At 71.6% G+C, this 57,671-nt stretch carries 48 protein-coding genes and 2 tRNA genes (2 of these 50 cut by a window edge); 13 read left to right on the top strand and 37 right to left on the bottom strand.

What is annotated here, in order from left to right; genetic code table 11:
• The 5 genes from obgE to QJS33_RS04275 form a co-directional block, all read right to left on the bottom strand.
• On the bottom strand, nucleotides 1-98 hold the beginning of the coding sequence (gene obgE, locus QJS33_RS04295; RefSeq protein ID WP_306366523.1) for a GTPase ObgE. 1,267 nt of this gene lie to the left of the window's left edge; only the first 98 of its 1,365 coding nucleotides appear in the window; the start codon lies at nucleotides 96-98; its stop codon lies beyond the left edge, outside the window.
• Nucleotides 99-230: 132 nt separating this feature from the next.
• Entirely contained in the window at nucleotides 231-491 is a 261-nt protein-coding gene (gene rpmA, locus QJS33_RS04290) for a 50S ribosomal protein L27 (protein WP_073380480.1), read from the bottom strand.
• Nucleotides 492-504: 13 nt separating this feature from the next.
• The gene (gene rplU, locus QJS33_RS04285; protein ID WP_220565608.1) at nucleotides 505-816 is read right to left on the bottom strand and encodes a 50S ribosomal protein L21; all 312 of its coding nucleotides are present in this window, start codon (nucleotides 814-816) and stop codon (nucleotides 505-507) included.
• Nucleotides 817-1,171: 355 nt separating this feature from the next.
• Entirely contained in the window at nucleotides 1,172-4,183 is a 3,012-nt protein-coding gene (locus QJS33_RS04280; RefSeq protein WP_306366522.1) for a ribonuclease E/G, read from the bottom strand.
• Between the two features lie 161 nt (nucleotides 4,184-4,344).
• A complete protein-coding gene (locus QJS33_RS04275) occupies nucleotides 4,345-5,100 on the bottom strand; it encodes a TIGR03936 family radical SAM-associated protein (RefSeq protein WP_306366537.1) in 756 nt (251 codons plus the stop codon).
• Between the two features lie 599 nt (nucleotides 5,101-5,699).
• Here QJS33_RS04275 and QJS33_RS04270 point away from each other — a divergent pair.
• The 3 genes from QJS33_RS04270 to QJS33_RS04260 all read left to right on the top strand — a co-directional run bounded on the left by QJS33_RS04270 (nucleotide 5,700) and on the right by QJS33_RS04260 (nucleotide 8,552).
• Entirely contained in the window at nucleotides 5,700-7,004 is a 1,305-nt protein-coding gene (locus QJS33_RS04270) for a sensor histidine kinase (protein WP_306366521.1), read from the top strand.
• On the top strand, nucleotides 7,001-7,666 hold the full coding sequence (locus QJS33_RS04265) for a response regulator transcription factor (protein ID WP_306366520.1): 666 nt from the start codon (nucleotides 7,001-7,003) through the stop codon (nucleotides 7,664-7,666). Before QJS33_RS04270 ends, QJS33_RS04265 begins: the two co-directional genes overlap by 4 nt.
• A gap of 115 nt (nucleotides 7,667-7,781) precedes the next feature.
• The gene (locus QJS33_RS04260; protein ID WP_306366519.1) at nucleotides 7,782-8,552 is read left to right on the top strand and encodes an FkbM family methyltransferase; all 771 of its coding nucleotides are present in this window, start codon (nucleotides 7,782-7,784) and stop codon (nucleotides 8,550-8,552) included.
• 455 nt (nucleotides 8,553-9,007) lie between these two features.
• Here the strand turns inward: QJS33_RS04260 and QJS33_RS04255 are convergent, their stop codons facing one another.
• The 9 genes from QJS33_RS04255 to QJS33_RS04215 form a co-directional block, all read right to left on the bottom strand.
• Nucleotides 9,008-10,945 carry a TIGR03960 family B12-binding radical SAM protein gene (locus QJS33_RS04255; protein ID WP_306366518.1) on the bottom strand — a complete coding sequence of 646 codons (1,938 nt, stop codon included), beginning with the start codon at nucleotides 10,943-10,945 and terminating at the stop codon, nucleotides 9,008-9,010.
• Between the two features lie 328 nt (nucleotides 10,946-11,273).
• On the bottom strand, nucleotides 11,274-12,443 hold the full coding sequence (gene rodA / locus QJS33_RS04250; RefSeq protein ID WP_306366517.1) for a rod shape-determining protein RodA: 1,170 nt from the start codon (nucleotides 12,441-12,443) through the stop codon (nucleotides 11,274-11,276).
• Between the two features lie 3 nt (nucleotides 12,444-12,446).
• Nucleotides 12,447-14,555: a penicillin-binding protein 2 gene (mrdA, locus tag QJS33_RS04245; protein WP_306366516.1), complete on the bottom strand. Its 2,109-nt coding sequence runs from the start codon at nucleotides 14,553-14,555 to the stop codon at nucleotides 12,447-12,449.
• 2 nt (nucleotides 14,556-14,557) lie between these two features.
• Nucleotides 14,558-15,130 carry a rod shape-determining protein MreD gene (mreD, locus tag QJS33_RS04240; protein WP_306366515.1) on the bottom strand — a complete coding sequence of 191 codons (573 nt, stop codon included), beginning with the start codon at nucleotides 15,128-15,130 and terminating at the stop codon, nucleotides 14,558-14,560.
• 2 nt (nucleotides 15,131-15,132) lie between these two features.
• Nucleotides 15,133-16,035: a rod shape-determining protein MreC gene (gene mreC / locus QJS33_RS04235; protein ID WP_306366514.1), complete on the bottom strand. Its 903-nt coding sequence runs from the start codon at nucleotides 16,033-16,035 to the stop codon at nucleotides 15,133-15,135.
• The gene (locus tag QJS33_RS04230) at nucleotides 16,035-17,069 is read right to left on the bottom strand and encodes a rod shape-determining protein (RefSeq protein WP_306366513.1); all 1,035 of its coding nucleotides are present in this window, start codon (nucleotides 17,067-17,069) and stop codon (nucleotides 16,035-16,037) included. The genes mreC and QJS33_RS04230 overlap by 1 nt, the downstream gene beginning before the upstream one ends.
• A gap of 458 nt (nucleotides 17,070-17,527) precedes the next feature.
• Nucleotides 17,528-17,935 carry a nucleoside-diphosphate kinase gene (gene ndk / locus QJS33_RS04225; protein ID WP_306366512.1) on the bottom strand — a complete coding sequence of 136 codons (408 nt, stop codon included), beginning with the start codon at nucleotides 17,933-17,935 and terminating at the stop codon, nucleotides 17,528-17,530.
• Nucleotides 17,936-18,028: 93 nt separating this feature from the next.
• Nucleotides 18,029-18,415 carry a DUF4233 domain-containing protein gene (locus QJS33_RS04220; RefSeq protein ID WP_306366511.1) on the bottom strand — a complete coding sequence of 129 codons (387 nt, stop codon included), beginning with the start codon at nucleotides 18,413-18,415 and terminating at the stop codon, nucleotides 18,029-18,031.
• Between the two features lie 36 nt (nucleotides 18,416-18,451).
• Nucleotides 18,452-19,804 (bottom strand): folylpolyglutamate synthase/dihydrofolate synthase family protein, encoded by a 1,353-nt coding sequence (locus QJS33_RS04215; protein ID WP_306366510.1) that lies wholly within the window; start codon nucleotides 19,802-19,804, stop codon nucleotides 18,452-18,454.
• Nucleotides 19,805-19,922: 118 nt separating this feature from the next.
• Between QJS33_RS04215 and QJS33_RS04210 the strand changes: the two genes are divergently transcribed.
• A complete protein-coding gene (locus QJS33_RS04210; RefSeq protein WP_306366509.1) occupies nucleotides 19,923-21,170 on the top strand; it encodes a hypothetical protein in 1,248 nt (415 codons plus the stop codon).
• A gap of 392 nt (nucleotides 21,171-21,562) precedes the next feature.
• On the opposite strand, the gene QJS33_RS04205 is transcribed toward QJS33_RS04210, so the two are convergent.
• The 4 genes from QJS33_RS04205 to QJS33_RS04190 all read right to left on the bottom strand — a co-directional run bounded on the left by QJS33_RS04205 (nucleotide 21,563) and on the right by QJS33_RS04190 (nucleotide 26,261).
• Nucleotides 21,563-22,567, bottom strand: coding sequence for a sodium:calcium antiporter (locus QJS33_RS04205; protein WP_306366508.1), 1,005 nt, complete (start codon nucleotides 22,565-22,567; stop codon nucleotides 21,563-21,565).
• A 235-nt stretch (nucleotides 22,568-22,802) separates the two neighbouring features.
• Nucleotides 22,803-24,206, bottom strand: coding sequence for an LVIVD repeat-containing protein (locus QJS33_RS04200; protein WP_306366507.1), 1,404 nt, complete (start codon nucleotides 24,204-24,206; stop codon nucleotides 22,803-22,805).
• Nucleotides 24,207-24,328: 122 nt separating this feature from the next.
• Nucleotides 24,329-25,738: an LVIVD repeat-containing protein gene (locus QJS33_RS04195; protein WP_372339583.1), complete on the bottom strand. Its 1,410-nt coding sequence runs from the start codon at nucleotides 25,736-25,738 to the stop codon at nucleotides 24,329-24,331.
• Nucleotides 25,739-25,970: 232 nt separating this feature from the next.
• The gene (locus QJS33_RS04190) at nucleotides 25,971-26,261 is read right to left on the bottom strand and encodes a hypothetical protein (protein WP_306366538.1); all 291 of its coding nucleotides are present in this window, start codon (nucleotides 26,259-26,261) and stop codon (nucleotides 25,971-25,973) included.
• A gap of 674 nt (nucleotides 26,262-26,935) precedes the next feature.
• On the opposite strand from QJS33_RS04190, the gene QJS33_RS04180 reads away from it, so the two are divergent.
• Nucleotides 26,936-27,646 (top strand): DUF305 domain-containing protein, encoded by a 711-nt coding sequence (locus QJS33_RS04180; protein ID WP_306366505.1) that lies wholly within the window; start codon nucleotides 26,936-26,938, stop codon nucleotides 27,644-27,646.
• 66 nt (nucleotides 27,647-27,712) lie between these two features.
• Here QJS33_RS04180 and clpX read toward each other — a convergent pair whose 3' ends face one another.
• The 5 genes from clpX to QJS33_RS04155 form a co-directional block, all read right to left on the bottom strand.
• Nucleotides 27,713-28,984 carry an ATP-dependent Clp protease ATP-binding subunit ClpX gene (gene clpX / locus QJS33_RS04175; protein WP_306366504.1) on the bottom strand — a complete coding sequence of 424 codons (1,272 nt, stop codon included), beginning with the start codon at nucleotides 28,982-28,984 and terminating at the stop codon, nucleotides 27,713-27,715.
• A 213-nt stretch (nucleotides 28,985-29,197) separates the two neighbouring features.
• A complete protein-coding gene (locus QJS33_RS04170) occupies nucleotides 29,198-29,854 on the bottom strand; it encodes an ATP-dependent Clp protease proteolytic subunit (protein WP_306366503.1) in 657 nt (218 codons plus the stop codon).
• A 117-nt stretch (nucleotides 29,855-29,971) separates the two neighbouring features.
• Complete coding sequence (locus QJS33_RS04165; RefSeq protein WP_306366502.1) at nucleotides 29,972-30,598, bottom strand: ClpP family protease; 627 nt, start codon at nucleotides 30,596-30,598, stop codon at nucleotides 29,972-29,974.
• 309 nt (nucleotides 30,599-30,907) lie between these two features.
• Nucleotides 30,908-32,371 carry a trigger factor gene (tig, locus tag QJS33_RS04160; protein ID WP_306366501.1) on the bottom strand — a complete coding sequence of 488 codons (1,464 nt, stop codon included), beginning with the start codon at nucleotides 32,369-32,371 and terminating at the stop codon, nucleotides 30,908-30,910.
• A 224-nt stretch (nucleotides 32,372-32,595) separates the two neighbouring features.
• A tRNA-Pro gene (locus QJS33_RS04155) sits at nucleotides 32,596-32,670 on the bottom strand.
• Between the two features lie 166 nt (nucleotides 32,671-32,836).
• Here QJS33_RS04155 and QJS33_RS04150 point away from each other — a divergent pair.
• The 3 genes from QJS33_RS04150 (at nucleotide 32,837) to QJS33_RS04140 (ending at nucleotide 35,551) form a co-directional block, all read left to right on the top strand.
• Nucleotides 32,837-32,907: transfer RNA gene (locus QJS33_RS04150), tRNA-Gly, on the top strand.
• 210 nt (nucleotides 32,908-33,117) lie between these two features.
• Nucleotides 33,118-33,609, top strand: a complete 492-nt coding sequence (locus QJS33_RS04145; RefSeq protein ID WP_306366500.1) for an adenylyltransferase/cytidyltransferase family protein — start codon at nucleotides 33,118-33,120, stop codon at nucleotides 33,607-33,609.
• A 79-nt stretch (nucleotides 33,610-33,688) separates the two neighbouring features.
• Nucleotides 33,689-35,551, top strand: a complete 1,863-nt coding sequence (locus QJS33_RS04140; protein ID WP_306366536.1) for an ABC transporter ATP-binding protein — start codon at nucleotides 33,689-33,691, stop codon at nucleotides 35,549-35,551.
• A 24-nt stretch (nucleotides 35,552-35,575) separates the two neighbouring features.
• Here QJS33_RS04140 and QJS33_RS04135 read toward each other — a convergent pair whose 3' ends face one another.
• From QJS33_RS04135 to QJS33_RS04090, 10 genes are all read right to left on the bottom strand, one after another.
• The gene (locus QJS33_RS04135; protein ID WP_306366499.1) at nucleotides 35,576-36,097 is read right to left on the bottom strand and encodes a (2Fe-2S) ferredoxin domain-containing protein; all 522 of its coding nucleotides are present in this window, start codon (nucleotides 36,095-36,097) and stop codon (nucleotides 35,576-35,578) included.
• A 21-nt stretch (nucleotides 36,098-36,118) separates the two neighbouring features.
• Nucleotides 36,119-36,979 (bottom strand): M23 family metallopeptidase, encoded by an 861-nt coding sequence (locus QJS33_RS04130; protein ID WP_306366498.1) that lies wholly within the window; start codon nucleotides 36,977-36,979, stop codon nucleotides 36,119-36,121.
• 41 nt (nucleotides 36,980-37,020) lie between these two features.
• Nucleotides 37,021-37,221 carry an Rv0909 family putative TA system antitoxin gene (locus QJS33_RS04125; RefSeq protein ID WP_306366497.1) on the bottom strand — a complete coding sequence of 67 codons (201 nt, stop codon included), beginning with the start codon at nucleotides 37,219-37,221 and terminating at the stop codon, nucleotides 37,021-37,023.
• 68 nt (nucleotides 37,222-37,289) lie between these two features.
• The gene (mgtE, locus tag QJS33_RS04120) at nucleotides 37,290-38,633 is read right to left on the bottom strand and encodes a magnesium transporter (RefSeq protein ID WP_306366496.1); all 1,344 of its coding nucleotides are present in this window, start codon (nucleotides 38,631-38,633) and stop codon (nucleotides 37,290-37,292) included.
• 261 nt (nucleotides 38,634-38,894) lie between these two features.
• Nucleotides 38,895-39,998 carry a PP2C family protein-serine/threonine phosphatase gene (locus QJS33_RS04115; protein WP_306366495.1) on the bottom strand — a complete coding sequence of 368 codons (1,104 nt, stop codon included), beginning with the start codon at nucleotides 39,996-39,998 and terminating at the stop codon, nucleotides 38,895-38,897.
• A 385-nt stretch (nucleotides 39,999-40,383) separates the two neighbouring features.
• Entirely contained in the window at nucleotides 40,384-40,851 is a 468-nt protein-coding gene (locus QJS33_RS04110; RefSeq protein ID WP_306366494.1) for a ribose-5-phosphate isomerase, read from the bottom strand.
• 93 nt (nucleotides 40,852-40,944) lie between these two features.
• Nucleotides 40,945-41,091: a hypothetical protein gene (locus QJS33_RS04105; RefSeq protein ID WP_220559607.1), complete on the bottom strand. Its 147-nt coding sequence runs from the start codon at nucleotides 41,089-41,091 to the stop codon at nucleotides 40,945-40,947.
• A gap of 129 nt (nucleotides 41,092-41,220) precedes the next feature.
• Nucleotides 41,221-42,636, bottom strand: coding sequence for an aldehyde dehydrogenase family protein (locus QJS33_RS04100; protein ID WP_306366493.1), 1,416 nt, complete (start codon nucleotides 42,634-42,636; stop codon nucleotides 41,221-41,223).
• A gap of 101 nt (nucleotides 42,637-42,737) precedes the next feature.
• The gene (locus tag QJS33_RS04095; protein ID WP_306366492.1) at nucleotides 42,738-42,896 is read right to left on the bottom strand and encodes a hypothetical protein; all 159 of its coding nucleotides are present in this window, start codon (nucleotides 42,894-42,896) and stop codon (nucleotides 42,738-42,740) included.
• A gap of 270 nt (nucleotides 42,897-43,166) precedes the next feature.
• Complete coding sequence (locus QJS33_RS04090) at nucleotides 43,167-43,802, bottom strand: DsbA family protein (RefSeq protein ID WP_306366491.1); 636 nt, start codon at nucleotides 43,800-43,802, stop codon at nucleotides 43,167-43,169.
• Nucleotides 43,803-44,036: 234 nt separating this feature from the next.
• Between QJS33_RS04090 and pepN the strand changes: the two genes are divergently transcribed.
• On the top strand, nucleotides 44,037-46,580 hold the full coding sequence (pepN, locus tag QJS33_RS04085; RefSeq protein ID WP_306366490.1) for an aminopeptidase N: 2,544 nt from the start codon (nucleotides 44,037-44,039) through the stop codon (nucleotides 46,578-46,580).
• Nucleotides 46,581-46,654: 74 nt separating this feature from the next.
• On the opposite strand, the gene malQ is transcribed toward pepN, so the two are convergent.
• Nucleotides 46,655-48,691 carry a 4-alpha-glucanotransferase gene (malQ, locus tag QJS33_RS04080; protein WP_306366489.1) on the bottom strand — a complete coding sequence of 679 codons (2,037 nt, stop codon included), beginning with the start codon at nucleotides 48,689-48,691 and terminating at the stop codon, nucleotides 46,655-46,657.
• Nucleotides 48,692-48,953: 262 nt separating this feature from the next.
• Between malQ and QJS33_RS04075 the strand changes: the two genes are divergently transcribed.
• Nucleotides 48,954-50,312, top strand: a complete 1,359-nt coding sequence (locus tag QJS33_RS04075) for an MFS transporter (RefSeq protein ID WP_306366488.1) — start codon at nucleotides 48,954-48,956, stop codon at nucleotides 50,310-50,312.
• 26 nt (nucleotides 50,313-50,338) lie between these two features.
• Here the strand turns inward: QJS33_RS04075 and QJS33_RS04070 are convergent, their stop codons facing one another.
• Nucleotides 50,339-51,778, bottom strand: a complete 1,440-nt coding sequence (locus QJS33_RS04070) for an amidase (protein WP_306366487.1) — start codon at nucleotides 51,776-51,778, stop codon at nucleotides 50,339-50,341.
• 170 nt (nucleotides 51,779-51,948) lie between these two features.
• Here QJS33_RS04070 and QJS33_RS04065 point away from each other — a divergent pair, with 170 nt between their 5' ends.
• Together QJS33_RS04065 and ilvD are read left to right on the top strand one after the other, a co-directional pair.
• Complete coding sequence (locus tag QJS33_RS04065) at nucleotides 51,949-52,767, top strand: nuclease-related domain-containing protein (protein ID WP_372339581.1); 819 nt, start codon at nucleotides 51,949-51,951, stop codon at nucleotides 52,765-52,767.
• Between the two features lie 210 nt (nucleotides 52,768-52,977).
• The gene (gene ilvD / locus QJS33_RS04060; protein ID WP_306366485.1) at nucleotides 52,978-54,840 is read left to right on the top strand and encodes a dihydroxy-acid dehydratase; all 1,863 of its coding nucleotides are present in this window, start codon (nucleotides 52,978-52,980) and stop codon (nucleotides 54,838-54,840) included.
• A gap of 61 nt (nucleotides 54,841-54,901) precedes the next feature.
• Here ilvD and QJS33_RS04055 read toward each other — a convergent pair whose 3' ends face one another.
• Both QJS33_RS04055 and QJS33_RS04050 read right to left on the bottom strand, forming a co-directional pair.
• Complete coding sequence (locus tag QJS33_RS04055; RefSeq protein ID WP_306366484.1) at nucleotides 54,902-55,105, bottom strand: zinc ribbon domain-containing protein; 204 nt, start codon at nucleotides 55,103-55,105, stop codon at nucleotides 54,902-54,904.
• A gap of 378 nt (nucleotides 55,106-55,483) precedes the next feature.
• Complete coding sequence (locus tag QJS33_RS04050) at nucleotides 55,484-55,984, bottom strand: HNH endonuclease (RefSeq protein ID WP_306366535.1); 501 nt, start codon at nucleotides 55,982-55,984, stop codon at nucleotides 55,484-55,486.
• Between the two features lie 374 nt (nucleotides 55,985-56,358).
• Here QJS33_RS04050 and QJS33_RS04045 point away from each other — a divergent pair, with 374 nt between their 5' ends.
• Nucleotides 56,359-57,671, top strand: the 5' portion of a protein-coding gene (locus tag QJS33_RS04045) for a prolyl oligopeptidase family protein (RefSeq protein WP_306366483.1). The gene runs 781 nt beyond the window's last position; 1,313 of the gene's 2,094 nt are visible here — the first part of the coding sequence; the start codon lies at nucleotides 56,359-56,361; its stop codon lies beyond the right edge, outside the window.

Below are 57,671 nucleotides of genomic sequence, written 5' to 3'. Positions count from 1 at the left end.
CCCAGCGGCTTGAACTTCTCGCGGTGGACGGAGGCGCAACCGTGCCCGCCGTTCCCGGCCTTGACGTGCAAGACCGCCTCGTCGACGAAGTCGGGCATGGTTCTCCTCGGTTCACTGCTCCGGCCGCGGGGCGGCCCGGTGGGAAATGTGTGCGTCACCTGGTGACAACACCAGAGGCGGGCCAGTGTTCCCTGGCCCGCCTCTGTGAACAACGAACGTTCGCGCGTGCCCTACTCGGCGGCGGCGGGAACGATGTTCACGGCCTTGCGGCCACGGAAGTTGGCGAACTTGACCTCGCCGGCGACCAGCGCGAACAGCGTGTCGTCGCCGCCACGGCCCACGTTGGCGCCAGGGTGGAACTTGGTGCCGCGCTGGCGGATGAGGATCTCGCCGGCCTGGACGGCCTGGCCGCCGAAGCGCTTGACACCCAGGCGCTTGGCGTTCGAGTCGCGGCCGTTACGGCTGGACGATGCGCCCTTCTTATGTGCCATCTCTCAGATCCTCCTACTTCGCCGAGATGCCGGTGACGCGGACCTGGGTGTGCTTCTGGCGGTGACCCTGGCGCTTCTTGTAACCGGTCTTGTTCTTGTACTTCAGGATGTTGATCTTGGGGCCCTTGGTCTCGCCGAGAACCTCGGCGGTGACCGTGTAGCCGCTCAGCTTGTCCGTGTCGCTGACGACGTTGCCGTCCTCCACGACGAGGATGGGCTGCCACGTGATGGTGGCGCCGGCCTCGGCAGAGACCTTGTCGATGTTCAGGACGTCATCGACGGACACCTTCTCCTGACGGCCGCCCGCTCGCACGATCGCGTACACCGCGTAACTCTCTTCCTGCTCGCTCAACGAATAATGCTCGGGACCAATCCCCGAGACATGTGTTCGGGGTCCGGGTCCGGCCGGATGCCCTGACGGGCGGGCCGGGAGGACCGCCCCGTGTGGGAACTACGGGGAGTCCTCGTTCCACGATCCACTGTTGCCTGTAGCGGGGCGCGGGGATCTGAGGGAAACAAACCCTGCGTGGAGAGCACTTGGTGTCGGGGCGCGCGATCACGAGGAGCGCGCCGACGCACCGTCCATCAGATTACCATCGCCCCGCCACGGGCCTGCACACGTGCCGCGGTCCGGGCCGGGGGGTGCCCCCGGCCCGGACCGGGCCCACGTCCCGCTCGGCTCAGCCGGCGTCCACGGCGGTGGACGAGGCCGCCGCCCTGGTCCGCCGGGTGCGGCGGCGCTTGGGCCGCTCCCCGGCCTCCTCGTCGCCCTCGGCCGACGCGGTGGTATCGGTCACGGTCTCCGGCTCGCCCACGGCCTCGGCGGCCACGCGGGCGGTCCGGCGGGTCGCGGTGCGCCGGGTCCGGCGCGCGGCCGGGGCCTCCTCGGGCGGTGCCCCGTCCGCGGCCGCCTCTGCGGCCTCCTGCGGCTCCTCGGCGACCGGTGCCGGCTCGGCGGCCTGGTCGGCGGCCTTGCCCTCCGCGGTCTTACGCGAGCGCGTGGTGCGCTTGCGGGTCCGCTTGGGTTCGGCCTTCTCCTCCGCGTCGGTGTCGTCGGCCTTCTTGCCCCTGGCGGCCTTCTTCTCCGACTTCTTGGCCGGCTTGTCGGCGGGCTCGGGGGCCTCCTCCGCGACCGGGGCCGCGGGCTCGGGCTCCTCGACGGCGCTCTCCTGCGCCGCGGGGGTCTCGGCCGGTTCGGCCTCCCCCTTGCCCTTGCCCTTCTTCTTGCGTCCGCCGCCGTTGCCGCCGGTGGCGGCCCCCTTGCCCTCCACCGGTTCGGTGGCCAGGATCAGGCCGCGGCCGCTGCAGTGCTCGCAGGTGTGGGAGAAGGCCTCCAGCAGCCCCTGCCCCACCCGCTTGCGGGTCATCTGCACCAGGCCCAGCGAGGTGACCTCGGCCACCTGGTGCTTGGTGCGGTCCCGGGACAGGCATTCGAGCATCCGCCGCAGCACCAGGTCGCGGTTGGACTCCAGGACCATGTCGATGAAGTCGATGACGATGATGCCGCCGATGTCGCGCAACCGGAGCTGGCGGACGATCTCCTCCGCCGCCTCCAGGTTGTTCTTGGTGACGGTCTCCTCAAGGTTGCCGCCCTGACCGGTGAACTTGCCGGTGTTGACGTCGACGACCGTCATCGCCTCGGTGCGGTCGATGATGAGCGAACCGCCGCTGGGCAGCCAGACCTTGCGGTCCAGCGCCTTGTTGATCTGCTCGTCGATCCGGTAGGCGGCGAAGACGTCGCGGTCCTCGGTCCAGTGGGAGGCCCGCTCGGCGAGGTTGGGCGCCACGTGCTCGACGTAGTCGTGCACGGTGTCCCAGGCCTCGTCACCGGAGACCACCAGGCTGGAGAAGTCCTCGTTGAACACGTCCCGTACGACCCGGATGGTCAGGTCGGGCTCGCTGTTGAGCAGGGCCGGGGCGTTGGCCGACTTGGACTTGCGCTTGATGGACTCCCACTGGTTGGCCAGGCGGGAGATGTCGCGCTCCAGCTCCTCCTCGCTGGCGCCCTCGGCGGCGGTGCGGACGATGACGCCCGCGCCGGAGGGCATGACCTTCTTGAGGATCTGCTTGAGGCGGGCGCGCTCCTTGTCGGGGAGCTTGCGGCTGATACCGGTCATCGAACCGCCGGGCACGTACACGAGGTAACGGCCGGGCAGGCTGATCTGGCTGGTCAGGCGCGCGCCCTTGTGACCGATCGGGTCCTTGGTGACCTGCACCAGGACCGACTGGCCGGACTTGAGCACCGACTCGATGCGCTTGGGCTGGCCGTCCAGGCCGAACGAGTCCCAGTTGACCTCGCCCGCGTACAGGACGGCGTTGCGGCCCTTGCCGATGTCGACGAACGCGGCCTCCATCGACGGCAGCACGTTCTGCACCCGGCCCAGGTACACGTTGCCCACGTAGGAGCGGTGGGTGGCACGGTCGACGTAGTGCTCGACGAGGATGTCGTCCTCAAGGACGGCGATCTGGGTGCGGTCGCCGGTGCGGCGGATGACCAGGTCGCGCTTGACCGCCTCGCGACGGGCCAGGAACTCCGACTCGGTGACGATCGGGGCGCGGCGGCGGCCCTGCTCGCGGCCCTCGCGGCGGCGCTGCTTCTTGGCCTCCAGGCGGGTGGACCCGCGCACGGCCTGGACCTCGTCCGAGATGGGCCGCTCCGCGCGCGGCTCGCGGACCCGGACCACGGTGTTGGGCGGGTCGTCGGGGGTGGCCTCGCTCCCCCCGCCGGCGGAACGGCGGCGGCGACGGCGGCGACGGCGGCTACCGCCGCGCTCGTCCTCCTCGGCGGCGTCGGCGGAGTCCTCGGAGCCGGCCTCCTCGACGGCGGCCTCGGCCTCGTCCTCGGTGTCCTCGGCGTCGTCACCGGAACGCGAGCGGCCGCGGCCCCGGCCGCCGCGGCGGCGACGGCGGCGTCCGGGCCGCTCCTCGGCGGACTCCTCCGCGCCGGTCTCCTCAGCGGTCTCCTCGGCGGACTCGTCCTCGGCGGTCTCCTCGTCCGCCTCGTCCTCCGTGTCGTCCTCGTCCTCGGTGTCACCCTTGAGCGGCGCGGGGGCGGCGGGCGGCGCGGCGGCCACCACGGGAGGCTGGAAGAGCATGGAGGGGGCCTGGAAGACGGCGCCGGTCCGGGCGGCCTCCTCCTGCTCCTCCTCGGTCTCGGAGACGGCGGTGGTCTCGGGTGCGGCCTCGGGCTCGGCGGCGGCCCGGGTGCGCGAACGGCGCGCACGGGTCCGGGGTTCGGGCTCGGCCGCCGCGGGGGGCTCGACGGCGGCCGCGCGGGTGCGGCGCGTACGGGTCTTCTTGGCGGGCTCGGCGGCCTCGGGCCCGTCCTTCTTCTCCTTCTCCGGGGCCTTCTCCTTCTCCGGAGCCCTCTGGGCGGCCGGAGGGGTCGCGGGGACGTCCAGCGGCCGGTCCTCGACGCGCACCGTGCGTCGCCGCACCGGGGTCGCGGAGGTGACCTTGACCGTGCCGCCCTCGCCGGAGCCCGCGAGCGTGGTCACGGGCTTGGCCGGGGGGACGAAGACGTCGTCGGGCTCGGGGGGCGGTCCTGCCGCGCGGCGCACGCCCTTGGCCGGTGCGGGCGTGGTCACGCGCACCTCGCCTCCCCCCACGGGGGACGTCGCCGCCCTCGTTTCGGTTGTTTCAGTTGTACCCACGGTGTCGTCTGCACCGTTGCTGGGCTCGTTGTCGAGCATCCGGGCGGTCTCCCGTCAAAGTCCCCGGGCGCGCCGCGACCTCTCGGTCGGCGGCGCGGCTCACGAGAACTGTCGTCGCAGTGTCAGCGCCGACGGCACCGGGGTGCCGTCGGGGCAAAGTCCTGTGGTGGCGCCCACGTTCCCCGCTTCGGGGCCGCTCATCAGCGCGGTCCCGTCATGGGCGCCGACGGCTGTGGTGCGCTGTCGCCCCGCTCTTCGGCGTCGTCCGCCGGTCCGGATTCGTTTCGGTCCACGGCGAGCGGGTCAGCGATCGCACCTGTCGCCTCGTTCAGTGGCCCCTGCGCCAGCCGGGTCATCGTCACTGATGACTGCGGCGCGAGGTCGGCCACGTGGCGGAGGCCGGTCAGCACGTCGTCCGGTCGAACGGCCGGTGTGGTGTGCCGTACGACCATCCGAAGTATGGCATATGTGGTGTCCTGCTCCCTCGGGGCACGCCCGGGTCCACGACACACATCGATGCCGACCACCGCCGGTCGGGTGTCGAATCGGCGGCGGCCCTTCTTGGTCATCCGCTCCACCTCGACGGTCTCGGCCGCCAGGTAGGCCCCGACGGCGCTCTCCGCCTCGTCGACTCCGACCCCGTCCAGTTCCACCCGCCATACGGAGGCCTGGAGCCGCTCGGCCAGTCCCGGAACCCGGGCCTCGACGACCTCGATGATGTCGATGCCGTCCGGCATGGCCGCGTCGATGTCGGTCCCGACCCGGACGGGTTCCCGCTCCTGCGCGAGGGTGAGTTCGAGATACTCCGCCTCACTGGCGACCCCGGTGGGGGCCGCGCCGGTGTAGGAGACCTTCGGGTGGGGCGAGAAGCCGGCGGAGAAGGCCACCGGTACGTCCGCCCGGCGCAGGGCTCGCTCCAGTGCCCGGGCGATGTCCCGGTGGCTGGCGAACCTCATGCGCCCGCGTTTGGCGTAGCGGACGCGAAGCCGTTGTCCGGGTGCGGCGGTGGAGGGTGAAGTGGTGCCCTCGGGTGCGGGGGGCAGCTCAACTCCTTTCCTCATGTCCCTCGGAGCGGCCGCGGGGCGACCGGCGATGGACTGTTCCTCGTCCTGTTCAGCGTACGGTGCGCGATGGTGCACCTGGACCGGCGAACCGGCGGGTGCCCCGTTGCACGTGCGTCCGACAGGACCACGCATCCGGTATCTGCCCCACTGACCTGCGCTCGAAAAGTCCCGATGGGACTTCGAGCGGGCCGCCGCGAAGGTTGCGCGCCGAGTGAACCGGTGTTCACCACCAGAACGCGGGGGTCCGGAAAAAAAATCCAAAGAAAATCCCGAACCCATGGCAACCCCCCCACGGAGCCGCGAGTCCTATTACACGTACGGCCCGGCGCGAGCGGGGCGCCGGGCCGTACACCTTCTCTCCCCCGGGCGCTCCCCTTCACAGGGTCGAGGACCGCCGCACAGGCGGCGCCCGGAGCGGGAATCCTACTCCACCGCCCCTGTGCTCCCTCTGCGCGCCCCCTCCTTCTCCGGGCCTCCCTAAGCTGTGCGGTGTGATCGACAGCGCCGTGTCCGCGGTTCGGGCCTGGATCCGCCTCGCGCGAACGGCCCGGGTCCCCCCGTCACCGCACCCCGGCCCGGACGGGGGCGAACTCCCCCTGCTGCCCGTGTGGCCCTTCGCGGCGGCGGCCTGCGCACTTTTCGTGTTCCGGTCCGCGGTCCTGGGCATCGGCCACGGCCTCGGCCCGGCGGGCCCCGTGATCTCCCTGGTCACGGCCGCCCCCCTGGCGCTGTGCCGGTGGCGGCCCGCGGCCGCCTGGCCGTCGGCCTGGGCGCTGCTGGTCGCGGCCGTCCCGCTGCGCCCCCTGCTCCCGGCGCCGCCCCCCGTCCCGTGGTCCCTGGACGAACTGGCCCTGCTGCTGCCCGTGGTGTACGTGCTCGCGCTGTCCGTGCCGCGCCGGGTGTGGGTCCCCGCGCTGGCGCTGACCCTGGCCGCCGGACTCGCCACGGCCCTGGCCCTGACCGACCCCTACGGCGCGATGACGGGCCTGCTGCTGTGGTCGCTGCTGGTGTGCACGGCGGCACTGCTCGGCCGGGCCCGGGCGGTCCACCGCCTGGACTCGCTGGCGGTGGCGGAGGAACGCGGCCGGCGCCGGTTGACGGAGGAGCGGCTGCGGATAGCGCGGGAACTGCACGACGTGGTCGCCCACCACATGTCGGCGATCGCCGTGCGCACCGGGACCGCCCCCTACCGGCTGTCCGGTGACCTGGGCGGGGCGGCCCGCGCGGAACTGGAAGAGATCGGCGCGGCCTCGCGCGCGGCTCTGGCGGAGATGCGCGACCTGGTGGGTGTCCTGCGCGGGGCGGAGGGCCGCCCGGCCCCCGGCCCCGAGGACACGGTCGCCGTGGTCGAGGCGGTACGCCGCGCGGGCACCCCCGTCGAACTGGAGATGCCGGGGGATCCCCTGCCCGGGGAGGACATCGCGCTCCTCGTCCACAGAACCGTGCGGGAGGGGACCGGCAACGTGCTGCGGCACGCGCCCGGGGCTCCCACGCGGGTGCGCGTGGAGGCGTCCGACGACGCCGTCACCGTGTCGGTGGTCAACGCCCCTCCGCCCGCCACCGGTCCGGTCCACCCCCTCCCGGGGTCCGGGCACGGCCTGGCCGGGCTGCGCGAACGCGTGACCGCTCTGGGCGGCACGCTGAGCGCCGGTCCGTGCTGGGACGGCGGGTTCGAACTGCTGGTCCGGCTGCCGGTCCCGGTGGCCGGAACCGGTCACCGGGAGCGACGGCGGACCGATCCCCGGTGGAGACTCATCGGGTTCCGGACACGACGTGAGCGAAGGCGGATGCGGTGATCTCGGTCCTGATCGCGGACGACCAGGCCATGGTGCGGGCCGGGTTCTCCGCCCTGCTGGCGGCGCAACGCGACATCCTCGTGCTGGGCGAGGCGGGGGACGGTCGGGCCGCCCTCGCCATGGCTCGCGAACTGCACCCGGACGTCGTGCTCCTGGACGTGCGGATGCCCGTCATGGACGGGTTGGAGGCCGCGCGGGAGCTGCTGTCCTCCGACGGGTACCGGCCGCGCGTGGTCATCCTGACGACCTTCGACGCGGACGAGTACGTGTACGCGGCGTTGCGCGCGGGAGCCTCGGGGTTCCTGCTCAAGGACTCCCCGCCGGAGGACCTGGTCACAGCGGTGCGCGTGGTCGCGGAGGGCGATGCCCTGCTGGCCCCTGCGGTGACCCGGCGGTTGATCGAGGCGTTCGCGGCCCGCTCCCCCGGGAGGCCTCCCGCCGAGGCGGCCCGGTTGGCGGCACTGACCGCCCGGGAGACCGACGTGCTGCGGGCGGTCGCGGCCGGGTCGGACAACCGCGAGGCGGCCGCCGCACTGGGCATCGCCGAGGAGACCGTGAAGTCCCACCTGGGTCGCGTGTTCGCCAAACTCGGCCTGCGCGACCGGGCCCAGGCCGTGGTGTTCGCCTACGAGAGCGGACTGGTCACGGCCGGAGGGCGCTGAGCGCCTGGCTCCGCCGAGCCAGGCGGGCCCGGTCGATTGGGCTCTGCGGGGGGATCCGCACACGCCCCCGGCCGCCCTAACTTCGTGCGCATCGAGCGGACGAAAGGACGGACGTATGGTCGTCGACCGAACAGGGGAGGCGGTGCCCCTCCGATCGCGCGCCGCAGCCGGGCTGCTGCGGGGGTGCGCAGTGGTGTCGCTGAGCGAACCCGAGATCCTGGGGTTGTCACGGTTCGTGCGCCCCGGGGACGTGTGCCTGGACATCGGGGCAGGGTACGGCATGTACACACACCCGCTGGCCGCGCTGGTCGGGTCCCGGGGGGCGGTGCACGCCTTCGAGCCGCTGCCGGTCCCCTACCGGATCCTCGACGCGGGCCGGCGGGCCTCGGGCGCCCGCCACGTGATCACGCACAACACCGCGCTGGGCCCACGGGCGGGGGAGCTGGACCTCGCGCTCCCCTACCGGTTCGGGCTGCCGGTCCACGGGTGGGCGTACCCGCGGTCGGGGCTGCGGCGGCCGGGACGGCGGATCTCCTTCTCCTCGGAGCGGACCCTGCGCGTCCGGGCGGACACCGTCGACGCGGTGTGCGCAGCGGCGGGGGTGGACCGGGTGGCGTTCATGAAGATCGACACGGAGGGCTTCGAGATGTCGGTGCTGGAGGGAGCCTTTGAGGTGTTGGCCCGGGACCGGCCCGCCCTACTGCTGGAGGTGGAGGACCGGCACCTGGACAAGTACGGGCTGTCCGGTGCCGAGGTCGTCGGCGCCCTACGGTCGCGGGGCTATGAGATGCGCACTTGGCGATCGGGCCGGTGGGTCCCGGCGTCGAGGGCCGACCCCCGGACCCGCAACCACCTGTTCACCGTCCAGGGCGCACTGCGGCCCTGAGCGGCCGGATCCGGTCGCGGCCCGGAGGTGAGGGCCGCCCCGCGCACCGCTCGGCCCGCGCCGGTCCGCTGCTCCGTCCCGAAGCCGCGCCGGGGCGCCCCCGCCCGTACCGGGGTCGGCGTCGGCGCGACGCCGGGGAGGCTCCGGAGACCGGGGTGACGACCGTGGGCCTCCTCTTCGCCCTCCTGGACGAGGAGCAGGCGGCGGCCCGTGTCACCGCACCGGGTCCCGGCGGGCGGAGACGGGGCGCCGGGATACCGGACGGTGCCCGGTCCCCGGTCACCGTGGGTGGGGCCCGCGGCCGGGCTCTTGTGCGGTCACGTGGGCCCGCGGGCGAATGCCCGCGGACGCCTTCCGGACAGGAACGACGAATCCCGCTGAGGACCCAGGGCCGACCGGAAGGTCGGAAGGCGGGCCGGGACCTGCCGGAGGGCGCTCATGGACCGCACTTGCCGTCAGACGACGGTGAGGGGGAGGGTGGGGCGGCCCTCCGCCGGGGCGTTGATCTGGATCTCGGTTCCCATGCTGGGGCACACGCCGCAGTCATAGCAGGGGTTCCAGCGGCAGTCGTCGACCTCCAGCGACTCCTCGCCGTGCAGGGAGTCCTGCCAGTCCTGCCACAGCCAGGAGCGGTCCAGTCCCGCGTCCAGGTGGTCCCAGGGCAGCACCTCGTCCTCGTCCCGCTCACGCGTGGTGTACCAGTCGACGTCCACCGGGTATTCGGCCAGGCCGGCCTCGGCCGCCCTGCTCCAGCGCTCGTAGGAGAAGTGCTCGCTCCAGCCGTCGAACCGGCCGCCCGAACGCCACACCTCCTCGATGACCCGGCCCACCCGGCGGTCGCCCCGGGAGAGCAGGCCCTCGATGATCGACGGCCGCCCCTCGTGGTAGCGCAGCCCGATGGCCTTGCCGTAGGCGCGGTCCGAGCGCAGCCGGTCGCGCAGCTTGCGCAGCCGGGCGTCCACCACCTCGTGCGAGGTCTGGGCCGCCCACTGGAACGGGGTCTGCGGCTTGGGCACGAACCCGCCGATCGACACCGTGCAGCGGATGTCCCGGCGCCCGGTCACCTCGCGGCCGGTGCGGATGACCTCGGTGGCCAGGTCCGCGATGGCCAGCACGTCCTCGTCCTCCTCGGTGGGCAGCCCGCACATGAAGTACAGCTTGACCTGCCGCCAGCCCGCCGCGTAGGCGGCGGTGACCGTGCGGATCAGGTCCTCCTCGGTGACCATCTTGTTGATGACCCGGCGCATCCGCTCGCTGCCGCCCTCCGGGGCGAAGGTCAGCCCCGAGCGGCGGCCGTTGCGGGTGAGCTCGTTGGCCAGGTCGATGTTGAAGGCGTCCACCCGGGTGGAGGGCAGCGACAGCCCGGTGTTGGTGCCCTCGTAGCCGTCGGCCAGCTCCTTGGCGATGTCCTTGATCTGGCTGTGGTCGGCGCTGGACAGCGACAGCAGGCCCACCTCCTGGAAGCCGGAGTTCTTCACCCCCTCGCGGACCATGGAGGTGATGGTCTCCTTGTTGCGCTCGCGCACCGGCCGGGTGATCATCCCCGCCTGGCAGAACCGGCAGCCGCGGGTGCAGCCGCGGAAGATCTCCACGCTGTAGCGCTCGTGCACCGACTCCGCGGTGGGCACGATCGGCTTCTTCGGGTAGGGCCACCGGTCCAGGTCCATGACGGTGTGCTTGAGGACCGTCTCGGGCACCCCCGGCCGGTTGGGCGAGTACGCGGCGATGCGCCCGTCCTCGTGGTAGTCCACGTCGTAGAAGCGCGGCACGTACACCCCGCCGGTGGCGGCCAGCCGCAGCAGCAGCCCGTCGCGCCCTCCTGGCTCCCCCTCGTCCTTGAACTCGCGGACGATCTCGGTGATCGCCAGGCTGATCTCCTCGCCGTCGCCGAGCACCACCGCGTCCAGGAAGTCGGCCATGGGCTCGGGGTTGAACGCCGAGTGCCCGCCGGCCAGCACGATCGGGTGCCCCTCGCGCCGGTCCGCCGTGCGCAGCGGGATCCGGGCCAGGTCCAGCGCGGTGAGCAGGTTGGTGTAGCCCATCTCGCTGGCGAAGCTGACCCCGATGAGGTCGAAGGCGCCCAGTGGACGGTGGGAGTCGACGGTGAAGTGCTCGACCCCGTGCTCGCGCAGCAGGGCCTCCATGTCCGGCCAGACCGCGTACGCGCGCTCGGCCAGCACCCCCTCGCGCTCGTTGAGGACCTCGTACAGGATCTGCACGCCCTGGTTGGGCACCCCCACCTCGTAGGCGTCGGGGTACATCAGTGCCCAGCGCACCCGGGTGTCGTCCCACTCCTTGACGACGGAGTTGAGCTCACCGCCCACGTACTGGATGGGCTTGCCCACCCGGGCCAGCAGGGGCTCCAGTCGCGGAAAGAGGCTTTCGACGGTCATGGGTCTGGAGACTTTCGATCGGCGGACGTGGACCAAGCTGCCCTTTCAGGCTACCGGCGCGGCCGTCCCCGTTCCGGGTTCTCCACAGGACCTGTTCGGATGGTGTCCCACCGAGTGGTGTGGCTTTTGGTGTGGCTTTTCCGGCCCGGTTCTCGCAGACACGCGTCGGCGGTGTCCGCCGGGCCGGTGTGCCGCCGCCTTCGGCGGGGCCTCCACCCCGGTCAGCGGACCGCCGACGCGTGATGGCCCGCCAGCGCCGGTCGGCCATCGCGATGACCTGTAAGGACGCACCCGCGCGAAAGTCACGACGCTCCAGGGGGCGTGCCCCCTATTCGAACCCCCGGTCCCGGGAGTTCACCCCGAGCACCAGTCCCAACGCCAGCAGGTTGGCCAGCAGCGCCGTGCCGCCGTAGGAGACGAACGGCAGCGGCAGACCGGTCACCGGGACGATCCCCAGCCCCATGCCGATGTTGATGAAGGTCTGGAATCCGAACCAGGACGCCACCCCCACGCACAGCAGGCGCGGGTAGGGCTGGTCGCAGCCCAGGGCGATGCGCAGGATCCGCCACAGGATCACCGCGAACAGTCCGATGACCAGCCCGGCCCCGACGAACCCCAACTCCTCCCCGGCGACCGTGAAGATGAAGTCCGTGTGCTGTTCGGGCACGAACCGGCCGTGCGTCTGCTCCCCCCGGAACAGCCCGGTCCCGTCGAACCCGCCCGACCCGACGGCGATGAGCGCCTGGTTGGAGTTGTACCCGGCGCCCTGCGGGTCCGCCGACGGGTCCACCAGCGTGGCGATGCGGTCCAGCTGGTAGGGCTCCAGCATGTCGAACCACCAGACGCAGAACCCGGCCGCCACCCCGGACAGCAGCATGCCGGCCACCCAGAAGACCGGCGCCCCGGACAGCGTCAGCATCCCCAGGAAGATGGCCCCCAGCACCAGTGTGGTGCCCAGGTCGGGCTGGAGCATGACCAGGGAGAGCGGTACCGCGAGCGCCAGCAGGCAGAACAGCACGTCCCGGGTCATCGGCCGGGTCTCGCCGTCGCGGGGTTCCCCCAGCAGGGTGGCCAGCACCAGGATGAGACCCACCTTGGACAGCTCGCTGGGCTGGAACTGGAAGCCGCCCACCACGATCCACCCGCGCGAGCCGTTGATGACGGCGCCCAGCGGTGTCAGCACCAGGGCCAGCGCGACGACGGTGACGATGAAGACGACGGGCGCGTACGCGCGGACCGTCCGGAAGTCGACGGCGGCCACGGCCAGGCACACCGCCCAGCCCACGGCCAGGTGGGCCAGGTGCTTGCGCAGGTGCTCGGTGGCGTCCAGCGGGTTCCCGCCGTCACCGGGCTGGGTGGCCGACCACACCAGCAGGGAGCCGATCGCGCACAGCGCGGCCACCGCCAGCACCAGGACCCAGTCCAGCCTGCGGGCTGCGCCGGCGGCGGTCACCGCGGTGCGGCCCAGGTCGATCCCGCGCGGGGCGTGTACGGTCATGGGTCACCGGTCCAGAGGGTCGATGGAACCGTCGGGGCGCACCACGGGCAGGTCGGCGCGGGGCTCACCGCCGGGCAGGGCGGGCTCCTCGAAGTCGCCGAACCCGTAGATGCCCTCGTAGATCTTCCGGGCGATGGGCGCGGAGGTGGCACCTCCGGTGCCACCCTGGGAGACGAACACGACGACGGCGAACCGCGGGTCGTCGGCGGGCGCGTAGGACACGAACCAGGACGACACCTGCCGGTTCTGGGCGTCGGCGCTACCGGTCTTGCCGGCGACGGACACCCGGTCCTGCGGGAAGTCCCCGAAGGCGCCGCCGCCGGTGCCCGTCTTGGTGACCTCCTCCAGTGCGTCCTGGAGGTAGCGGAGGGTCTCGTCCTTCACCGGCACCTTACCGGCGACGACCGGCTCGATCTCCTCCACGACACGGCCGTCGGCCGAGACCAGCGCCCGGGCCACCCGGGGCTCGTACACGGTGCCGCCGTTGGCGATGGCGGCGTAGGCGCGGACCAGTTGGAGCGGGCTGACCAGCACGTCGCCCTGGCCGATCGAGAAGTTGACGGCCTCCCCGGCCCGCCACTGGAACCCCTCCACGCACTGCTCGTAGGCCAGGAGCTTGAGGTAGGCGGCGTGGGACGGGTTGGTCTTGGCGATCTCGGGGTAGCCCTCCTCGCCGCGGCGGCAGTTGTTCTCCCGGGTCTCCTCCCAGAAGGTGCGCTTCCACTCGCGGTCGGGGATGCGCCCGCTCGTCTCATAGGGCAGGTCGATGCCGGTGGGGGCGCCGAACCCGTACCCGCGGGCCATCTCGGCCATGGCCTCCTTGGGCTCGCCCTCGGGTTCGAGGCCGCCGTCCTTGAGCCAGAGCTGGTAGCCGAAGTTGTAGAAGATCGTGTTGCAGGAGACCACGATGGCCCGGTGCAGGTCGATGGTGCCGTGCCCGCCGCCCGCGTAGTTCTCGTAGTTCTGCCCGGCGATGTTGACCGATCCGGGGCAGGCGTAGGTGCTGCGCAGCGAGTAGCCGTTCTCGACCGCGGCCGACAGCGACGACACCTTGAACGTGGAGCCGGGCGGGTACTGGCCCTGGACCGCGCGCGACAGCAGCGGCTCCCCGGCCTCGGCGCTGAGCAGCTCGTCGAAGGTCTCCTGGTCGATGCCGCCCTGCCAGATGGCGGGGTCGTAGGTGGGCAGGCTGGCCATCGCGATGATGCCGCCGTTGCGCACGTCCATGACGATGGCGGCCCCGGAGTCGGCCCTGTACCGGGGGCGGGCGGCCCGCATCCCCTCGGCGAGCGCGTCCTCGACGATCTCCTGCACGCCCATGTCCAGGTGGGTGATGATGTGCATCCCCGCCTCGGGCGGCCGGTCGGAGATGACGTCCATGACCTCGCCGTGGTTGTTCACGCCCAGGGTGCGCACGCCCGCGGTGCCGCGCAGCTGCGAGTCGTAGACCGCTTCCAGGCCGTCGCGGCCGACCTGGTCGATGCCGGTGAACTGGGTGCGCAGTTCCTCGCGCGCCTCCAGCTCCTCCTGGGTGACGGGCTGGAGGTAGCCGAGGATCTGCCCGGCCCGGGCGCCGTTGGGGTACTCGCGCACGGCGTGGGCCTGTGCGGTGATGCCGGGGAAGTCGTCGGAGCTCTCCATGATCTGTAGCGCGATGGCCGGCTCGATGTCCTCGGCCAGGGTGACCGGCTGGTAGGGGGAGCCGGGCCAGCAGGGCCGCTCCACCTCGGGTCCGCACAGGCGCATGCGCTGCCGGAGCTCCTCCACCGGGACGTCGAGGACCCCGGAGAGGTCGGACAGGACCTGTTCGCCGCCGTCGTCCATGCCCATGAGCTCGTGGTAGTCGGCGGAGACGACGAGTTCGGTGCGGTTGGCGACCATGGGGCGGCCGGTGGCGTCGAGGATCTGGCCGCGGGTAGCGGGCACGACGAGCCGCTGGTGGTGGTTGGCGACGGCCAGGTCCCGGTAGTGGTCGGCCATCGGGATCTGGAGGTACCACAGGCGCGCGCCCAGGGTGGCGAACAGGGCCACGACGAGGATCTGTGCGAGGACGAGGCCGACACGCCCCAGGCGCGGTCCGGGCAGGGTCGGGTCCACCGGAGGTCGGCGCACGGTCACCACCCCCGGGGGGACATGGGCCCCTGGACGGTGGCGAACTCGTGGTCCGACAGGGCCTCGCGCAGCCACAGCAGGGGCAGGGTCACCAGCGGGGCCGCCGCCAGGGTGAGCCCGGCGCCGACACCGACGGCGACCGCGATGTCGGACAGGCCGGTGCGCGGGTCGCCCATGAGCACGCCCAGCCCGGCGTAGGCCAGGCCGACGCCGAGCGCGGTGACCAGGACGGTGCCCAGGGCGAACAGGCGCGAGGTGCGGGCGCCCACCCCGCCGGGCGCCCCGGTGTTGCGGTGGATCAGCGACACCAGGTACCCGGCCAGGCACAGGATCAGGGCGTAGCGGCCGATCGCGTGGTCGGCCGGGGGCAGCACGTCCAGGGCCAGGCCGATACCGAACCCCCAGCCCGCGGCGGCCGCGGGTCCGGTGGTCAGGGCCAGGGCGACGACGGCGGCGACCGCCAGGTCGGGACCGGGGCCGCCGTCGGAGAGCGCGCCGAACGGCAGCCGGTTGACGACCACCGCCTGGACGAGCACGACCGCGGCCACCGCGAGCAGGGTCACGGCGGACCTCATGGCTACTTCTCCCTCTCGGGTGCGTCGGGCTTGGGCGGGAGCACGGAGTCCCTGGGGTCCTCGGCGGGACCGGCGACGACGACGCCGACCAGGTCCAGCGAGGCGAAGTCGACCGCGGGTGTCAGCACCGCGATACGGCTGAGCGCCCCCGGGGAGACCTGCACGTCCTCGACGGTGCCGATGGGCACACCCGGGACGAACGGCGCCCCCTCGTGCGAGCCGAGGGTGACCAGCCGGTCCCCGGCCTCCACCGGGGCCTCCATGTCGAACAGCTCCAGGGTGAGGTCGGCCGCGGGCCCGCCGGGCACGGTGCCGCCGGTGACGACGCCGATCTTGCGGGTCGACTCCAGGCGGGCGCCGACCGCCGAGGTGACGTCCGTGGCGAGCAGCACGGTGGCGGTGCGCGGACCGGCCTCGATGACCCGGCCGACCAGCCCCCGGCCGTTGACCACGGTCATGTCGGTGTCGATCCCGGACTCGGTCCCGGCGTCGATGGTGGCGACGTCGGCGTAGCCGCGCGGGGTGGTTCGGGTGACCGCCTGGGCGGGGACGATCTCATAGCCGCCCAGCCCGGACAGGTGCAGAAGTTCGTCGAGGTGCTCGGCGCGGCCCTCGTCGAGGCGGGCGGCGTGCAGCTCCTCCTCCAGTTCGGCGTTGGCCTCTTCGAGTTCGGCGATGCGGTCGGCGGCCCCGGGCGCGCGCCGCACGGTGTCGTAGAGGTCGCCGACCGGCGCGGCCACGTACCCCACGCCCGCGGCGGCGGGGGCGAAGACCAGTTCGCCGCCCGCGCGGGCCGCCGCGGTGACCGGGTCCCGGCCGGGACGCCCGTCCAGGACCAGCAGGACCACCGACAGGACGACGAGCACCGTCAGGGTGAGCCGGGACCTCGGGCTGTCGCGCAGCATCAGCGCCGCCGCTCGGGGACGAGGACCTGGTGGAGGCGTTCGTAGTTCTCCACGCAGGTGCCGGAGCCGATGGCGACCGAGTCCAGGGCGTTGTCCGCGACGTGGATGGGCATCCCGGTCTCGTGCAGGAGGCGCTCGTCCAGGCCGCGCAGCAGGGCGCCGCCGCCGGTGACGGCGATGCCGCGGTCCATGATGTCGCCGGACAGCTCGGGCGGGCACTTGTCGAGGCTGGTGCGGACCGCGTCGATGATGGCGGTGACGGGTTCCTCGACGGCCTGGCGGACGTCGGACTCGGCCATGACGATGGTCTTGGGCAGGCCGCTGATCAGGTCGCGGCCGCGCACCTCGGCGTGCAGTTCCTCGGCCCCGGTCGGGTAGGCCGAGCCGATGGCGAGCTTGAGCTCCTCGGCGGTGCGCTCCCCGATCATCAGGGAGTACTCCTTCTTGACGAAGGTCATGATCGCCTGGTCCAGCTCGTCGCCGCCGACCCGGATGGACTGGGAGGTGACGATGCCGCCCATGGAGATGACGGCGACCTCGGTGGTGCCGCCGCCGATGTCGACGACCATGTTGCCGGTGGGCTCGTGGACGGGGAGCCCGGCGCCGATGGCGGCGGCCATGGGCTCCTCGATGATGTAGACCCGGCGGGCGCCCGCCTGGTATCCGGCCTCCTTGACCGCGCGGTGCTCCACGGAGGTGATACCGCTGGGGACGGCGACGATGATGCGGGGTTTGGCGAAGTGGCGGCGGCGGTGGATCTTCTGGATGAAGTAGCGCAGCATCCGCTCGGTGATCTCGAAGTCGGCGATGACGCCGTCCTTGAGGGGGCGGATGGCGGTGATGTTGGTCGGGGTGCGGCCGATCATCTGTTTGGCCTCGATGCCCACGGCGACGATCTTGCCGGTCGAGGTGTTGAGGGCGACGACCGAGGGTTCGTTCAGGACGATGCCGCGGCCACGCACGTACACGAGCGTGTTGGCGGTCCCCAGGTCGACGGCCATGTCCCGGCCGAGAAAAGCAAGGTTGTTCGGCATGTAACGTCCTCAGAGGCGCCGTGTCGGACGTGGTTGCACGGGGCGACCATACGTAGTCGTTCCGGCACGATAGGTATTCAGTCCCCCGTATCGTAACGGTCGGCACTTACCTGGTTACGCAAACACACCGAATCGTTGTCTTCCCCGGGTCCACGGCGCGCAGACGGAAGGGCGGGGGGACGGCACGGCCCGGCCGCCGGAGGGCGGCGGGGCTCGGGCGGGGCCCTGGACGCTCCGGGGGACGCCTGGGGAGGACGGGGAACGGCCGCCCGTCGAGCGGTCCGCCGAGGACTCCCGCCCCCGACGGAGGGGCCCGGACACGGCGGAGGTTCCGGAAAGGTACAGCGTAGCCGCGAAGCCCCTGCCGTGCGGGGGGTTCGGCGCAATCGCCCCCGGACGGCGCGAAGGGCCGCCCCCGGTGGGGGCGGCCCTTCTGCCACGGGTTCCGGCGACCGGGATCAACCCAGGTCGGGGAAGAACAGCTTGATCTCGCGCTCGGCGGAGTAGGTGGAGTCCGAGCCGTGCACGATGTTCTGCTGCACCTCCAGGGCGAAATCGCCGCGGATGGTGCCCGGGGAGGCGGTGACCGGGTCCGTCGCACCGGCGAGGGCGCGGAACGCCTCGATGGCGCGCTCGCCCTCGACCACCAGCGCCACCAGCGGGCCACCGGTGATGAACTCCACCAGGGAGCCGAAGAACGGCCGCTCGGAGTGCTCCTCGTAGTGGGTCTTGGCGGTGTCGGCGTCGAGCGTGCGCAGTTCCATCGCGACGATCTTCAGGCCCTTGCGCTCGATGCGCGAGATGACCTCGCCGACGATGTTGCGGCGGACGCCGTCCGGCTTGATGAGTACGAGGCTGCGTTCCACGTGCGATTCAACTCCTCACTGGACTCCGCGTGGCGCGAGGGCACGACGCCCACGGCGTCTGTGCACGCGGAAACGTGCGTCACACTATCGCGTTCAGGACTCCGACGAGGCCCCGACGGCGGTCTCGGCCTCCCGGGCGGCCTCGGCCTCGGCCCGCGCCCTGTGGGCGGCCTTCATCTCGTCGGTCCGCCGGCCCAGGATGACACCGGTCACCCACAGGGACACGAAGACCACGGCGACCAGCATGCCCCCCGGGAGCATGAACGAGGTGAACAGGAACGCGGCCTGGAGCGCCCAGGACGCGTAGTGGGCCCAGCGGTACTTCTGGAGCCCGGCGAGCACCAGGGCCGCGACGGCCATGGTGCCCCACAGGCTTCCGGCGAAGACGGGGTCCATACCCGCCAGGGTCACGGCCACGGGGATGAAGAGGCCGATGACGATGACCTCGAAGGCCAGCACGACGGCGCAGACGACACGCACGGTGGGAATTCCCTTCGTAGTGAGAGCGTCGGTCCGCTACTCCCCCGCGCCGCGCAGCAGGTGGACCGCGTCTCCCGCGGTGACCACCGAACCGGTGACGAGCACCCCGGAGCCGCCGAACTCGCCCTCGGCCTCGGCCCGGCCCACGGCCAGGTCGATCGCGTCGTCGAGTCGGGGCGCCAGGTGGACGCGGTCCTCGCCGAAGATCCCCACCGCGATGGCGGCCAGGGACTCCGGGTCGAGGGAACGGGGTGAGGAGTTGCGGGTGACGACGATCTCGTCGAGCAACGGTTCCAAGGGATCCAGGATCCCTTCGACGTCCTTGTCGGCCATGATCGCGACCACGCCCACCAGGCGGGAGAAGCCGAAGGCCTCTTCCACGGCGGCGGCCGTCGCGATCATTCCGGCCGGGTTGTGGGCGGCGTCCGCGATGACGGTGGGGCTGGTGCGCACCACCTCCAGACGCCCGGGGGAATCGACCCCGGCGAGGGCCTCGGCGACGATGGCGGGGTCCAGGCCGGCCGCGTCCTCGCCCGCGGCGGCGAACGCCTCGACCGCGGCCACGGCCACGGCGGCGTTCGATGCCTGGTGGGCGCCGAACATCGGCAGGAAGAGGTCGTCGTAGCTTCCGGTGAGGCCCTTGACGGCGATCTGCTGACCGCCCACCGCGACCTCGCGGCCCAGCACCCCGAACTCCAGGCCCTCGCGGGCCACTCGGGCGCCGACCTCGGACGCGTTGCGCAACAGGACCTCGGCCGCGGCCACCGGCTGTTGGGCGACGACCGCGATGGAGTCGGGCTTGATGATGCCCGCCTTCTCCTCGGCGATGCCCTCGACGGTGTCGGGCAGGTATTCGGTGTGGTCGATACCGATGGGTGTGATCACCGCGACGTCGCCGTCCACCACGTTGGTGGCGTCCCAGCGCCCTCCCATGCCCACCTCGACGACGGCCACGTCGACCGGGGTGTCGGCGAAGACCGCGTAGGCCATCACCGTCAGGATCTCGAAGAACGACAAGGGAGCGTCGTTCATCGCGTCGGCCATCTCGATGTAGGGGCGGATGTCGTCGAAGGTCTCGACGAACCGCTCCTGCGAGACGGGCTCCCCGTCGACGACGATGCGTTCCCGGACGGTGCGCAGGTGCGGGCTGGTGTAGCGGCCCGTGCGCAGGCCCCGGGCGCGCATGAGCGCGTCGATCATGCGGGCGGTGGAGGTCTTGCCGTTGGTGCCCGTGACATGGATGACCCGGAAGTTCCGCTGTGGATCGCCCAAGAGGTCCAGCAGGGTGCGGACGCGGTCCAAGCGGGGGTCGATGTCGGTCTCGGGCGCCCGGGCGAGGATCTGCGCCGTCACTTCGGCGTAGCGCGCGTCGGCGCGGTCCTCACTCACGGCTGCTGAGAGATCGGGGTCGGGGTGTACACACCGCGTCAGTGTACGCGTCCCAGCGGGAGTGTGACCTCCGGGTACGAAGTCCGGACCGTGATATGACCGGGAGCATACTGGGGGCATGCCCGACCTTGACCCTTTCTTCTCCGAGTGGTCCGGCCGCACCGCCGGCTCGACCCGCAGCCTGGAGCGTGCCCGGGAGCTGATGCGCGCCCTGGACCTGGACGGGGACCGGCCGCCGGTGCTGGGGGTGGTGGGTTCCAAGGGCAAGGGGACCACGGCCACCACGGCGGCGGCCGCGCTGTCCTCGGCGGGACTGCGGACCGTGCTGGCCACCGGGCCGAGCTTCCGCTCCTACCGGGAGCGGGTGCGGCTGGACGGGACCTCGGTCACCGGGGAGGTGCTGGACGCCCTGGGCGCGCGGATCGACCGGGCCCGGCGCTCGCTGCCCGCCCCGGCGGAGTCCGGCGGGTACCTGGCGCCGAGCGGCCTGTTCCTCGTCGCCGCCCTGCTGCACGCCCGCGACGCCGGCGCCGACGTGTGCGTGCTGGAGGCCGGGATGGGCGGGTACCGCGACGAACTGCGGCTGATCGGCCCGGAGGTGGTCGCCCTCGGTGCGGTCTTCGCCGAACACATGGGAATTCTCGGGGACACCGTGGCCGAGATCGCCCGGGAGAAGACCCGGGTGGCCGGTGAGCGCACCCGGAGCCTGGTCCGGTTGCCGCAGACCCCGGAGGTCGCCGCCGCCGTGGACGCCGCACTGGCGGAGGCGACCGGGGGCCGGGTGCGGGCCGAGATCGCCGATCCGCAGGCGCCCGGGACGGAACCGCCCGCCCGCCTGCGCCCGCCGGGATTGTCGGCCGCCTCGGGCGTGCTGGGCACGGCCGCGGCCGCCCGGATGCTGGAGTACCTGGGCCGGGGACCGCTGGAACCGGACCGGCTGCACGCGGTGCTGCGCACCCTGCGGCTCCCCGCCCGGCTGTCGCGGCACCCGGTTCCGGGCGCGGACGGCGCCGAGGTCATCGTGGACTCGGCGATCGACCGGGTGGGGGTGGCCACGGCGCTGGCCCACGCGCGCGCCGCCTGGGGCCGGGTGGACCACGTGCTGCTGTGCCTGCCCGACCACAAGGACGTCTCCGGGGCCGTGGCCGTGCTGGGCGACCTGCCGGTCACCATGGTGCGCCTGCCCGAGGCGCACCTGCGGTTCGAGTACGCCCCGCCCGCGCACTGGGGCCGGGTGGACGCCGCCGACCTCTCACCCGCCCGGGTGGCCGCCCTGGGCGACCGGGTGCTGGCCCTGGGCACGGTCTACTTCACCGGCCGGATGACCGAGGTCCTGGACGCGCCCACCGACCGCCTCTTCGACTGACACCCGTGACCGACCACCGCGACGCCGGAGATCGGAAACGGACCCGGGACGTGTCCGGCGGATCATTCCACCCACCCGTCCGCCGCCCCCTCACCGGCCGGATGACCGAGGTTCTGAACGCGCCCACCGACCGCCTCTTCGGCTGACACCCGTGACCGACCACCGCGACGCCGGAGATCGGGAACGGACCCGGGACGTGTCCGGCGGATCATTCCACCCGTCCGCCGCCCGCCGCCGCCCACCCGTAGCCCACCGCCACCCTCAAAGGACGCCTTCGGCCCGGTACCTCCCGCTTACGGACACCTTCGGCGCTATACCTCCGCGGAGCCGCCGGGCAGCCCCCGCATCCGGCGCAAGCGCCGAGCCGCACGAAGGCATCCGCCGAACAGGCCCTAGCCGAGGGAGACCAGCATGGCCACGCCGAGCGCGTAGGCGGCGAACATGGCGATGCCCTCGAAGCCGATCCCGGATTCCTGACGGCGGATCAGCCCCGCCGAGACCAGCAGGTTGAGCACGATGCCCAGGCCGGTGAGCAGTACCACCCGCTCGTCCATCGCGGCGTAGAGGGGACCCTCCCGGTAGGCGACGTCGGAAGCGGACAGGAAGAGCACGTCGAAGCCGTTGCCCCCGATGATGTCGCCGAGCGCCAGGTGCAGTGCCCGGATGCGGACCGCGTAGAGGACCGTCACCAGTTCGGGCAGGGAGGTGACCACACTCGTGACCAGCGCGCCGACCAGTCCGCTCGACACCCCCGTCTGTTCGGCCAGGGAGAGCCCGGCCTCGCCCACGACGTAGCCGGTCGCGGCCACCACCGCGGCGAGCACCGCGAACCGCGTCCACATGCCGCCGAGCGATTCACCGTCCTCGGGGGCCGGGGTCGGCACGTCCGGCCGGGTGTGGCGGGTGTGCTCGACGCGCCACATGGGTTCGGCGCGGACTTTGCGCGACAACCTCAGCCAGTACAGGTAGCAGGCCACGAGCAGCAGTGAGGCCGGGTGGACGCCCAGGATGTCGAGCGGCGGCCCCGCGCCGGCCACCAGCACCACACCGAGCATGATGCACAGCCCGGTCGGGGCGAGGAGGTTGGGCAGTGAGGCGGCGGCGTGCTCCAGGTTCGCGCGCCGGTAGAACATGTCCGCCAGGGCGATGAACACCGTCTGGGCCGCGATTCCCCCGAGGGCGTTGTTCATGGCGAAGGAGGCGTCGCCGTGGGCCGCCCCGATGATGCTGGTGATCAGACCGGGCAGGGAGGTGACCATGCCGATCAGGACGATCCCGGCCAGGGTCTCGCCCATGCCGGTGCGGTCGGCGAGACGGTCGACCAGCCGGGTGAACGGGCCCCCGACCATGACGAGGACCAGCGCCGCGGCCGTGATCGCCGCCACCTCCCAGAGCAACGGACGCCCCCTACCCGGCTCGTGGAAAACCTTCTCCGCGAGGGCTACCCCGTGGCGGGGTTCGCATACGGCGTCCGTGCGAACCCGTCGGGGGCGGCGGCCGGACCGCCTCGGCCCTGCCCTGGGCCGAGGCGGTCGGGGCCCGTCCGGTATCGGTGGACCGGTGGCGGCCGGGTGTGTTCACCCGCCCTGCCGGAACAGGCCCCGCCGTGCCACCGCTGTTCCCGGACGGCGTCTAGCGGCCGGGGCGGTAGCCCTCCTGGTTCTGCGGGTTGAGCTCGTCGAACGTGATGCGCTCGGCCGACCGCAGGCGCGGGTCGGTCACCTTCAGGACGTCGAGCCCCCGGGTGATGTCGTTGGAGTAGATGTAGCCGTTGTAGTAGTACGTGGACCAGGTGTCGTTGTCCAGGACACCCTCCTCGACCCGGGAGTCCATGTCGAAGAAGGCGATCTCCTTCGGCTTCCTCGGGTTGTTGAAGTCCATGACGGACACACCGCCCTGGTACCAGGACTGGACGAAGAAGTCCTGGCCCGGGACCGGGATGAGCGAACCGTTGTGCGCCACGCAGATCTGGTCGCCCTGGTGCCGGTCGATCTTGTAGTAGCTGGCGAAGTCCAGCTCCGGCTCCGCGTCGGTGCCGCCGATGGTGTAGATGGCGTTGGCGCCGCGGTCGCCGCCGATCTCCTCGGTGCAGGTCGGGGCACCGCCGCCGCCCAGCTCGTCGGTGAACAGCACGTTCCGGGCGTCGTTGGTGAACGTCGCCGAGTGCCAGAACGCGAAGTTCGGGTCCTGGACGACCTCGGTGACCACCGGGTTCACGGGGTCGGAGATGTCCATCAGGACGCCGTCGCCCATGCAGGCGCCCGCCGCGATGTCCTTCTCCGCGTAGACGGTGATGTCGTGGCAGCCCTGGGTGGGCAGCAGCAGGTTGTCCTGGTCGTGGTTGCCGCCGTCCGGGAACAGCACCGGCTCGTTGACGATCGCGGCCGAGGCCGGGTCGTCGTGCGGCACCTCGATGATGGAGATCTTGTCGTGCGGCGGCTGACAGTTCGGGAAGTTGGACGAGGGCGAGTACGACGACACGTAGATGAGGTCGCTCTCGCCGTCCTTGCCCGGGACGAGGGTGTTGGTGTGCGAACCGCAGTCGGTGCGCACCGCCGCCACGTACTGCGGGTTCTCCTTGTCCGAGATGTCGAAGATCCGGATGCCCTCGAACCCGTTCGGGTCACTGGTGGGCACGGCCGGAGCACCGCACTCGTCACTGGCCCGGGCGTAGTCGACGGAGAGGTACAGCAGGTCGCCGCTGACCGACACGTCGCCCTGGCCGCCCGGGCACAGGACCTCGGTCAGGACCGTGGTGTTCTCCGGGTCGGAGATGTCGTAGATGACGAAGCCGTCGTAGTTGCCGCCGATGGCGTAGTCGCCGGTGAACGCCAGGTCGGAGTTGACGTTGCGGACGGTGGAGGGCTTGGGCACGTAGGCCACGTGCTCGATGTTGGAGCTGTGGATCGAGTCGGCCGGGGGCGTGTCCGCGTATGCGGTCGCCGGGCCGAGCAGACCCACGAGCAGGGAGGCCGCGGCGGTCGCCGCCAGGGCGACGGAGCGACGCGGGCCTCTCCTGTTGCGTGGTGCGGGCATCGGGACTCCTGTGCACTAGGGGGTGGTCAGGGGGTACGTGAAGGGGCCGCGGCGTGCACGGCCGCGGCCCCTCTCACGTCACCCGCCCCTGCCCCGGAGGGCCGGGGGCGTCTACGGGGCGGTCAGCGGCCGTTGCCCCTTCCCGGGCGGTACTCCGGCTGCGACTGCGGGTTGAACTCGTCCATGTGGACCCGCTCGGCCACACGGAAGCGGGGGTCCTCCAGCTTGATGACGTCCAGGCCCCGGGTGATGTCCGAGGAGTAGACGTAGCCGTTGTAGTAGTAGGCCGACCAGGAGCCGCCGAGCACGAGGCGGTCGTCGTCGATCGGGGCCCGGTCGAAGTAGCCGATCTCCTCCGGGTCGGACGGGTCGTTGAAGTCGATGACGGAGACCCCGCCCTGGTACCAGGACTGGACGAAGAAGTCGCGGCCCGGGACCGGGATGAGCGAACCGTTGTGCGCCACGCAGTTCTCGGTGGCGCTCTGCACACGCGGGATCTTGTAGTAGCCCTCGAAGGACAGCTCCGGGTCGCCCTTCTTGAGGCCGCCGATCGTGTAGATGGCGTTGGCCCCGCGCTCGGAGGCGATGCTCTCCAGGCAGGTCGCGCCGCCACCGCCGCCGAGCTCGTCGGTGAACATCACGGTGGCGCCGTCGTTGGTGAACGTCGCCGAGTGCCAGAACGCGAAGTTGGTGTCCTGGACGAGGTCGGTGACGACCGGGGCGGCCGGGTCGGAGATGTCCATCAGGACGCCGTCGCCCATGCAGGCGCCCGCGGCGATGTCGTTCTCGGGGTAGACGGTGATGTCGTGGCAGCCGCTGGTGTTGCGGTAGCCGCCGTCCGGGAAGAGGACGGGGGTGTCGACGACCTGGGCGGAGGCCGGGTCGTCGAGGGGGACCTCGATGACGGAGATCTTGTCGTGCGGCGGCTGGCAGTTCGGGAAGCTCTCCGACGGGGAGTACGAGGAGACGTAGATGTACTCGTGCTCGCCGTCCTTGCCCGGGACGAGGGTGTTGGTGTGCGAACCGCAGTCGGTGCGCACCGCCGCCACGTACTGCGGGTTCTCCTTGTCCGAGATGTCGAAGATCCGGATGCCCTCGAACCCGTTCGGGTCGCTGGTGGGCACGGCCGGAGCACCGCACTCGTCGCTGGCCCGGGCGTAGTCGACGGAGAAGTACAGCAGGTCACCGCTGACCGACACGTCGCCCTGGCCGCCCGGGCACAGGACCTCGGAGACGACCGTCGGGTCCTCGGGAGCGGAGATGTCGTAGATGACGAACCCGTTGTAGTTGCCGCCGATGGCGTAGTCGCCGGTGAACGCCAGGTCGGAGTTGAAGGCGCTCATCACCTCGGTCTTGGGGACGTTGGCGACGTGCGTGACGTTGGCGCTGGTGTCCGCGTCACTGGAGAACGCCTGGTCGGCGGACGCGGCGGAGGGTGAGAGGAGGGACGCGACGAGGGCGGTGGCCCCGGCGAGGGCGACCACTCCCCTCTTCAGCGTGGATCTCAACGACCGCGGCGGAGAGGTTGGCATGGGGGAGGACGCCATGGGGGCTCCTGTTCGGGTCCGACGCTGAACAGGAAGAAAGTACACACTTCAACATCTATCTGTATAGGGGGGAACAAAAGAAACACGCCGGTTAACACACTGTCCACACGACCCGATCCGGCCACGCGGGGTGCCTAGGTTCTTGCGGAGGCCGATGATGTGCCCGCTCCGGTCGGCGGTCCTCCGGCCCCCGCGTTTCCCCCGGTCGCGATCACCATTACGGCTGCTGCCCATACCCGAAAAAGGACGGTTGCAATTGGGAGTTGAACTCGTCCATAACCACGCCCTGCGCCCGTTCCAGGCGCGGATCGGTGAGCCGGTCGTCGGCGTCGGCACGCTTGCCGACGGGCAGGTCTTTGGTCCACCGGAAGCGGACCCGGCCGGGCTCGGGGATGTCCACCATGCCCCACCGGCGGTGCACCCGGGCGATGTTCAGGCGCCCGCCCCGGGGGACGTCCACCGACATCGGTGACCGGTGCCGCCGGAGCACCGCACCCGTCGCTCTCACACGGGTAGCCGACGGAGAGGTACAGCAGGTCGCCGCCGACCGACACGTCGCCCCGGCCGTCCGGGCACAGGACCGTGGACACCACCCGGGGCCGGCTCGGGTCGGAGATGTCGTGGACGGCGAACCCGTCGTAGTCGCCGCCGATGGCGTGGTCGCCGGTGAACGCCGGGTCGGAGTCGAAGGCGTCCTCCCGGTCCAGCGGCGCGGGCTCGGGCAGCCCGCACCCGGACCACCCCTTCGGCGAAGACGTCCTGTTCCGTGACCGCCGCCGCTCCGGGGAGCGCGGTCGCGGCGGCCGGCGGGACCGCGGCCGTACCGGCACCGACCCGGCGCAGGAGTGCGCGGCACGGACTCCCCCAACACCCGGTCTGCCCGCCCACGACCCACCCCCGACACACAGGGCAACAGATCGCCTACTTTGTGTCGCACCCCCCGGCAGGCCGCGGACCAGGAGAGACACCGCAATGAGCACACAAGGACCAGATCCGACAGACGGGGTGCCCGGGACACACGGAGTGAACAAAACGGTGGAGACACACCCGCAAGGGTGGACAAAGCACCCGGGGAGTGAGTAGAAAGCCCAGCAGAGCGTTCTCCTCCGACCGGGTCCACCGCGCCGGAGGCGGCGCACAGCCCCGGGCCCGTCCCACACCCCCGTTCTTGGAGGACACCCCGTGCGTCGCCTGGTACTCGCGGCAGGAACCGCTCTCGCGCTCCTGGGAGCCTCGGCCTGCACCGGGGAGGACGAGCCGCAGGAGTCGGCGAACGTCATCGCCCCCGGCGCGCCCGGGGAGTCGTCCTCCCCGGCCACCGCCGAGCAGATCGCCGCCCTGGCCGAGGAGCAGGGCCACAACGAGGCCGACGTCGTCTACCTGGTGAAGATGATCGAGCACCACGCCCAGGCCCTGGACATGACCGAGCTGGCCCCCGAGCGTCACCGGCGCGAAGGCATCGGCGGCATCGCCGAGCGGATCAGCGCCGCCCAGGGGCCGGAGATCACCGCCATGGAGAGCTGGCTGGAGACGAACGTCTTCGGCCCGGCCCGGGAGAACCCCGCCCACCAGAACTTCTGCGGGCTGGAGGGGGACGGCGACCACCACGAGGAGGGCGAGGTCCCGACCTGCGATCTCCAGGTGGACCACGAGGACATGCCGGGCATGGTCGCCGAGGAGGACATGGACCGGCTGGAGGCCGCCGACGGCGACGAGTTCGACCGGCTGTTCGTGGAGCTGATGACCGAGCACCACCGGGGCGCGGTGACCATGGCCGAGGAGGTCCTGGAGAACGGCAAGGACCAGACGGTGATGAAGATGGCCAACGACCTCATCGCCGAGCAGAACACCGAGATCGACCGCATGGAGGCCGTCCTCGAAAACGAGGAGTAGCCCGACGCGAAGGACGGCGCCCTCCCGGAGGAGGGCGCCGTCCTTTCACGCGCTGCGGCCGCGGGCTCAGGCGGACTTCTCGCGGCGCTCGGGCTTGGCCTGCGCCCGCGGCACGATCGTGGGATTGACGTTGTCGATCACCGTCTCCCGCGTGATGATCACCCGACCCACATCCTCACGCGAAGGCACCTCGTACATCACCGACAACAACACCTCCTCGATGATCGCCCGCAACCCACGCGCACCCGTCCCCCGAATGATCCCCTGCTCAGCGATCGCCTCCAACGCATCCGGCGTGAACTCCAACCCCACACCGTCCAACTCGAACAACCGCTGATACTGCTTCACCAACGCATTACGCGGCTCCGTCAAAATCCGGATCAACGCCTCCCGATCCAGATCATGCACACTCGTGATCACCGGCAACCGACCGATGAACTCCGGAATCATCCCGAACTTCAACAGATCCTCCGGCATCACCTCACCGAAACCACCCCCGGCGAGCTCCTCCTTCGACCGCAACACCGCATTGAACCCCATCCCCTGCCGCCCCGTACGCGACTCGATGATCTTGTCCAACCCGGCAAAAGCCCCACCACAGATGAACAACACATTCGTCGTATCGATCTGAATGAACTCCTGATGCGGATGCTTCCGCCCACCCTGCGGAGGCACACTCGCCGTCGTCCCCTCCAAGATCTTCAACAACGCCTGCTGCACCCCCTCACCCGACACATCCCGCGTGATCGACGGATTCTCGCTCTTGCGCGCGACCTTGTCCACCTCATCGATGTAGATGATCCCCGTCTCGGCCTTCTTCACGTCGTAATCGGCCGCCTGGATCAACTTCAACAGGATGTTCTCCACATCCTCACCGACATACCCCGCCTCGGTCAGCGCCGTCGCATCCGCGATCGCGAACGGCACGTTCAAGATCCGCGCCAACGTCTGCGCCAACAACGTCTTGCCCGACCCCGTCGGCCCCAACAACAGGATGTTCGACTTCGCGATCTCCACATCCTCACCACCCGGACGCTCCCCCTCCGAGCGCACCCGCTTGTAGTGGTTGTAGACCGCCACCGACAACGCCTTCTTCGCCTGCTCCTGCCCGATCACATACGAATCCAGGAACTCGTAGATCTCCCGCGGCTTGGGCAACGCATCCCAGGAGAGCTCGGTGGAGTCGGCGAGCTCCTCCTCGATGATCTCGTTGCAGAGGTCGATGCACTCATCGCAGATGTAGACGCCGGGGCCGGCGATGAGCTTCTTCACCTGCTTCTGGCTCTTGCCGCAGAACGAGCACTTCAGCAGGTCCCCGCCGTCGCCGATGCGTGCCACCCAGCCACTCCTCGAAACTTAAGGCCGCCGATGCCGCGTGCCGCGGCGGTGCGGGGTCCGAATACCCCGCACCCGTCCGCTCGCGGACGGGCGATCCGTGTGTCGCTCTTTCGCCAGACTAAGCGAAAAACCGGACCGGCTTCACCACCGGGCCCTTCCGGGCGGGTTGGCGGCCGGTCCGGTCGACGCTTTCTCGACCTGTGCCCGCAGGGTCTACTTGTTCAGGGACGCCTTGCGGTACGGGAGCACGAAGTCGATGATGCCGTACTCCTTGGCCTCCTCAGCCGTGAGGATCTTGTCGCGCTCGATGTCCTTGGACACCTGCTCGGGCGTGCGGCCCGTGTGCCGCGCCAGGGTGGTCTCCAGCTGGGTGCGGATCCGGGTGATCTCGTTGGCCTGGATCTCGATGTCGCTGGCCTGACCGTGCATGCCCTCGGTGGCGGGCTGGTGGATCAGGATACGGGCGTTGGGCAGCGCGCCCCGCTTGCCCTTGGTCCCGCCGGCCAGCAGGATCGCCGCGGCGGAGGCGGCCTGGCCGATGCACACCGTCTGGATGTCCGGACGGACGAACTGCATGGTGTCGTAGATCGCCATGAGCGACGTGAACGAACCGCCGGGCGAGTTGATGTACATCTGGATGTCGCGCTCGGAGTCGAGCTGCTCCAGCGTGATGAGCTGCGCCATCAGGTCGTTGGCCGACGTGTCGTCGATCTGCACGCCGACGAAGATGATCCGCTCCTCGAAGAGCTTGTTGTACGGATTCATCTCCTTGACGCCGTAGGACGTCCGCTCCACGTAGGACGGCAGGACGTAGCGGCCCTGGGGAGACATCGGGGCCGTGCCGCCGATAAAGGGGTTGAACTCGGTCATTTCACGCCTTCCACGCTTCCACGCACTACGCCGATCCCGGCACCGCCGGGTCGGGCGAGGTCACCGTGCCGGCCCCGGGTGCTCCGGGCCCCGACGGTTCCGATCACCGACCACTCGCTACCCGCGGTCCCGGGTCACGTCGAGCGTGCCCTCCAGGACCTCGTCGATGAAGCCGTAGTCCTTGGCCTCCTGCGCGGTGAACCAGCGGTCGCGGTCGGCGTCCTTCTCGATCTGCTCGACCGTCTGACCGGTGTGCTCGGAGATCTTCTCGATGAACATCTTCTTCACGTACATCAGCTGGTCCGCGAGGATGCGGATGTCGGAGGCGGTGCCCCCGATGCCGCCGGACGGCTGGTGCATCATGACTCGGGTGTGCGGCAGCGCGTAGCGCTTGCCGGGGGCACCGGCGCACAGGAGCATCTGGCCCATCGAGGCGGCCATGCCGATGCCCACGGTGCGGACGTCGTTGGGGATGTACTGCATCACGTCGTAGATCGCCATGCCCGCGGTCACGGAACCGCCGGGCGAGTTGATGTACAGCGTGATGTCCCGCTGGCGGTCCTCTGCGGACAGCAGCAGGAGCTCGCCCACCAGGCGGTTGGCGATCTCGTCATCGACCTGCTGGCCGAGGAAAACGATTCGCTGGCGCAACAGGCGCTGAGGCGTCTGCTCAAGAAAAGGGGAAAACTGCGTCTCCGACGTACGAGCGTCGAATCGCGGGGACTCATCAAAGATCGGCGGCACTCTCGTCACCTGCTCCGGAATCGAAACGGTTGCGATACAGCGACACTAACGCCGACCGACACCGGGGTTGCACGGATACCGTGCCTGTTCGCTTTGAGCGCAGGGTGACACAAGCCCGGCAGGCCCTGTTCTCCCGACGGCGAACAAGAAGGCGGTCGGGAGCGGGAATAAGGGGCGCTCCGGCGCCGCACGGGACTCCCGGGGAGCCCGCGCCCCGGGGTCCGAGGGCGGCCCCGGGGAAGCGGCGGGCCCCGCCCGACCCGGGAGGGGTCGTGCGGGGCCCGTGAGTGCTCGGCGGGACCGCCGGGACTACTTGGCCTCGTCGGCCTTGGCCGTGTCCTCGGCGTCCTTGTCCTCGGCGTCCTCGGCCTCGGTCGCCTCGGCCGCGGGGGCCTCCTCGACGTCCTCCAGGACCTCCAGGCCCTCGACCGCGGCCTCGGCGGCGGCCTTGGCCGCCTTCTCCTCGGCGGTCTCCTGCTCGATGACGTTGCCGTCCTCGTCGGTGACCTTCGCGGCGGACAGCACCAGGTCCATGGCCTTGCCGCGGACGACCTCGGTGAAGGCGACGCGGATCTGGTTGGACTGCACCAGGTGCTGGGCCAGCTGGTCCGGGCTGACGCCCATGCGCTGGGCCTGCTCGAACACGTACTGGCTGAGCTCGCCCTGGTCGGCGCTCAGGTCCTCCTGGATGGCCAGCTGGTCGAGGATGAACCCGGCCTTGACCGCGGAGCGCGCACCGGTGGTGAGCTCCTCCTCGAACTCCTCCTCGGTCTTCTCCTGCGACTCCAGGTAGGCCTCCTTGGTGAGGCCGCTCTGCGCGAGCTGCTGCTCCAGGCTCTCCCGGCGGCGCTGGATCTCCTCGTCGACGACCGCGTCGGGCAGCGGCAGCTCGATCGACTCGATCAGCTTCTCCAGGGCCTTGTCACGGGCGGAGGACAGCTGCTGGATGCGGCGCACCTCGGTCATCCGCGTGCGCACGTCCTCGCGCAGCTCGGCGATGGTGTCGAACTCGCTGGCCAGCTGGGCGAACTCGTCGTCCAGCTCGGGCAGCTCCTTCACCTTGACGCTGTGCACGGTGACGGTGACGTCCGCCTCCCGGCCCTCGTGCTCGCCGCCCACCAGGGTGGTGGTGAAGGTGGCCTCGGCACCGGCCTCCAGGCCGCGCAGGGTCTCGTCGAGGCCCTCCAGCATGGTGTTGGTACCGACCTCGTAGGAGTAGCCGCTGACGGCGACGTCCTCAAGCTTCTCACCGTCGACGGCGGCGGACAGGTCGATGGAGACGTGGTCCCCGTCCTCGATCGGGCGCTCGGCGCCGACCAGGGTCGAGAAGCGCTCACGCAGGAAGCCGAGCTGCTCGTCGATCTGCTCCTCGGTGACCTCGGCGTTGTCGACGGTCACCTCGATCCCCTTGTAGTCGGAGACCTCGAACTTGGGGCGGATGTCGACCTCGGCCGTGAAGGCGAGCTCGTCGTTGTCCTCCAGCTTGGTGACCTCCACGTCGGGCTGGCCGAGCGCGAAGATCTCCTCCTTCTGGATGGCCTCGTTGTAGAGCTCGGGAACGGCGTGGTTGACCGCTTCGCTGATCACAGCGCCGCGACCGACGTAACGGTCGATCAGTCGCGCCGGCGCCTTGCCCGGGCGGAAGCCCTTGATCCGAACCTGCTTCGCGAGCGACTTGTAGGTCACGTCGAAAGCGTGATCGAGCTCCTCGAAGGGCACCTCGATGGTCAGCTTGACCCGGGTCGGGCTCAGCTCCTCGACAACGGTCTTCACGGGGCGGTACTCCTAGGTTTGCCGGCTGGTGTCCGCGTCGGCCCGCAGGCGCACCACACAACGGCGAATGCACGCGCGCACCCCCGCCCGATCTGACGATCTCCGGCGTCGGGGTGCCCTGCGACGGGCTGGGACTTACAGTTTCCTGCTGATCGCACCAAGTCTAGGGCAGATGCGCAGGGGGCCACCGCGCACGGCCGGAGCCGCCGCAGTGGCCGGTTTCGTCGGGGTGGCGGGATTCGAACCCGCGGCCTCATGCTCCCAAAGCATGCGCGCTAACCAAGCTGCGCCACACCCCGTGCACCTGCTCCCCGAACACCGTGTTCGGTTCCGGGTTCCCGGCACGGACCGAACACGCCGTCCGCACGTTCCACGAAAGGAGTGTGCGACCAACGCTGCGGAGACTGTACTCTTGTCCCCGTCGGCTCAACGAGTCTAGAGGAAACTCGAAGGCTCCGGCGCCACGCGGGCGTAGTTCAATGGTAGAACCCCAGCCTTCCAAGCTGGTCATGCGAGTTCGATTCTCGTCGCCCGCTCCTCACACGGCGGGGGCCGGTGCACCAGCACCGGCCCCCGCTCGCGTGCACCGCGTCCCGCGGACCTGCGTCGGGGTGAACTCCCCCACAGGTCCGAACGTCGTTCGGACCCGGCCGCGGAATACCCGGCCCGACCGGGTACGTTGACCTTTCGGGCGGGGTCGCCGACGAAACCGGACACGGGCACCCCTGTGAGAATCGGGTGACTGGATGACGGACACGGGCACGGGTACGGCACTGAGCACGCGCTGGTTCGCACGACCGGAGGGGCTGGAGCGTCCCGCCGTCGTCACCGGGGTCTTCGACGTCCTGCACGTCGGCCACATCCGTTTCCTCCAGGCCATCGCCGACCGCGGCCTGCCCCTGGTCGTCGGCATCGAGTGCGACGAGCGCGTCCGCGCCTGGAAGGGGCCCGGACGCCCGGTCAACCCCGCCGAGGAGCGTGCCGAGACCATCGCCGCACTGGGCTGTGTGACCGGGTCCTTCATCATCGACGGACCCCCCGGGGTCGCCGACTGGTCGGCCTACGCCGAGGTCCTGCGACCGCTGGCCCCGGCCGCCCTGGCCTTCACCGCCGGGGACCGCTACACCCGGGCCAAGATCCTGGGCGCCGAGGCGCTGGGCGCCCTCGCCTGGGAGCTGCCCTTCACGCCCGGCCGCTCCACCACCGCCGCGCTGGGCAGGCTCGCCCACGCCCTCTGAGCGTCGGGGACACCTCGGGAAGCGGGACACGCGAGCGGTTGTTGACCCACGCGTAACGCGAATCGAGGCCCATATGACCATGATGTCCGGTCGGCCCTCTTACAGGGCCCTGGTCAACGACGGAAGCGCCCGCGGGCAGGAACTGCCCCCCGGCATCACCCGTCGCATCACCTCCTACGCCCGCCCCCACTGGCGGGCGATACTTCTGTTCCTGCTCGTGACGTCGGTGAGCGCCGCCATCGTGGTGGCCAACCCGCTGCTGCTCAAGACGATCATCGACCGGGGCATCGTCGCCGGGGACGGCTCCCTGGTGATCGGCCTGGCCGCCGCCGCGGGCGGCCTGGCCCTGCTGGAGGGCGTGCTCGCGCTCACCGGCCGATGGCTGTCCGCCCGTATCGGCGAGGGCATCATCTACCTGCTGCGCACGCAGGTCTTCACCCATGTGCAGAAGATGCCGCTGGCGTTCTTCACCCGCACCCAGACCGGCTCGCTGATCAGCCGGCTGAACACCGACGTGGTCGGCGCCCAGCGGGCGATCACATCGGTCCTGCAATCGGTGGTGTCCAACCTGGTGAGCGCCACCGCTGTGATCATCACCATGTTGGCGCTGTCCTGGCAGGTGACCCTGCTGGCGCTGGCACTGGTGCCGCTGTTCCTGATCCCGGCCAAGCTGATCGGCCGCAGGCTGGCACACATCTCGCGGGACGCGATGGACACCAACGCCGACATGAGCTCCCTGATGACGGAACGGTTCAACGTCGGCGGGGCCATGCTGGTCAAGCTGTACGGCCGCCCGCGGGACGAGGCCGACGGGTTCGCCCGCCGGGCCGACCGGGTGCGCGACCTGGGCGTGCGCCAGGCGGTGTTCGGCGGCCTGCTGTTCACCATGCTGGGCACCGTCACCGCGCTGGCCACCGCGATGGTCTACGGCGTCGGCGGGGTGCTGGCCGTGAACGGCGCGTTCGAGGTCGGCACGCTGGTGGCGCTGACCACGCTGATGGTGCGCCTGTACGGGCCGGTGACGAGTCTGTCCAACGTGCACGTGGAGATCATGACCGCGCTGGTGTCCTTCGACCGGGTCTTCGAGATCCTGGACCTGGAGCCCGCGATCAAGGAGTCGCCGGACGCCCGGCCGATCCCGCGCGGTCCGGTGGGCGTGGAGTTCGACAACGTGTCGTTCCGCTACCCGGGTGCCGAGGAGGCCTCGGTGGCGTCGCTGGAGCTGAACCCGCAGGGGCGCGGCTCCGACGACACCCAGGTGCTGAGCGGGGTGTCGCTGCGGGCCGAGCCCGGGACGATGGTGGCCCTGGTGGGCCCCTCCGGCGCGGGCAAGACGACGCTGACGCACCTGGTGTCGCGGCTGTACGACCCGACCGAGGGCGCGGTGCGCATCGGCGGGCTGGACCTGCGCGAGGCCACCGCGGACTCGCTGCGCGAGGCGGTGGGCGTGGTCACCCAGGACGCCCAGCTGTTCCACGACACGGTGGGCGCGAACCTGCGCTACGCCAGGCCCGACGCCACCGACGAGGAGATGGAGGCGGCGCTGCGGATGGCGCGGCTGGGCCCGCTGCTGGAGCAGCTGCCCGACGGGCTGGACACGATGGTGGGCGACCGCGGCTACCGGCTGTCGGGCGGCGAGAAGCAGCGCCTGGCGATCGCCCGGCTGCTGCTGCGCTCCCCGTCGGTGGTGGTGCTGGACGAGGCCACCGCGCACCTGGACTCGGAGTCGGAGGCCGCGGTCCAGGAGGCGCTGGCCGAGGCCCTGTCCGGGCGCACCTCCCTGGTCATCGCACACCGGCTGGCGACGGTGCGCGAGGCCGACCAGATCCTGGTCCTGGAGGACGGGCGGATCCTGGAGCGGGGCACGCACGAGGAGCTGCTGGGCCGGGGCGGCCTGTACACGGCGCTGTACCGGACCCAGTTCGCGCCGCAGGACCACTGAGGGGGAGGCGGGGTCGGGCCGGCGCTACTTCTTCTTGCGGCGCTTGCCCTTCTTGCCCTTGTCCTTCTTGCGGCGCTTCTTCTCGTCGCCCTTCTTCGCGGGGCGGGCGGCCTTCTCGGCCTTGCGCTCCTTCTCGGCGGCCTTGGCCTTCTTGGGGCGCTTGCGCTTCTTGGGTTTCTTGGCGTCCTTGGAGGTGACGTGGTCGGCCAGGGCGTCGGGCAGCGGGGCCAGGCCCGGGCCGCCGTCGAAGATCCAGTCGTCGAGGGCGTCGAGCAGCCCGTCCTCGGTCATCTCACCGAGCCACACGGGCCTGCCCCCGGCGGCGTGGCCCTTCTGGGAGGGCTGCACGACCACGACGTTGGCCTGGAAGCAGATGCCCAGGCACTTGCTGGTGCGGACCGGCACGGTGCGGCCGGCGTGGTCGTCGATGGCGGAGAGACGGGCGAGCTGGGCCTTGTGGTCGACGCCCGGGACCTTCTTCCTGGTCCCGCAGCAGCAGCCGCGGCAGACCGTGAGCCGACAGGGTCGCCCGTCGATCTCGCCCACACCGCCCCCCTCACTGGAACATTAGGCACGCCTTACCTGATCAGCCTCAGGGTAGCCTCCCTCGGAGCCGCTCTGACCAGCGGGGACGTCGAACGGCCGCCAGGTCTCGGGAAGCCCCGCGGTACCGGGCCTCCCGTCCCACCCGGCCTCCCACAGGAAGGGCAGCCCCGCCGCCACCAGCGGCCACCGGTGGTCCATGAGCTGCATCCGCACCTGCGGCTCGGTGCACGCCCCCGAGTTGCCGCAGCGGGCGATCGGATCGCCCGCCGCCACCCGGCTCCCCGGGCGGACCCCGATGGACCCCCTTTCCAGGTGGCCCAGCAGCACGTACGCGCCGCCGGTGTCGATGATCACGTGGTTGCCCAGCAGGCCCGCCGGTCCGCGCAGCTCGCGCAGGGTGTTCTCCACGACCGAACCCAGCAGCCACGGCCAGGAGTTGCGGCTGCGGTGGTCGCGGCGCCGGTCGTGCACGGCGACGACGACCCCGTCGGCGGGCGCGTACACGGGCCGCCCGAACGCGGGGAAGTCCCGCGGCGGACGGCTCAGCGGCCGCCACCCGATGTCGGGCCGGGTCCCGTCCTCGGCGACCAGCCCCAGGGCGTGGGTCTGCCCGTAGGCGTGGGTGCCCTGGCTGGGGACCGCGTCCACCGGACTCGTCAGCGCCATCCACCGCCCCCGCACCGGGGGCCGCAGGACCCGCGGGGCGCAGCGGACGGTGCCCAGGCGCAGGTACACGGCCAGCGCGACGGCGAACAGGGACCAGCCCGCCCACCAGGACAGGCCGGCGTACCCGGCGAGCAGAGCGGCGCCCGCGACCCACATGAGGGGGACGCGGACGCGGGCCAGGGCGACCTGGACGCGGGACGGGGTGGGATCGGGCATCTCCATATTCTGGACGCCCGCTCCCACCCCCGTGGACCGACCTACTGCTCCTTGTTCTTCTCGGCCTGTTTGCGCAGGTAGTCGGTCGCCGCGTCGGCGCCCTTGTCGATCTTGTCGTCATGGGCGCCGCCGGTCGCCTTCTTGGCGGCGTCCGCGGCCTTGTCGACCAGCCCCTCGACCTTGTCGGCGTTGTCGTCGACGGCCTTCTTCAGCTTGTCGAACGCATCTCCGGCACCGGACATGTATTCCCCCCTCAGGTCCGTCCTGCATCCAAGGCGATACCCGGTGTCACGCGGGTTATGCCACTGTGTCAGACGTGCAGGACGAGGCGCGCGACCGAGAAGTAGATGATGAGGCCGGTGGCGTCCACCAGGGTCGCCACCATCGGGGAGGAGACCACCGCCGGGTCCACGCCCACCTTGCGGGCCAGCAGCGGCATCGACGAGCCGATGATCGCCGCCCAGGTGCAGATGGCGACGACCGAGCAGGCCACCACCACGGCGACCTGGAGTCCGACCAGCAGGGCGCCGATGGCCAGCGCCAGGCCGGCGAGCATCACGCCGAGCAGCAGTCCGACCCGGGCCTCCTTCCAGATGACCTGGGGCAGGTCGCGGACCCGCACCTCGCCGACGGCCAGGGCGCGCACGATCGCGGTGGCGGACTGGGCGCCGACGTTGCCGCCGGTGCCGATGAGCATCGGCACGAACACCGCCAGCGCCGTGACCTCCTCCAGGGTGGCCTCGAAGACCTGCATCACGTTGACGGTGAGGGTGGCGGCCACGATGAGCAGCATGAGCCACACCGAGCGGGCGCCGACCAGGCGCAGCACCCCGACGCTGACGTAGTGGTCGCCGACGGGGCTGGCACCGGACTGGCGGGCCATGTCCTCGGAGTCCGCCGCCTCGATGAGCTCCAGGGCGTCGTCGAAGGTCAGCAGGCCCACGAACCGGTCCTCGGAGTCGACCACCGGCAGGGAGACCAGGTTGGCCTCCTGCATCAGGCGGGCGGCGTCCTCGGCCGGGTGGGTGGCCCGCACCCGCGGAGCCAGTACGTCCACGATGTCCTTGATCAGCCGTGCGTCGTCGTTGACGACCAGGTCTCCCAGGGTGACGGTGCCGACCAGGCGGCGGCCGTCCGTGACCACCGGAAGGGTGTAGATGGTCTCGGCGTCGGCTCCTTTGGCGCGGACGATCTCCAGGGCTCGGCCGACGGCGAGGTCGCGGTGCAGGACGACGGTCTCGGGCGTCATGAACCGGCCGACGGAGTCCTCGGGATAGCCCAGCAGCGCCGCCGTCATCCGGCGTTCGGCGGGGCTGAGCCCGGCCAGTGCGCGGGTGGCGATCTTGGCCGGGGCCTCCCCGATGAGGCGGGCCCGGTCGTCGGGGTCCATCTCCTCCAGGAGCTCGTGGAAGGCGCCGTCGCGCAGGCTCAGGAGGATGGCCTGCTGCTGGCCCGGGTCGAGTTCCTCGAAGACCTCCAGTTCGCGGTCCTTGTCCAGGAGCCGGAAGGGGATGATCGCCTGCCCGCCCGCCATGCGGGCGAGTTCGTCGGCGATCTCGTAGGGCCTATGTTCGGCCAACCAGAGCCGGATTCCCGTCAGGTCGTTGTTCTCGACCAGTTCGGTGAGTTCTTCAGCGCGCTCGCCTTCTGACATGCGAAGCACCCCCTCGCGTTCTCCTGCGCCCGCAGGGCACGGCCGCGGGCGACACCGGTTGCGGATGACGGCTCCGGGTCCCGTCGTCACTGGTGTGGTGGACCGCGCGGAGTCGGCGCCGGGAACGGGGAGGGCGCGCACGGGTATCCGGGGACGTGTACGGGGACGGCCGCCGTACGCGGGACGGGGAGCAACCCGAACCTTACCCGTCCGGGGGTCGGGGAGGGGTCCGCACCCGCCCCCGGGGGTGTCGCCGGCGGGTCAGGCGCGCCAGAGGACGACCAGGGCGCAGTCGTCGTTCTTGTCCTTGCTGAGGACGTCGACCATCTTCCCGGCGCCGGTCGAGAATCCCCTGGTCACCAGGGTCTCGGCGGCGCCGAGCAGCCGGTCGATGCCGGCGTCGAGGTCCTCGCCGGGGGTCTCGATGAGGCCGTCCGTGTAGAGCATGAGGGCGTCACCGGGCCGCAGGCGGCCGCGGACCGAGGCGTAGGTCATCTCCGGGATGACGCCCAGGACCACGCCCTTGGCCTCGGTGGTGGCCCAGGAACCGGTGCCCGCGTCGTAGTGCACCGCGGGCGGGTGGCCGGCGGAGGCGATGCTGTACTCGCCGGTGGACAGGTCCACGTTGAGGTGGACGGCCGTGACGAATCCCTCACCGCCGCCGGTGCGCATGAGGTAGTCGTTGCAGTGGGCGAGGAAGTCCTTGGTGGGCACCGCGCCGATGAGGCCGCTGAAGGCGCCCGAGAGCATCAGGGCGCGGGTCCCGGCGTCGACGCCCTTGCCGGAGACGTCGACCACGGCGATGTCCAACCGGTCGCCGTCGCGGTGGGAGACGACGAAGTCGCCGCCGAAGGAGGAGCCCCCGGCCTGGCGCAGGACGGCGGTGCGGCCCCAGCCGGTCGGCAGGCCGGGCAGGCGGCCCTGCTGACGCAGCCGGTCGCGCAGGTCCAGGAGCATCATCTCGCCGCTCAGGCCCTGCACGCCCAGGCGCTCGCGCACGCCCGACAGCAGGTAGGACAGCACGGCGGTGACGCCGATGGTGACCAGCAGCCCGGGACCGACCTGCCCGAAGTCGAGCATGTAGGCGACGAAGACCAGGACGGCCGCGACCACGCCGAGCAGGGCCGCCAGGCTCTTGCGCTTGAGCAGCAGGCCGCCGGCCAGGACGGTGAGGATGGTGGAGCTGGGCGGGAACCACCCGGCCGGACCCCAGACGGCGCCGACGCCGATGCCGACGGCCAGGGTGACCAGGGTGATGAGGACGAGCCGGTAGCGGAAGAGCACCTTGCGCCGCAGGACCGCAACGATCCGCTGCACGGTGGTGCGCAGCAGTCGGGTGGCCTTGGCGTTCGGTGTGGGCTTCATCAATCCTCTGTGCGGGCGCGCCCGCCCGCGGGGGTTCGGTGTCGGTCGGCTCGGTGGCCCGCGCCGCGGCCGTGACGGTCCGGCGGGGCCCCGACGTCGTCCCCGGCTCGGGACGTGCGACGGGCGGAGGGCGGTGTGGGGACCCGCCCGCGGTCGTGGCGGCGGACGGTGGGCACCGCCGGGCGGCGGCCGGGGCGGAACCGAGCCGCTGTGCACGAACTGTAGCGCGGGGGGTGTCCGACTGGCACGTGCATCCGTCGGTGTTCTCCCCCATAATCGCGGGTTTGGGATCAGCCCAAACCCGTTCCCGGGCCCGCGCGTGTGCGCCCCCGCCCGGGTTCGCGGACGGGGGCGCTCGGTTCCCGGGCCGGCCGGGGACATCCGGTCAGGGCAGGGGCGGGAGCTCGCCGGTCTCCTCGTAGGCGCTCAGCATCGCGATGCGGCGGGTGTGCCGCTCCTCGTCGCTGTAGGGCGTGGCCAGGAAGACCTCGACGAAGCGCGTGGCCTCGTCCAGGGTGTGCATCCGGCCGCCGATGCCGAGCACGTTGGCGTCGTTGTGCTCACGTGCCAGCCGGGCGGTGTCCTCGCTCCAGGCCAGCGCGGCGCGGACGCCCGCGACCTTGTTCGCGGCGATCTGCTCGCCGTTGCCGGAGCCGCCGATGACGACGCCCAGCGCACCGGGGTCGGCCGCGACGCCCTCGGCGGCGCGCAGGACGAAGGGCGGGTAGTCGTCCACCGCGTCGTAGACGAACGGCCCGGCGTCGACGACCTCGTGGCCGCGCTCCTTCAGCCAGGAGACGAGGTGTTCTTTGAGCTCGTAGCCCGCATGATCTGATCCAAGGTAAACACGCACGGACACAGTGTCGCAGGTCGCCGGGGGCGCGATGCACGACGCCCCGCCCGTCGAGGGGACGGGCGGGGCGTCGGACGCGTCTGTGACCGAGGGTCAGGCGGCGCCTGCGGCGGCCGCGACGCTCAGACCCAGCACGGCGAAGAGGGCCATGGAGGCGATCGCGATCACGTTGCTGATCACGATCATCTTGATGTCCTTGCCGAGGGGTCCTGCCTTGGAGACCGCGGGCTTGTTGCTCAACTCACACCTCGATTGGGTTCGACCAGGGATGACCAGTCGGAATTTTTCCACACCCCACAACGCGATTCTCACCGGGGCCGATTCCTGGTATGAACCGTTCCGGGCCGTGAGTCCGGACACACCGGCCGGTCACATCTGCACGGCCTTGACCTCGCAGAACTCCTCCAGGCCGGAGAGCCCCCACTCGCGCCCGTTGCCGGAGCGCTTGTAGCCGCCGAAGGGCGCGCGCGGGTTGAGCGCACCGCCGTTGAGCTCCACCTGTCCGGCGCGCAGGCGGCGGGCGACCGCCAGGCCGCGCTCGGGGTCGCCCGACCACACCGCGGCGTTGAGGCCGTAGTCGGTGTCGTTGGCGATGGCCACGGCCTCCTCCTCGGTGTCGTAGGGGATGAGGGCCAGGACCGGGCCGAAGATCTCCTCCCGGGCGATGCGCATGTCGTTGCGCACGTCGGCGAAGACCGTGGGGCGGACGTGGTAGCCGGGGCCCTCGACGGGTTCGGGGCCGCCGGTGACCAGGCGGGCGCCCTCTCGGACGCCGAGTTCGATGTAGGAGCGGACCTTGTCCAGCTGGGTCGCGGAGACCAGCGGGCCCAGCCGGGTGGACTCGTCCTTGGGGTCGCCGGGGACGTACTTGGCGGCGGCCTGCGCGGCCAGGGCGACGGCCTCATCGTAGGAGTCCCGGTGGACGAGCATGCGGGTGAGGGCGTTGCAGCTCTGGCCGGTGTTGCGCATGACGTCGGCGACGCCGCGCTTGACGGCGGCGGTGAGGTCGGCGTCGGGCAGGATCACGTTGGGCGACTTGCCGCCCAGTTCCAGGGCGACCCGCTTGACGGTCTCGGCGGCGACCTGGGAGACGCGCACGCCGGCGCGGGTGGATCCGGTGAACGAGACCATGTCGACCCCCGGATGGGCGGCGATGGCCTCGCCGACGACCGGGCCGGTGCCCGAGACCAGGTTGAACACGCCCGCGGGCAGGCCCGCGTCGTGGAACACCTCGGCCAGGGCGTAGGCGCTCAGCGGGGCGACCTCGCTGGGCTTGAGGACGACCGTGTTGCCCGCCAGCAGGGCGGGCACGACCTTGAGCACGATCTGGTGCAGCGGGTAGTTCCACGGGGTGATGGCGCCGACCACGCCGACCGGCTCGCGGATGATGAGCGAGTTGCCCAGCTCCTCGCCCTCGAAGTAGCGCTCGCCGCTCTCCTCGACCAGGTCGATGTAGGTCCGGAACATGAGCGCGGGCAGACCCGCCTGCACGGTGCGGGAGAACTTCACCGGGGCGCCCACGTCCCGGGTGAGCAGGGCGGCGATGTCGTCGATGCGCTCGTTGAAGAGGTCCAGCGCGTGGGCCAGGTGGGTGACGCGGCGGCCGGGGGCCAGGGCCGACCAGGCCGGGAGGGCCGCCGCGGCGGCCGCCACCGCGGCGTCGACGTCCTTGGGGTCCCCGGCCGGAACGGTGTCGATGACCTGCTCGGTCGCCGGGTCGATCACGTCCAGGGCCTCGTCGGAGGCGGAGTCGCGCCAGGCGCCGTCGATGTAGAGGGATCGCATGCCCCCACTGTCGCAGAACCGGATTCGGTCGGCCAGTGCGGGACGCCCGACCGGTGGACCCACCGATGGCGGCCGGGGTCCTTTCAGAACCGGTGCGGGGTTCAGTCCCAGTGCGGGGGGCGCTCGGCGATCAGGCGGTCGGTGGAGTCGTCGGAGACGTCGTCGCCCCAGCCCAGCGCGCCCTCGTCGGAGGTGGTGTCGGGCAGGACGTCGAGGTCGTCGAGGAACTCGACCCTGCGGTCGTCGTCGGGTTCGGGCACGGCCGGTCCTTCCGTCGTCGTGGGCGGCCGCCACCGCGGCCCCCTCCAGTGTGCACCCGGGCGCGCCCCGGATCACGCGCCGCGCCCGGGGCCGTCCCCGGTTCGCCGTCCGTCCGTCCGCCCGGCCGGCCGGGCGGGCGGACGGACAAGACCGCGGCGGGGCTTCTCGGCCGAACTCCTCATCCGAGCGGGCCGACGAATCGTCCAACGGACGGCCTGTCGGTGCCGGTCGGTCGGACCTGGCCGAGAAGCCACTGCGCATCCCCGCGGTCAGTCGAAGACGGGGCCGCGGGTGCGGGTGCGCTTGAGCTCGAAGAAGCCCTCGGTCCCGGCGACCAGGCGGACGCCGTCCCAGAGCTTCCCGGCCTCCTCGCCGCGCGGGGTGGGGGTGATGACCGGGCCGAAGAAAGCGGTGTCCTCGACCTGGACGACGGGGGTGCCCACGTCCTCCCCGACCAGCTTCATGGCCTCGGCGTGGGAGGCGCGCAGGGCCTCGTCGTACTCGGTGGAGTCACCGGCGGCGGCCAGGTCCCCGGGCAGGCCCGCGTCGGCCAGGGCGGCCCGGATCGTCTCCTCGGTGCGGGGCTCGGCGTTGTTGTGGAAGCGGGTGCCCAGGGCGGTGTAGAGGGCGCCCAGGACCTCGGCCCCGAAACGCCGCTCGGCGGCGATGCACACGCGCACCGCGGCCCAGGACCCGTCCAGCATCCGGCGGTAGTCCTCGGGAAGGTCGCGGCCCTCGTTGAGGACGCTCAGGCTCATCACGTGCCAGCGCACCCGCACCGGGCGGACCTTCTCGACCTCCAGCAGCCAGCGGGAGGTGATCCAGGCCCAGGGACAGGCCGGATCGAACCACATGTCCGCGTGGGCGATGTCCTGCTCGCCCATGTCCGCGGTGGTCTGCGTCATGGAGTGCTCCTCGCAAGAGAGTGGGGGCGGTACCCCTGGGGGTCGACGTAGCGCTACAACCTTCGATCTCGGTTGCGCATTCCGCCCCCGTGCGTGGCAGGATCGAAGCCGAATCGACAACCGATCCACCGGCCCCGACGACGCTCCGCCCCGAGGTGTTCCCCCCGGTCCGGGTCGTCGCGCCCGGTGCAGTGATCCGGCCGGCGACGACGGCGGCCGTGGAGGGAGCGTGGCGTGGCAGGGAACCTGACCCGGGACGAGGCTCGGGAGCGGGCGCGGATTCTGAGCGTCGACTCCTACGAGGTGACACTCGACCTCACCACCGGTGACGAGACCTTCCGGTCCACCACCGTGGTCCGCTTCTCCTCTTCGGAGCCCGGAGCGCGGACGTTCGTGGAGCTGGCGGCACCCCGGGTGCTGTCGGCGACGCTGAACGGGGCGGAACTCGACCCGGCCGAACTGTTCGACGGCGAGCGCCTGGCGCTGCCGGAGGTGGCCGCCGACAACGAGCTGACCGTGGTGGCCGACGCCGCCTACATGCGCACCGGTGAGGGCCTCCACCGTTTCGTGGACCCGGTGGACGACTCGGTGTACCTGTACACACAGTTCGAGACCGCCGACGCGCACCGCATGTTCGCGTCCTTCGACCAGCCGGACCTGAAGGCGACGTTCGAACTGACCGTGTTCGCGCCGCCGTCGTGGACCGTGGTCTCCAACAGCGCGCCCGACGTGACGCGCGAGGCGGCGGGCGAGGAGCGGGTGCGCTGGCACTTCCCCGCCACCGAGCGCATGTCCACCTACATCACGGCGCTGATCGCGGGCCCGTACCACGAGGTGCGCGACACCCACGACGGCATCGACCTGGGCCTCTTCTGCCGGGCGTCGCTGGCCGAGCACCTGGACTCCGACGCCCTGTTCGAGGTCACCAAGCAGGGCTTCGACTTCTTCCACGACCTGTTCGGGGTCCGCTACGCCTTCGGCAAGTACGACCAGCTGTTCGTGCCGGAGTTCAACGCGGGGGCCATGGAGAACGCGGGCGCCGTCACGTTCCTGGAGGACTACGTCTTCCGCTCCCGGGTGACCGACGCCCGCTACGAGCGGCGCGCCGAGACGATCCTGCACGAGATGGCGCACATGTGGTTCGGCGACCTGGTCACCATGCGCTGGTGGGACGACCTGTGGCTGAACGAGTCCTTCGCCACCTACGCCAGTGTGTACTGCCAGGCCAACGCCACCAAGTGGACGGACGCCTGGACCACGTTCGCGAACGTGGAGAAGTCGTGGGCGCTGCGCCAGGACCAGCTGCCCTCCACCCACCCGATCGCCGCCGACATGGTCGACATCCAGGCGGTCGAGGTGAACTTCGACGGCATCACCTACGCCAAGGGCGCCTCGGTACTCAAGCAGCTGGCGGCGTACGTGGGTGTGGACGCGTTCTTCGCGGGCGTGCGCGCCTACTTCCAGGAGTTCGCCTTCGGCAACACCGAGCTGAAGGACCTGCTCAAGCACCTGGAGGCGGCCTCGGGCCGGGACCTGTCGGGCTGGTCGCGCGAGTGGCTGGAGACCACCGGCGTCAACACGATGCGCCCGGACTTCGAGGTGGATGCGAACGGGGACTTCACCTCGTTCGCGGTGCTCCAGGAGGCGGCCCCCGAGCACCCGACGCTGCGCTCGCACCGGCTGGCGATCGGCCTGTACGACCGCACCGACTCCGGCATCGTGCGCCGTGACCGGGTGGAGCTGGACGTCAGCGGCGCCCGCACCGAGGTGCCGGAGCTGGTCGGCAAGGCCCGTCCGGACCTGGTCCTCATCAACGACGACGACCTGACCTTCACCAAGATCCGGCTGGACGAGCGGTCCCTGGGCACGGTCGTGGACGGCATCGGGGGCATCCGTGAGTCCCTGCCCCGGGCGCTGGCCTTCGGCGCCGCCTGGGACATGACCCGCGACGGAGAGATGCCCGCCCGCGACTACGTGGACCTGGTCATCTCCGGCATCGACGGCGTGGACGACGTCATGGTCGCCCAGACGCTGCTGCGCCAGGCCGTCTCGGCCCTGCACAACTACGCCGACCCGGCATGGCGCCCGTTCGGCTTCGAGAAGCTGTCGGAGCGCCTGCGCGAGCTGCTGACGGCCGCCGAGCCCGGCGGCGACCTGCAACTGGCCTACGTCAACGCGCTGGCCTCCAGCGCGGTCGGCGACGCCCACCTGTCCCTGCTCCAGGGGCTGCTGGACGGCGCGATCACCGTGGACGGCCTGGTGGTGGACACCGAGCTGCGGTGGACGCTGCTGCGCCGCCTGGTGGCCACCGGCAAGGCGGGCGAGGCGGAGATCGACGCCGAGCTGAAGAACGACGCGACGGCCGCCGGGCAGCGGCACGCCGCCGGTGCGCGGGCGGCGATCCCGACCGCGGCGGCCAAGGCCGCGGCCTGGGACCGGATCGTGGGCGAGGAGCTGGCCAACGCCGAGTTCCGGTCGGTGCTGCTGGGCTTCGTGGAGCCGGGCCAGGCCGACCTGTACCGGCCCTACGTGGAGAAGTACTTCGCGCAGCTGGCCCCGGCCTGGGAGAAGTGGACGGGCGAGTTCGCGCAGACCTTCGCCGAGTTCATGTACCCGGGCGGCCTGGTGGAGGAGGCGACGATCGAGCGCACCGACGCCTACATCGCCGAGAACTCCCCCGCCCCCGCGCTGCGGCGCCTGCTGGTGGAGGGGCGCGCCGGCGTGGAGCGGGCGCTGAAGGCCCGCGCCGTGGACATCGCCGCGGGCGAGGCGCGCTAGCCGTACCCGCGAAGCCACGGACGGGCCCGGGAGTGGACCCTCGGATCCACCCCGGGCCCGTACCGTGTCCGGCGCTACAGGGTGCGGCCGCGCCCGTCGCCGAACGGGCCCAGGGTGCGGCGGATGCGCGACACCATGCGCGGGTCGGCGAGCAGCTCGTCCACCAGGACGGGCTCTCCCTCGCCGTTGGTGAGCGGGATCCGCCAGTTCGGGTACTCGGTGCCGGTGCCCGGCTGGTTCTGCATGCGCCGCTCCCCCACCACGTCGGTGAGCGCCACCCCGACCATCCGGGCCGGGGTCGCCATGAGGTAGGCGTGCATGGCGGTGACCACGGCGGCCGGGTCGGCCAGCGGGTCGGCGTCCTCGTCCAGCAGCCCCAGCTCCACGAGCAGTGCCCGCCAGCGCTCCACCCTGGCCTCGGCGTCGGCCCGCTCCTCCTCCAGCGGCCGGGGCAGCAGTCCCAACCGGTCCCGCAGCTCGACGTGCTCGGCGGACAGGAACGACGCCACCGGGGGCAGGTCGTGGGTGGCGACCGTGGCCAGGCAGTCGGCGCGCCAGTCGCCGGGCGTGCGCGGGGAACCGTCGGGCTCCTGCTCGAACCACAGCACCGAGGTGCCCAGGATGCCGCGGTCGGCCAGGTGGTCGCGCACCCACGGCTCGACGGTGCCCAGGTCCTCGCCGATGACGACGGCGTCGGCCCGCCGCGCGGCCAGCAACAGGGCGCCGACGGTGCCCTCGTGGTCGAAGGTGACGTAGGTGCCCTGGTCGGCGGAGGCGCCCTCGGGCACGCACCACAGGCGGAACAGGCCCATGACGTGGTCGATGCGCACCCCGCCGGCGTGGCGCAGGGCCTGGCCGAGGATCTGCCGCAGCGGCCCGTAGCCGCGTTCGGCCAGGCGGCGCGGATGCCACGGCGGCTGTCCCCAGTCCTGGCCCAGGCTGTTGAACTCGTCGGGAGGGGCGCCCACGTGCAGCCCCTGGACCAGGGCGTCGCCGAACATCCAGGCGTCGGCGCCGCCCGCCTGCACGCCGATGGCGAGGTCGTGCACCACGCCCACATCCATGCCGCCCGTACGGGCGGTGGTCTGGGCCTGGGCGAGCTGCTCGTCCAGGAGCCACTGGAGCCAGCGGTGGAACTCCACCAGGGGCCAGCGGTCCAGGGCGGCCCGGCCCACGGAGTCGTCGGTGACGTCGCGCAGGTGCGCGGGCCAGGTCCGGTGGTCGGGCCCGTACTCCTCGGCCAGCGCCGACCAGGTGGCGAACTCCACCAGCGGCCGGCCCTCGCGTTCGAGATAGGCGCGCAGGGCGGCCTCGCGGCCCGGGGCGCGGGGCACCTGGAAGAGGATCTCCAGAGCGGTCCGCTTGGCCTCCCAGACGGCGTTGCGGTCGAGCAGGTCCGCGGTGCGGCCGCGTTCGCGCAGCGGCCGGGCGAGGCGCTGGACGCCCTCGCGTTGGGCGGGGTCCAGCCGGGAGTACTCGGGGACGTCCTCGATGCGGATGTACAGCGGGCTCGCGTAGCGGCGGCTGACCGGCAGGTACGGGGAGGGCTCCACCGGGACGACGGGCTCGGTGGCGTGCACCGGGTTGATGAGGACGAAGTCGGCGCCCAGGTCGCGGGCGCTCCAGTCCGAGATCTCGGCGAGGTCGCGCAGGTCGCCGATGCCCCAGGAGGCCCGGGAGCGCACGCTGTAGAGCTGGGTCATGACCCCCCACAGGCGCGGGTTCTCGCGCAGGGCGGTGGGGTCGATCCGGTCGGGGACCACCAGCAGGGGCGCGTCGTGTTCGGCGCCGCGGTGGGTGACGCGCAGTGTGTGGACGCCCAGGGGCAGGCCCTGGTCGAAGGGCAGCAGGGAGCCGTCGGCGGTCTCGACGGTGCTGTGCACCCCCTCGGGGAGCACCGGGTCGGGCGCCTTGCCCTCGCGCAGGACGACCGCGGGCGGGAGCAGGCTCGGCTCCCGGTCCGGCGGTTCCCGGTCCGGGTCCGCGCCCAGGGCGGCCAGGACATGGCGGATGACGTCGAGGTCGACCGGGACCCTGCGGCCCCGCCAGTCCTCGTAGCTCGTCGCGACACCGTACTGCTCGGCCACACGGGCCAGCTGAACGTCCCTCACAGAAACCGATCATGCCCTACCTGTGACTCCGTACACCGGAAGGACGGGCCGGTACCGGCCGATGGCCGTCCGGTCACGGCCGTCCTGCGGGGAAAAGCGGTGGTCGTTCCGGGCCCGGTCGGGCGCGTCGCGACGGGCCGGGCCGGGCCGGGCCGGGCCGGGCTGACCGGAGGGTGACACACCGTCGGGCACACGGCCATGACACCGGTCGTATCGATAATCGGATGGCCCCCTGACTGCACTCTCTGCATAATCTGGGGGTGTGCTCGCCAACTACCGCCGGCTCTTCGCCGTCCCCCATGTGCTGTCCCTGCTGGCCTGGTCCCTGACCGCGCGGTTCTACACGCCGGGGTTGATGATCGCGGTCACCTTCCTGGTGGTCGACTGGACCGGTTCCTACTCGCTGGCGGGCCTGGTGGCGGGCGCGTTCACGCTGGGGATCGCGTTGGTGGGGCCGCTGCGCGGCCGGATGGCGGACAGGGGCGGCACCGACCGGCTGGTGCTGGTGTGCGGTGTGGTGTTCACGGTGGGTCTGCTGGGGCTGACGTGGCTGCCTGCATCGCTGTGGTGGGTGTCCATCCCACTGGCGCTGGGGACCGGTCTGTTCGGCACCCCCGCGAACCAGATCGTGCGGGCCCTGTGGCCGCGGCTCACCCGCGGCCCGGAACGGCAGGCCATCTACGCGGCCGAGGCCACCGCACAGGAGCTGCTGTTCGTCTTCTGCCCCATCCTGACCGCCGGTGCGGTGGCGTTCGCCGGGCCGCGCTGGGCACTGGTGATGCTCGCGGTGCTGGGACTGCTGGGCGCGCTGGGCTTCGCCCTGGCGCTGCGCCGGGCCGGGGCGACCGGGCCGGCCCCGGTGGAGGCCGGGGCGGCGCCGGCGGCCAGCGGGCCGCGGCGCAGTCTGCTGCGCGAGCCCGCCCTGGTGGTGCTGTTCGCGATGTGCCTGCTGATGGTCAGCGGGATCATGGGCGTGGACCTGGTCATCGTGGCCTGGGCCAACGAACTGAACGCTCCGCACCTGGTGATGGTGCTGGCGTCGGTGTGGGCGCTGGGCTCGCTGGTGGGCGGCGCGATCGCGGGCGGCCTGCGGGGCAGGCCCCGGCTGGTACGGCGCTCGTTCGCCTCCGCGGCGGGCGTCGCGGTGCTGATTCCGTTCACGCCGCCGCTGGTGGAGCTGTCCACTCCCCTGTGGGTCGCACCGCTGCTGTTCCTGTCCGGCCTGGCGATCGCCCCGACCCTGGCCGCCACGATGGCGCGGCTGGGCGACCTGGCCCCCGCCGACCGGCGGGCCGAGGCGTTCGGGTGGATGACCACGGCGCTGGGCACGGGCGGCGCGGTCGCCGGCCCGCTGGCGGGCGGGCTGATCGACCTCATGGGGATCACGGGCGGGGTGCTGGGTGCGACCGTGCTGGTGGCGGTGGCGGCGCTGCTGAGCGCGTTCGTTCCCCAGGCCCCGGCCGAGGCGCCCGCGCAGGAGGCGGCGGACGCGGTCCCGGTGGAGGTCGCCGGGGTCGCCGAGGCCGTGCCCCCGGCGGGTGCGGCCGGGATGGTCGCGCCGGTGGCGGAGCCCGGCCCGGACGGGGTCCCCCGGCCTCCGGCCGGGCGGCCCGCGGACTGACCCGCGGCCGCCGCCCGGCCGCCCGCTCAGCGGTTCCAGACCGGGGGGACCCGGTCGGCCCAGGGCCGCGCCCGTTCCAGCTGCGCCGCCAGGGACAGCAGCAGCGGCTCGCCGCCCATCCGGCCGGTGACCATGGAGCCCAGCGGTGCGCCGTCGGGCGCGTGGTGCAGGGGCACGCTCATGGACGGCTGGCCGGTGACGTTGAAGACCGACGTGAACGGGGTGAACGCGGTCATCCGCCGGAACTCCTCCTCCGGCCCGTCCCCGACGAAGTACCCGACGGGCACCGGGGGCTGCGCCAGCACCGGGGTGACCACCGCGTCGTAGGGCTCGGTGGCGGTCAGCCACGAGCGGATGCCGCGCTGGAGGCGGGCGCCGGCGGCGATGTACTCGGGGGCCGGGAGGGCACGGGCGCGTTCGCGCAGCCAGCGGTTGAGATCCCCGAGCTCGGGCTCGCGCTCGGCCGGGACCGGCATGACCGAGGCCATGGCCGCCCAGATGACGGCGAAGTCGTCAACGAAGGTGCCGCCGAAGTGGGCGTCGCCGGGTTCGGGGATCTCCTCGATCTCGTGGCCCAGGTCGGCGAACAGGCGCAGGGTGGACTCGTGGGCGGCCAGGACGTCGGGGTGGACGGGCAGCCCGGCCGAGCCCGTGTGGGCGTAGTGACCGATGCGCAGCCGCCCCGGTTCGCGCAGAACGTGGTCGGCGAAGGTCTCGCCGGGCGGCAGCGGCGGAGCGGTGTAGTAGTCGCCGGGGCGGTTCCCGGACATCACGTCGAGCATCAGCGCGGCGTCGGCGACGTGGCGGGTGAGGGGCCCGCTGGTGGACAGGCCGACGAGGTCGGGCTTGACCGGGGCGCCGGAGATGCGGCCGCGCGTGGGCTTGAGGCCGAAGAGCCCGCAGACCGAGGCCGGGATGCGGATGGACCCGCCGCCGTCGCTCGCGTGCGCGACGGGGGCCAGTCCGGCGGCCACGGCCACCGCGGCGCCGCCGCTGGAGCCGCCCGGGGACAGCTCCGGGTTCCAGGGGTTGCGGGCGGGCGGGGCGACGGCGTTCTCGGTGTAGCAGCTGGACCCGAACTCGGGGGTGTTGGTCTTGCCGGTGAAGACGGCCCCCGCGGCACGCAGCCGGGCGACGGTGTCGGAGTCGATGGGGGCGATGTTGTCGGCCAGGACGCGGGAGCCGTAGGTGGCCCGGACACCGGCGAGGAGGTCGAGGTCCTTGATGGGGACGGGGATCCCGAGCAGCGGGGGCAGGCTCTCCGGCGTGTCGCTCATCACACGCTTCTCCGCGTATCGGGCTTGATCCAAAGCCTTTTCCGCTATGACCGTAATGTAGGCGCCGCAGTCGGGCCCATGGCGCTCGGTCCGGGACAGGACGTGCTCTGTGATCTCACGAGGGGACAGTTCACGACTGCGGACCATCGCGGCGAGCCGGTGGGCCGGAAGGTCATGCATCTGGGTCATACCGACCCAGATTAGCGGGCACGCCAACGGGCACCACGAGAGGTGGAACCGAAGTTCTCTGGAGAGATCGACGAACCATCCATCCTTCCCCGCCCCCTGCACACCGAATCCTCCTGTGGGCCACGGAACAAGGGGGGAAAGTGTGAGAAGTAATGCACTAGGACTCGAATATGAGTGGAACTAACCTGTCCGACGTGGAATCGGCAACCAGAGTGAACCCGTCGCCCCAGAGGCCGGAGCCGGACAGGCCCGAAAGCCTCTTCTTCCCCAACCAAAAGAATCAAAGGGACATTTCGGGCGCAAGAATGCTTTACGGCGCCCTCCGCGAGAAGGGCGCGGTCCGCAAATGGGCCGTACGCGGGGCCGTGGCCCTCGTCGTCGCGATCGTCTGCGGATTCATCGCATCCGACTGGCGCATCGGCGCGACCCTGGGCATCGCCACCATGGTCGGCATCTCGGTGTACCAGTCCCGGCGCGAATCCGAGATCCCCCGCTGGCGCAAGCCCTCGGCCGCACAGCGCAAGACCGAGGTCCAGCTCAAGGTGATGAAGCAGCTCGGCTACAAGGTCCTGCACGCCCGCGCGGTGCCCGGCGGCAACGGCCAGATCGACCACTTCATCGTGGGGCGGCGCGGCGCGTTCGCCATCGACTCCGAGTCCTGGGACAAGCGGCTGCCGCTGCGCAACAAGCTCGAACAGCTCTACCACGGGCGCTTCAACAAGAACCAGCGCATCGACGAGGCTCTGGAGGAGGCCAAACGCGCAGAGGAGCTCATCAGCAAGGAGCTCGGCCGCGAGATCAAGGTGCGCGCCTCCCTGGCCATCTACGGACCCGGCATGCCCTGGGACAGCCACCGGCTGCGGGGCGTGGACATCATCTCCGGCACCAAGGTCCGCAAGTGGCTGCGCACCGGCCGGGACCGCCTGACCGAGCAGGAGATCGAGGAGATCTACGCGGCCGCCGAGCGGGCTCTGCCACCGCGCCACTGACGCACGACCCATCGGGCCCGGCCGGACCACAACGTGGTGGCAGCCGGGCCTCACGTATGTCCGGGGCCGGCCGGCGGCCCCGACCGGAACAGGGCGAACCCACCCTCCGTCTCGTCATACGGACCCGCCGTCTTTCCCCCTGAGACCGCAGGCGCATCGAAAGGGGACTACCATCAAGGGGAAACACCCGTATCGATGGGAGTCCGCGCCATGCCACCCCTACGCTCACGCACCGTCACCCACGGCCGGAACATGGCGGGAGCGCGCGCCCTCATGCGCGCCACCGGCGTACAGAGCGAGGACTTCGGCAAGCCCATCGTGGCCGTGGCCAACAGCTTCACCCAGTTCGTCCCCGGGCACGTGCACCTGCGCGAGGTCGCCGACGTCGTCGCCGACTCCGTGCGCGCCGCCGGCGGCGTCCCCCGCGAGTTCAACACCATCGCCGTCGACGACGGCATCGCCATGGGCCACGGCGGCATGCTGTACTCGCTGCCCAGCCGCGAGCTGATCGCCGACGCCGTGGAGTACATGGTCAACGCGCACTGCGCCGACGCATTGGTGTGCGTGTCCAACTGCGACAAGATCACCCCGGGCATGCTGCTGGCCGCGCTGCGCCTCAACATCCCCACCGTGTTCGTCTCCGGCGGGCCGATGGAGGCGGGCAAGGTGACCGTGGTGAACGGCACCGCCACCACCGTCAAGAAGCTCGACCTGATCAACCCCATGATCGCCGCGGCCGACGAGAGCGTGTCGCAGGCCGAGCTGGACGAGATGGAGGAGAACGCCTGCCCGACCTGCGGTTCGTGCTCGGGCATGTTCACCGCCAACTCGATGAACTGCCTCACCGAGGCCATCGGCCTGGCGCTGCCCGGCAACGGCACCGTCCTGGCCACCCACACCGCGCGCCGGGCACTGTACGAGGACGCGGGCCGCCTGGTCGTGGAGGCCGCCGAGAGGTACTACGGGCAGGACGACGACTCGGTGCTGCCGCTGTCCATCGCCACCCCGGCCGCGTTCGGCAACGCCATGGCCCTGGACGTGGCCATGGGCGGGTCCACCAACACGATCCTGCACCTGCTGGCCGCCGCCACCGAGGCCGGCGTGGACTTCGGGCTGACCGACATCGACGCGGTCTCCCGCCGGGTGCCGTGCCTGTGCAAGGTGGCGCCGAACACCGAGAAGTACCACATCGAGGACGTCCACCGGGCGGGCGGCATCCCCGCCATCCTGGGCGAACTGGCCCGCGGCGGGCTGCTGGACACCTCCCTGCCCACCGTGCACGGCAAGACCGTCGGCACCTATCTCGCCGAGTGGGACATCGCCTCCGACGACGTCCTGCCCGAGGCCGTGGAGCTGTTCCACGCCGCCCCCGGCGGGGTGCGCACCACCCGGGCGTACTCGCAGAGCACCCGCTGGGACAGCCTGGACACCGACCGGGAGAAGGGCTGCATCCGCTCCGTGGAGCACGCCTACACCAAGGACGGCGGCCTGGCGGTGCTGTTCGGCAACCTCGCCCCGGACGGCGCGATCGTCAAGACCGCGGGCGTGGAGGAGGAGCTGTGGACCTTCTCCGGACCGGCCAAGGTGTTCGAGTCGCAGGAGGACGCCGTGGACGGCATCCTCAACAAGCGGATCGAGCCCGGCGACGTGGTGGTCATCCGCTACGAGGGCCCCAAGGGCGGCCCCGGCATGCAGGAGATGCTGTACCCGACGAGCTTCCTCAAGGGGCGCGGCCTGGGCAAGGCCTGCGCGCTCATCACCGACGGACGCTTCTCCGGCGGCACCTCGGGGCTGTCCATCGGCCACGCCTCCCCGGAGGCGGCCGCGGGCGGTGACATCGCCCTGGTCGAGGACGGCGACATCATCAGCATCGACATCCCCAACCGGGGCATCGTGCTGGAGGTGTCCGAGGACGAGCTGAACACCCGCCGCGAGCGCCTGCTCAAGGAGCTGGGCCGGTTCCAGCCGCGCGACCGGCAGCGGCCGGTGACCGCGGCGCTGCGCGCCTACGCCGCGATGGCCACCTCGGCCTCCACCGGCGCGGCCCGCGACGTGTCCCAGATCGAACGCTGATCACCGCGCGAAGGGCCGGGCCCGCTGCGGGTCCGGCCCTTCGGCCGTGGACGACGCGCGGTCAGCCGCAGCAGCCGCCCCCGCAGCAGCCACCGCCGCCGGAGGCGGGCGCCGGGGCCAGGCCGCCGACGGCCACCGTGGACAGCAGCCGCACCGTGTCCCCGTGCCCCTGCGGGCAGGGGGCCGGGTCCCCGGACTCGGCCATCGGACGGGAGAGCTCGAAGGTGTCGCCGCACTCGCGGCACCGGAAGTCGTATCTGGGCATGCCTCCAGAATACGGCCGCCCCATCCTTCGATAAGGATGAGGTGCCCGGACGGCCGTCCATCGCGGGAAGCCGATCCGGGGCGTTCACCGCGGCCCGCGTGCGCGCGACCGGGGTGGGGATGCCTCACTCGGACGACGCCGCCGCTGCCACTGCCGGGGCAAAGGCCCCGGCAGCCTTGATCGTCCCCGTTCGGAAACGCCTTTCGTGTGTTCGGGCGGCTCGGTGGTCGCACCCCGCCATGGCCCGGGGCCCGCGGGGCGGTGGAGGGGTCGGGGCGCGAAGAGCCGCCCCCTGCGGCCCGTGAAAGGCGTGCCGGGGGCGGCGAGGGCGGAGCGGGGCGGGACGCGTCGTCCCCGCCGCCGGGGCGTTCAGGGCCGTCAGGCGGCCAGGTGCGCCATGTAGGGCTCCCACTGCGGGTCGCCGTGCAGGTCCCCGTTGATCAGCCGCCAGTGCGGACCCTTGGGCACCTTGGGGGTGACGTGCAGTTCCCAGCCGAGTTCGTCCAGGAACTTGTCGGCCTTGCGGTGGTTGCACGGCTTGCAGGCCGCCACCACGTTCTCCCACACGTGCGCGCCGCCGCGGCTGCGCGGGATGACGTGGTCGATGGTCTCCGCCTTCTTCCCGCAGTAACCGCAGGTGTGCCGGTCGCGGCGCATCAGCGCCACGCGGGTGAGGGGCACCCTGCGGCTGTAGGGGACGCTGATGTAGCGTCTGAGCCGGATCACCGACGGCACCTCGTACGAGTGCGTCGCCGAGTGGAGCACCGCCCCGGCCCCGTCGCGGTGGACGACCTCCGCCTTCTCCCGCAGCACGAGCAGAATCGCTCTGCGCAGCGGCAATGTCGTGAGTGGTTCGAAACTCGCGTTGAGCAGCAGCACGTGCCGACGGGCGGTTGGACCACCCTCCCTGCTGCGCGCGCCGCTCATCGCGACACCTCGGCCGTCGGGTGCGACGACCGTGTCTCTTCCCCGGCCAGCCGTTCGGCCAGCCAGGAGACCTCCCTGTGCACCGATCCCATGATCGGTGGCTCTGTACGCCTTGCCACACGGACCTCCCGGTGGTCCCGCCGAGTTGCGTCCCGCATTCAGTGTGCGTGGTGGGGAGGCTCCGGCGCCACCCCAATTTCCGCCGCGCGCGTCGTGAACCCGCTGTTATCGCTATTCCTGGTCATAATGCGTGCCGCCGAAACCACGTTCCATGTTCCCTTCCCATACCGATCGCACGTGAGATAGCGGTGGATAGAGTGCGAAGCATGCCTGAACTCCGCTATCCCACGGCCGAGCGCCTCGACCTCGTCGAAACCCTGCACGGCCGCCCCGTCGCCGACCCCTACCGGTGGTTGGAAGACCCCGAATCCGCTCCGGCCAAAGAGTGGGCGACCGCCCAGGACGCCCTGTTCTCCGAACTCGGCGCGCACCTGCCCGACCGGGAGCGGTTCGCCGAGCACGTCCGCGAACTGATGGGCGCCGGCAGTGTGGGCGCCCCCGTATGGCGCGGAGAGCGGCGCTTCTCCGGGCGCCGGACCGCCGACCAGGAACACCCCGTCCTGTACGTGCGGGACGGCGACGGCCCCGAGCGGGTCCTGCTGGATCCCGGTGCGCTGGACCCCTCCGGGCTGACCACGCTGGACGCCTGGAAGGCGGACCCGTCCGGGCGGCTGCTCGCCTACCAGCTGTCCGAGGGCGGGAACGAGGAGTCCGTCCTGCGCGTCATGGACGTGGACACCGGGGAGATCGTCGACGGCCCCATCGACCGGGCCCGGTACACGCCCGTCGCGTGGCTGCCGGACTCGTCGGCGTTCTACTACGTGCGCAAGCTGCCCCCCGAGCAGGTCCCCGAGGGCGAGCACGACTACCACCGGCGCGTCTACCTGCACCGGCTGGGCACCCCCGCCGACGAGGACGTGCTGATCTTCGGCGAGGGCCGCGACAAGACCGAGTACTTCGGGGTGTGGGTGAGCCGGGACGGCCGCTGGCTGGTGCTCGACGCCTCCAAGGGCACCTCCGCGGACACCGACCTGTGGCTGGCCGACCTGTCCCGGAGCCCGTACGAGGCGCCCGCCTGGGTGAGCGTCCAGGAGGGCGTCGCCGCGGCGCTGTCCGCGCACGTGGGCCGGGACGGCCGGCTGTACCTGTTCACCGACCGGGACTCTCCGCGCGGGCGCCTGTGCGTCGCCGACCCCGAGGCGCCCGGCTACGAGAACTGGCGCACGCTCGTCGCCGAGGCCGACGACGCCGTGCTGGAGGACTACGCGATCCTGGACGGCCCCGGATCGGAGCGCCCCGAGCTTCTGGTCTCCTGGTCCCGGCACGCCGTCGGCGAGGTGACCCGGCACGACCTGGCCACCGGCGAGCTGCTGGGCACGCTACCGCTGCCCGGTCTGGGCAGTGTCAGCGGTCTGCTGGAACGCCCCGAGGGCGGCCACGAGGCATGGTTCGGCTACACCGACAGCACCACCCCGTCGGCGGTGTACCGCTACGACGCCGGCACCGGTGCGGTGGACCTGTGGGAGAGCGCCCCCGGCACCGTCACCGTGCCCGACGTGCGGGTGGAGCAGGTCGCCTA

Origin of the sequence: Nocardiopsis sp. CC223A (assembly GCF_030766825.1) — a bacterium.
In the GTDB taxonomy this organism is placed as follows: domain Bacteria; phylum Actinomycetota; class Actinomycetes; order Streptosporangiales; family Streptosporangiaceae; genus Nocardiopsis.
Note: the sequence above shows the minus strand (reverse complement) of the source record. Positions and strands in the feature narration are given on the sequence as shown.

What these genes read in the sequence shown, in the direction of transcription:
- rpmA (WP_073380480.1), bottom strand. Translation starts at nt 491, where the DNA reads ATGGCACATAAGAAGGGCGCATCGTCCAGCCGTAACGGCCGCGACTCG.
- QJS33_RS04280 (WP_306366522.1), bottom strand. Translation starts at nt 4,183, where the DNA reads ATGCTCGACAACGAGCCCAGCAACGGTGCAGACGACACCGTGGGTACA.
- QJS33_RS04275 (WP_306366537.1), bottom strand. Translation starts at nt 5,100, where the DNA reads ATGAGGTTCGCCAGCCACCGGGACATCGCCCGGGCACTGGAGCGAGCC.
- QJS33_RS04260 (WP_306366519.1), top strand. Translation starts at nt 7,782, where the DNA reads ATGGTCGTCGACCGAACAGGGGAGGCGGTGCCCCTCCGATCGCGCGCC.
- QJS33_RS04255 (WP_306366518.1), bottom strand. Translation starts at nt 10,945, where the DNA reads ATGACCGTCGAAAGCCTCTTTCCGCGACTGGAGCCCCTGCTGGCCCGG.
- rodA (WP_306366517.1), bottom strand. Translation starts at nt 12,443, where the DNA reads ATGACCGTACACGCCCCGCGCGGGATCGACCTGGGCCGCACCGCGGTG.
- mreD (WP_306366515.1), bottom strand. Translation starts at nt 15,130, where the DNA reads ATGAGGTCCGCCGTGACCCTGCTCGCGGTGGCCGCGGTCGTGCTCGTC.
- mreC (WP_306366514.1), bottom strand. Translation starts at nt 16,035, where the DNA reads ATGCTGCGCGACAGCCCGAGGTCCCGGCTCACCCTGACGGTGCTCGTC.
- QJS33_RS04230 (WP_306366513.1), bottom strand. Translation starts at nt 17,069, where the DNA reads ATGCCGAACAACCTTGCTTTTCTCGGCCGGGACATGGCCGTCGACCTG.
- QJS33_RS04210 (WP_306366509.1), top strand. Translation starts at nt 19,923, where the DNA reads ATGCCCGACCTTGACCCTTTCTTCTCCGAGTGGTCCGGCCGCACCGCC.
- QJS33_RS04200 (WP_306366507.1), bottom strand. Translation starts at nt 24,206, where the DNA reads ATGCCCGCACCACGCAACAGGAGAGGCCCGCGTCGCTCCGTCGCCCTG.
- QJS33_RS04195 (WP_372339583.1), bottom strand. Translation starts at nt 25,738, where the DNA reads ATGCCAACCTCTCCGCCGCGGTCGTTGAGATCCACGCTGAAGAGGGGA.
- QJS33_RS04170 (WP_306366503.1), bottom strand. Translation starts at nt 29,854, where the DNA reads ATGACCGAGTTCAACCCCTTTATCGGCGGCACGGCCCCGATGTCTCCC.
- QJS33_RS04145 (WP_306366500.1), top strand. Translation starts at nt 33,118, where the DNA reads ATGACGGACACGGGCACGGGTACGGCACTGAGCACGCGCTGGTTCGCA.
- QJS33_RS04140 (WP_306366536.1), top strand. Translation starts at nt 33,689, where the DNA reads ATGATGTCCGGTCGGCCCTCTTACAGGGCCCTGGTCAACGACGGAAGC.
- QJS33_RS04130 (WP_306366498.1), bottom strand. Translation starts at nt 36,979, where the DNA reads ATGCCCGATCCCACCCCGTCCCGCGTCCAGGTCGCCCTGGCCCGCGTC.
- QJS33_RS04125 (WP_306366497.1), bottom strand. Translation starts at nt 37,221, where the DNA reads ATGTCCGGTGCCGGAGATGCGTTCGACAAGCTGAAGAAGGCCGTCGAC.
- mgtE (WP_306366496.1), bottom strand. Translation starts at nt 38,633, where the DNA reads ATGTCAGAAGGCGAGCGCGCTGAAGAACTCACCGAACTGGTCGAGAAC.
- QJS33_RS04115 (WP_306366495.1), bottom strand. Translation starts at nt 39,998, where the DNA reads ATGAAGCCCACACCGAACGCCAAGGCCACCCGACTGCTGCGCACCACC.
- QJS33_RS04100 (WP_306366493.1), bottom strand. Translation starts at nt 42,636, where the DNA reads ATGCGATCCCTCTACATCGACGGCGCCTGGCGCGACTCCGCCTCCGAC.
- QJS33_RS04090 (WP_306366491.1), bottom strand. Translation starts at nt 43,802, where the DNA reads ATGACGCAGACCACCGCGGACATGGGCGAGCAGGACATCGCCCACGCG.
- QJS33_RS04070 (WP_306366487.1), bottom strand. Translation starts at nt 51,778, where the DNA reads ATGACCCAGATGCATGACCTTCCGGCCCACCGGCTCGCCGCGATGGTC.
- QJS33_RS04065 (WP_372339581.1), top strand. Translation starts at nt 51,949, where the DNA reads ATGAGTGGAACTAACCTGTCCGACGTGGAATCGGCAACCAGAGTGAAC.
- ilvD (WP_306366485.1), top strand. Translation starts at nt 52,978, where the DNA reads ATGCCACCCCTACGCTCACGCACCGTCACCCACGGCCGGAACATGGCG.
- QJS33_RS04055 (WP_306366484.1), bottom strand. Translation starts at nt 55,105, where the DNA reads ATGCCCAGATACGACTTCCGGTGCCGCGAGTGCGGCGACACCTTCGAG.